Genomic DNA, 42,213 nt, shown 5'->3' on the forward strand with positions numbered 1-42,213 from the left:
GCGTAGCTCAGTTGGTAGAGCGCTGGATTGTGATTCCAGTTGTCGTGGGTTCGATTCCCATCGTCCACCCCATATTTTCGAAGGCGCCTCGATAGCATCTGGCGCCTTTGTTTTAAGCGTTACGCGGACGTGGTGAAATTGGTAGACACACTGGATTTAGGTTCCAGCGGCGCAAGCTGTAAGAGTTCGAGTCTCTTCGTCCGCACCATGTTTTTGTAAGGTTGTACTGTAACACCGCACTATGGTGGGCGTAGCTCAGTTGGTAGAGCGCTGGATTGTGATTCCAGTTGTCGTGGGTTCGATTCCCATCGTCCACCCCATATTTTAAAGAGGCGCCTTGGTCGTGAGATCAGGCGCCTTTTTTGTTTTCATTGCTCCGTCATGCGGGCACTGCACGGTTCAGCACAAAATCTTCGTGATTCCCCCCTTGCAATGCTCTGGTGGCAGCCCAATAAAAGCTGTTAGATTTCAGCCGGTTGAAGCGCCGGCCCCGTTGGCCGGCAGAGGAACAGCCCGATGATTGCAAAAGAAGCCCGTCAGGCCTTGGCGCTGCAGCGATTTGCCGACGCCAACCCGCAGCTGCTCGAGGAGATTCGCGAGCTGGATGCGCGCGAGCAGGCCCAGCAAATCGAGTGGGCGTTCGAAGATGCGGCCCAGGAGCAGGGGCTGCAGCCCTGGGAGCTGGCGCTGCAACTGATCGCCGAAAGCCCGGAACAGTTGCGGGCCATGCGCCTTGAAACGCACCGCGAGGTCGCCGAGGCGCTGGGTCTGGAGTGGGAAGAATACTGTCAGTTCAACGAAATCGACCCTGAATAAAGGCAGCGAATTCGCCACTGGCAGTTGTTTGACAAGTTATTACGGCTGCACTGCGCCATGGGCAGGGTGCCGCTCTTGATGAAGGAGGCCCGGCGGCACGCCGTGCGGGCCTTGAAAGCTAATCGACCGGCGTGGTTTCCCGTCGTCCCGTGTGGGGTGACTTCTGCCGCGCGACTCACTAGAATGCTTGCCCTTGATTCTGGAGTCGGGCTAACGCCGGCTAACGTCTGTGCAACGAGGAATATCCATGCAAGTTTCTGTTGAAAACACTTCCGCTCTCGAGCGCCGCATGACCATCGCCGTTCCGGCCGAGCGCGTCGAGAACGAAGTCAACAAGCGTCTGCAACAGACTGCCAAGCGCGCCAAGGTTGCCGGCTTCCGCCCAGGCAAGGTGCCAATGAGCGTGATCCGTCAGCGCTTCGAAGCCGATGCACGCCAGGAGGCGTTCGGTGATCTGGTCCAGGCTTCCTTCTATGAGGCCATCGTTGAGCAGAAGCTGAACCCTGCTGGTGCCCCATCCGTCGAACCCAAGTCGTTCGAAAAAGGCAAGGACCTGGAGTTCGTCGCCATCTTCGAAGTGTTCCCGGAGTTCACTGTTTCCGGCCTGGAGTCGATCAACGTCGAGCGCCTGAGCGCCGAAGTGGCCGACGCGGACCTGGACAACATGCTGGAAGTGCTGCGCAAGCAGAACACTCGCTTCGAGGCTGTCGAGCGCGCCGCGCAGAACGACGATCAGGTCAACATCGATTTCGTTGGCAAGGTCGACGGTGAAGCGTTCGCCGGTGGCTCTGCCAAAGGCACCCAGCTGGTACTGGGTTCCGGCCGCATGATCCCGGGCTTCGAAGACGGTCTGGTGGGCGCCAAGGCTGGCGAAGAGCGCGTTGTCAACGTGACCTTCCCAGAGGACTACCAGAACCTGGACCTGGCCGGCAAAGCCGCCGAGTTCACCATCACCGTCAACAGCGTTTCGGCCCCTGTGCTGCCTGAGCTGAACGAAGAGTTCTTCGCCCAGTTCGGTATCAAGGAATCGACCCTGGAAGGCTTCCGCGCCGAAGTTCGCAAGAACATGGAGCGTGAGCTGCGCCAGGCAATCAAGACCAAGGTGAAGAACCAGGTCATGGACGGTCTGCTGGCCGCCAACCCGATCGAAGCGCCGAAGGCCCTGCTGGAAAATGAAGTCAACCGTCTGCGCGTCCAGGCTGTTCAGCAGTTCGGTGGCAACATCAAGCCTGACCAGCTGCCTGCCGAGCTGTTCGAAGAACAAGCCAAGCGCCGCGTAGTGCTGGGCCTGATCGTCGCCGAAGTGGTCAAGCAGTTCGAGCTCAAGCCGGACGATGCCAAGGTTCGCGAGATGATCGAAGAAATGGCTTCGGCTTACCAGGAGCCTGAGCAGGTCATCGCTTGGTACTACAAGAACGACCAGCAAATGAACGAAGTGCGTTCGGTTGTGCTGGAAGAGCAAGTTGTAGATACTGTTCTGCAGAAAGCTACTGTGACCGACAAGTCGGTCTCGTACGAAGATGCCGTAAAACCAGCCCAGGCACCTGCCGAAGCTGAGTAATACGTTTTCTCTCGTAGGAAAACCCCACAAGCCAGCCTTCGAGCTGGCTTGTGCGTTATCAAGCCATGACTATTTGGGAGTGAGCGCAGGACATGTCCCGCAATTCTTATATTCAGCAGAGCTCTGACATCCAGGCCGCAGGCGGCCTGGTCCCGATGGTTATCGAGCAGTCCGCCCGTGGCGAGCGTGCGTACGACATCTATTCGCGCCTGTTGAAGGAGCGAGTGATTTTCCTGGTTGGCCCGGTTGAAGACTACATGGCCAACCTGGTCGTAGCGCAGATGCTGTTCCTCGAAGCGGAAAACCCGGACAAGGATATCCATCTCTACATCAACTCCCCGGGCGGCTCCGTCACCGCGGGCATGTCGATCTACGACACCATGCAGTTCATCAAGCCGGACGTCTCGACCATCTGCATCGGCCAGGCCTGCAGCATGGGCGCCTTCCTGCTGGCCGCAGGTGCCAAGGGCAAGCGTCACTGCCTGCCGAACTCGCGCGTGATGATTCACCAGCCGCTGGGCGGCTTCCAGGGCCAGGCGACCGATATCGAGATCCATGCCCAGGAAATCCTCAATATCAAGGCGCGCCTGAACGAGTTGCTGGCCTACCACACCGGCCAGGATCTGGAGACTATCAAGCGTGACACCGAACGTGACAACTTCATGAGCGCCTCGCGCGCAGCCGAGTATGGCCTGATCGACTCGGTCTACGACAAGCGGCAACTGGCCTCCTGAACCGGGGGGTCAGAGCAGGTGGGTGCGCAAAGCGCCCACCTGCGGACTTGAAAAAGCCCGCAATTGCCTTCATCTTGTGTTGCAAGCCTACCGGATTGGATCGATCGAATGACTGACACCCGTAACGGCGAGGACAGCGGCAAATTGCTCTATTGCTCCTTCTGCGGCAAAAGCCAGCACGAAGTGCGCAAATTGATTGCCGGGCCCTCGGTATTTATCTGCGACGAGTGCGTCGACCTGTGCAATGACATCATCCGTGAGGAGGTGCAGGAAGCCCAGGCCGAGAGCAGCGCGCACAAATTGCCTTCGCCGAAAGAAATCAGCGGCATCCTGGACCAGTACGTCATTGGTCAGGAGCGCGCGAAAAAGGTGCTGGCTGTAGCGGTGTACAACCACTACAAGCGCCTTAACCAGCGTGACAAGAAGGGTGACGAAGTCGAACTGGGCAAGAGCAACATCCTGCTCATCGGGCCTACTGGCTCGGGCAAGACCCTGCTCGCCGAAACCCTGGCACGCCTGTTGAACGTACCGTTCACCATTGCCGACGCCACCACCCTGACCGAGGCCGGTTATGTGGGTGAAGACGTCGAGAACATCATTCAGAAGCTGTTGCAGAAGTGCGACTACGACGTGGAAAAGGCCCAGATGGGCATTGTCTACATCGACGAAATCGACAAGATCTCGCGCAAGTCGGACAACCCGTCCATCACCCGTGACGTCTCGGGCGAGGGCGTGCAGCAGGCGCTGTTGAAGCTGATCGAAGGCACCGTGGCCTCGGTACCGCCGCAAGGGGGGCGCAAGCACCCGCAACAGGAGTTCCTGCAGGTTGACACCCGCAACATCCTGTTCATCTGCGGTGGCGCGTTCTCGGGCCTTGAAAAGGTCATCCAGAACCGTTCCACCAAAGGTGGCATTGGTTTCGGCGCTGAAGTGCGTAGCAAGGAAGAGGGCAAGAAGGTTGGCGAGTCCCTGCGTGAGGTCGAGCCGGACGATCTGGTCAAGTTTGGCCTGATTCCGGAGTTCGTCGGCCGCCTGCCGGTTCTGGCTACCTTGGACGAGTTGGACGAGGCTGCATTGGTGCAGATCCTCACCGAGCCGAAGAACGCCCTCACCAAGCAGTATGCAAAGCTGTTCGAGATGGAAAGCGTCGACCTGGAGTTCCGCAGCGATGCGCTCAAGGCCGTGGCACGCAGGGCTTTGGAGCGCAAAACCGGCGCCCGTGGCCTGCGTTCTATTCTCGAAGGCGTGCTGCTCGACACCATGTACGAGATTCCTTCGCAGAAGGATGTCAGCAAGGTGGTGATCGACGAGAGCGTCATCGACGGCACTTCGCAGCCGCTGATGATCTACGAGAACACTGAGCCGCAAGCCAAGGCTGCGCCAGACGCCTGATACAGGCAAAGGCCAGTTTGTGGTTGCAAGCATGAAGGGGCCTACGGGCCCCTTCATGCTTTTCCTGTGCTAATGCTTGTAATTTCCCAAGCCTGCCCCCACATTAGGTCCAAGCATCATTTCCACCGGTTTCCGGCCACAAGGCCGCTGTAGAGGCGAAATCATGAAGACCACCCTCGACTTGCCTCTTTTGCCATTGCGCGATGTCGTTGTATACCCGCACATGGTTATCCCGCTGTTTGTGGGGCGTGAAAAGTCCATAGAAGCCCTTGAGGCCGCGATGACGGGCGAAAAGCAGATCCTCCTGCTGGCCCAGAAAAACCCAGCCGATGATGACCCTGGCGAAGACGCCTTGTACCGTGTCGGTACTGTTGCCACCGTGCTGCAACTGTTGAAGCTGCCTGATGGCACCGTCAAGGTGCTGGTCGAAGGCGAACAGCGTGGCGCCGTCGAGCGCTTCACCGAAGTGGAAGGGCACATCCGTGCCGAAGTTTCGCTGATCGACGAAACCGACTCCGCCGAGCGCGAGTCGGAAGTTTTCGTGCGCACGCTACTGTCGCAGTTCGAGCAGTATGTGCAACTGGGTAAAAAAGTCCCTGCCGAAGTGCTGTCGTCGCTGAACAGCATCGAAGAGCCAGGGCGGCTGGTCGATACCATGGCTGCGCACATGGCCCTGAAGATCGAGCAGAAGCAGGAAATCCTCGAAATTGTCGACCTCACCGCCCGCGTGGAGCACGTGCTGGCACTGCTGGATGCCGAAATCGACCTGTTGCAGGTGGAAAAGCGCATTCGCGGTCGGGTCAAGAAGCAGATGGAGCGCAGCCAGCGCGAGTACTACCTGAATGAGCAGATGAAGGCCATTCAGAAAGAGCTCGGCGATGGTGACGAAGGCCACAACGAAGTCGAAGAGCTGAAAAAGCGCATCGAAGCTGCCGGCCTGCCCAAGGATGCCTTGACCAAGGCCCAGGCTGAGCTCAACAAGCTCAAGCAGATGTCGCCCATGTCAGCCGAAGCCACCGTGGTGCGCTCGTACCTCGACTGGCTGGTGCAGGTGCCGTGGAAGGCCCAGAGCAAAGTCCGCCTGGACCTGGCCAAGGCCGAGGAAATCCTTGATGCCGACCATTATGGCCTGGAAGAGGTCAAGGAGCGCATCCTCGAGTACCTCGCCGTACAGAAACGGGTGAAGAAAATCCGCGGTCCTGTGCTGTGCCTGGTAGGTCCACCCGGCGTCGGCAAGACCTCGCTCGCCGAATCGATCGCCACCGCCACCAACCGCAAGTTCGTGCGCATGGCACTGGGCGGGGTGCGTGACGAAGCCGAGATCCGTGGTCACCGTCGTACCTACATCGGTTCGATGCCGGGCCGCCTGATCCAGAAGATGACCAAGGTGGGCGTACGCAACCCGCTGTTCCTGCTCGATGAAATCGACAAGATGGGCAGCGACATGCGTGGCGACCCTGCCTCGGCGTTGCTCGAAGTGCTCGACCCGGAGCAGAACCACAACTTCAATGACCACTACCTGGAGGTCGACTACGACCTCTCGGACGTCATGTTCCTGTGCACCTCGAACTCGATGAACATTCCACCGGCGCTGCTGGACCGCATGGAGATCATCCGCCTGCCGGGGTACACCGAGGACGAGAAGATCAACATCGCCATCAAGTACCTGGTGCCCAAGCAGGTCAAGGCCAACGGCTTGAAGAAAGACGAGTTGGAGGTCGATGTCTCGGCGATTCGCGACATCATCCGCTTCTACACCCGTGAGGCCGGTGTGCGTGGCCTGGAGCGGCAGATCGCCAAGGTTTGCCGTAAAGTGGTCAAGGAACATACCGGGCAGAAGCAGGTCAAGGTCAAGGTGGCCAGCGAGCAGCTGGAGCACCTGCTGGGCGTGCGCAAGTTCCGCTACGGCCTGGCCGAGCAGCAAGACCAGATCGGCCAGGTTACCGGCCTGGCCTGGACCCAGGTGGGCGGCGAGTTGCTGACCATCGAAGCCGTGGTTATCCCGGGCAAGGGCCAACTGATCAAGACGGGCTCGCTGGGCGATGTCATGGTCGAATCGATCACTGCCGCGCAAACCGTGGTGCGCAGCCGCGCCCACAGCCTGGGTATAGCCGCCGGCTTCCACGAGAAGCACGACGTGCACATCCACATGCCCGAAGGGGCCACACCGAAAGACGGCCCGAGTGCCGGTATCGGCATGTGCACGGCGTTGGTCTCGGCCCTTACGCAGATCCCGGTGCGCGCTGATGTCGCCATGACGGGTGAAATCACCTTGCGCGGCCAGGTGCTGGCAATTGGCGGGTTGAAGGAAAAACTGCTGGCAGCACACCGGGGCGGTATCAAGACGGTCATCATTCCGGAGGAGAACGTTCGCGATCTGAAGGAAATTCCGGAAAATATCAAACAGGATCTGCAGATCAAACCCGTCAAATGGATTGACGAAGTCCTGCAAATTGCGCTGCAATACGCCCCGGAGCCCTTGCCAGATGTGGCTCCCGAGATCGTCGCGAAAGAAGAGAAGCGCGACAGCGATGCCAAGGAAAGAATCAGCACGCATTAGTGGTTTTTGGCTGGGAGGCTTTCCTTGACAGTTTTTTCGAGGCCTTGCTATAAAGCGGCTCGTTATTGTCAACAAGCCTCCCAACGTACGTTTCGTAAGCTTTCCATTACATACTTAGAAACAAACTCAATAGAGAAATAAGGGGACTTAGAGTGAACAAGTCGGAACTGATTGACGCTATCGCCGTATCGGCTGACATTTCCAAAGCTGCTGCAGGTAAGGCTCTGGACGCTGTGATCGACTCCGTAACCGGTGCCCTGAAAGCAGGCGACGACGTCGTTCTGGTTGGCTTCGGAACCTTCACGGTCAAAGAGCGCGCCGAGCGCACTGGCCGTAACCCACAAACCGGCAAGGCGATCAAGATTGCAGCCGCCAAGGTTCCAGGTTTCAAGGCAGGCAAAGGCCTGAAAGACGCCGTCAACTAAGTCGTCTTCAGCCGGACCCGGCCAGGCCTGGTCCGAGCACGCTGATGGCGGGGCGCAAACGTTCCCGCCTGACACGTTTGCTAAGCAAAGGCGCATCCTCGGATGCGCCTTTCTTTTATCAGGATTCTACCCACGCTCCGCGGTTGTCGACGCAGTGGTACAGCCGTTTCTGGGGGACGCATGCTGCAAAATATCAGGGACAATTCACAAGGTTGGATTGCCAAGTCCATCATCGGCCTAATCGTCGTGTTGATGGCGTTGACCGGTTTCGAAGCCATTTTTCAGGCCGCCACACATAGCCAGGACGCCGCCAAGGTAAACGGCCAGACCATCAGCCAGAACGAGCTGAGCCAGGCGGCCGACATGCAGCGCCGCCAGCTGATGCAACAGTTGGGCAAGGACTTCGACCCAGCGCTGCTGGATGAAAAACTGCTGCGTGAAGAGGCCCTCAAGGGCCTGATCAGCCGCAAGCTTTTGCTGCAGGGGGCTGAAGACGCCAAGTTCGCCTTCTCCGATGCCGCGCTGGATCAGGTGATCCTGCAAACGCCGGAGTTCCAGGTAGACGGTAAATTCAGCGCCGACCGCTTCGACCAGGTCATTCGCCAGATGGGTTATGGCCGCATGCAGTTCCGCGACATGCTGGCCGAGGAAATGCTCATCGGCCAGTTGCGCACCGGCCTGGCCGGCAGCAGCTTCGTCACCGACCAGCAAGTCGATGCCTTCGCCCGCCTCGAGAAGCAGACCCGCGACTTCGCCTCCCTGACCTTCAAGGCCGACCCGGCCGCGGTCAAGGTCAGCGACGCCGAGGTCAAGGCGCACTACGACCAGCACGCCAAGGAGTTCATGTCGCCTGACCAGGTGGTGATCGACTACATCGAGCTGAAAAAGTCTGCCTACTTCGACCAGGTCAAGGTGACCGACGAAGAGCTCAAGGCCCAGTACGAGAAAGAAATCGCCAACCTCGCCGAGCAACGCAACGCCGCGCACATCCTGATCGAAGTGAACGACAAGGTCAGCGACGCACAGGCCAAGGCCCGTGCTGAAGAGATCGAGCAGCGCCTGGCCAAGGGTGAGAACTTTGCCACCCTGGCCAAGGAGTTCTCCCAGGACCCGGGTTCGGCCGGCAACGGTGGTGACCTTGGTTTCGCCGGCCCGGGTGTGTATGACCCGGCCTTCGAAGAGGCGCTGTACAAGCTGCAGGATGGCCAGGTATCGGCGCCGGTGCGTACCCAGTTCGGTTACCACCTGATCAAGCTGTTGGGCGTACAGGCGCCAGAGGTGCCGAGCTTCGCCAGCCTGAAGGACAAGCTTACCCGTGACCTGAAGACCCCGCTGGTCGAGCAGCGTTACGTGGATGCCAGCAAGCAGCTGCAGGATGCTGCCTATGAGGCTTCCGACCTGGCCCAGCCGGCCCAGGACCTGAACCTCAAGGTCCACACCTCTGCACCATTCGGTCGCGAAGGCGGCGAAGGCATTACTGCCAACCGTTCGGTGGTGCAGGCTGCGTTTTCCGAAGAAGTACTCGACGAGGGGGCCAACAGTACCGCCATCGAGCTCGACCCGGAAACCACCGTGGTACTGCGCGTCAAGGAGCACCGCAAGCCTGAGCAACTGCCGCTGGAGGCAGTGGCCCAGAATATCCGCCAGCACCTGGCCAAGGAGAAGGCCACGGCCGAACTCAAGGCCAAGGCGGACAAGCTGATCGCCGGCCTGCGCGACGGTTCCATTGCTGCTGGCAGTGTGCATGAGGGCCAGGGCTGGAAAACCCACGAAGCCGTGACCCGCAGTGAGGAAGGCATCGATCCTGAGGAGCTGCAGGCGCTGTTCCGCCTGGCGAAACCGCAAGCCAAGGACAAGCCGGTGTATGGCAGCGTCGTGCTGCGTGACGGTAGCCTGGTGGTGCTGCAGCTCAAGGGCGTCAACGAAGGCACTACCGCCACCGACGAAGAGAAGCAGCAGATTCGCCGCTACCTCGCCTCGCGTGCCGGCCAGCAAGACTTCGCGGCCTACCGCAAGCAGCTGGAAGCCAATGCCGACATCACCCGTTACTGACGTGATCGCTGCATGACGAACGGGCCGCCTAGTGCGGCCCGTTCTGTTTCTGCTGCCTGCTCCGGCCTAGCGCTTCACCCCTTCATGATTATCCAGCGTGTCCCGCGCGATCTCGCGCCCCAGGGCAATCAGCTCGGGCGCCTTGTAGAATTCGAAGAACCGGCATACCCGTTTCGGCACGTTGATCAGCACATCCGGCGGATAGCCGGCGATCTTGTACTGCGCCAATGAGGTCTGCATGACCTCGAAACTCTGGTTGATCAAGTCCAGCAGCGAGGCTGGGCCCACGTTGTCGATGATGAACGAACCGGTAGCCGACTTCGGCGCGCCTTCGCGCTCTGGCGCAGCCGCCGGCTGCTGTGTGCCCGGGCTGGCGGCTTCGCTTTGCCATGGGTTGGGCTGTGCCAGCCCTTCAGCGACGATTTCCTGTTCGATGCGGATCAATTCTTCGGCCGGTTTGCGCCGGAAGGGCAAGTGTGCGCCCAATGAACTGAGCAAGGCATCGAAGCGCGTCTTGAACGCTGCCGGGCGTTCGATCACGGGCAGCTGGTACTGCTTCTGGTTGGTGGCGTTGAGGTTGACCGCGATGATCAGGTCGCAATGGCTGGACACCACCGGCACGATCGGCAGTGGGTTCAGGATACCGCCATCAACCAGCATGCGGTTGCCCTGCATTACCGGCGTAAACAGGCTGGGGATGGCCGCCGAGGCGCGCATGGCCTGGTGCAGGCAGCCCTCCTGAAACCATATCTCCTGCTGGTTGGTCAGGTCGGCGGCAACCGCCGTGTAGGGGATGCGCAGTTGCTCGATATTGATCTCGCCGACGATCTTGCGGATCTGCCCGAATACCTTGTCACCGCGAATGGCGCCTAGGCGAAAGCTGACATCCACCAGGCGCAGCACATCCAGATAATCGAGGCTCTCGATCCAGTTGCGGTACTCGTCCAGCTTGCCGGCGGCATAGATGCCACCGATGACTGCACCCATGGAGCAGCCAGCGATGCAGGCGATATCGTAACCCCGGCGCTCGATTTCCTCGATCACGCCTATGTGCGCATACCCTCGAGCCCCGCCCGAACCCAGTACCAGTGCCACGCGTTTACTCATCAACTTTCCCCGGCCAGTGCCATCATGCCCCTACAATGCACCCATCGTTGCCTCTGCTTCAATGTAGATTGTGTGCAGCTACTGTAGTAAAACCGCTTTGGCAAAGCCGGCCGGGCAGGGCACTTTTGAACTGCCGGGGCGTCGAAATGCCACCGTTTTTTTCCTTGAGGTATCACCGATGAAAGCCTGGATCTGCCTTCCCCTGATTGCTCTGGCCCTTGCCGGCTGCGCAGGCAAGACGGCCTACCGAGAAAGTTGTGCGACCCAGCTGGATGCCGCCTGGAAGGAGCTTGACCTGGCCAAGGCCGAAGGCTTTGCCGGCGCCGTGAGTTATTCCAAGGCTTTGTCGTTACTCACTGGTGCTAAAACCCAGCAGCAGTTCGAAGGTTATGAAAGCTGCACGCGCAAAGCCGAGAAGGCGCGCTTCTACATTCGTGAGTCCCGCGCCGGGCGTTGATCGAGGAGCGTTCCATGTCTGCCATGCTTGACTCCGTCGTTGCCCAGATACTGGCCTTGCAGGTGCGCCTGCTGGCGTGTCGCGAACGCCTGGCTGCCGATACCGACAGCGAGGCCCTGCATGACCTGCGTATTGCCGTACGGCGGCTACGCAGCCTGCTGCGGCCACTGAGGGGGCTGCCAGGGGTGGAGCAGCTGGAGGCCGCTGCAAGCGCGCTGGGGGCCCTGACCACGCCCTTGCGTGACCAGGAAGTATTGGCTGCGCAACTGATCGCTAGCGGTTACACCGAAGCTGGGCAACGCCGCATGCAAGGCCGCGGTAGTGCATACGCCAGCGTTGCCCGCAGCCAGCAGTTGGCCCGGGTGCTGGCGATTGCAGATGCCTTTCCACTGTTCCTGCGCGCAGCGGGCCGCGAAGGCTTGGCCAAGGCATTGGGCAAACGCGTCGACAAGCGCTTGGTCAAGCAGTGGCACAAACTGCAGCACGCCTTGCAGGACCCCAACCACGACCGTCACCGGCTACGTTTGTTGATCAAGCGTGCGCGCTATGGCGACGAGGCCTACCCGCAATTCCAGCATGCCAGCCAGAAACTGCAGCGTCTGCTGAAAAAAGCCCAGGCCGACCTGGGCGACTGGCACGATCGCTTGCAGTGGCTGCTACAGGCGCGCGACCACGCCGACCTGGCACCTTGCCAAGCCGTTTGGCAGCAGCAGTTGCAGGAGGCCGAGCAACGAGCCGATGTGACCTTGGCCGCGCTGGCCAAGGCCATTGCACGGCGCCAGCCCGGGAAATGACCGAAATAGGGGCTGTTCGCCCCGCGTTAGCTGGCTAGGATGGGCACACCCTTTTCGCCGCAGGCAGGAGCCGGTCCATGAATTTCAATCAACTGCTCGACGCCGTGCGGGCCAACCCCGACGCAGTCAGCATTCCGCCGACCTGGGCGCAAGGCCGAGCGGCATTTGGCGGCCTCATGGCGGCCCTTGTGTACGAGGCGATGCGCCTCAAGCTGTGTGACAACCGCCCAGCGCGCTCCCTGGCCATCACCTTCGTGGCCCCTGCAGCGGCAGACGTACCTATCCGCTTCGAGGTGGAGGTGCTGCGCGAGGGCAAGGCGGTCAGCACCTTGCTTGGCCGCGCGGTACAGGCAGGCCAGGTGGTGACGCTGGTGCAAGGCAGCTTCGGGGCAGGGCGGCCTTCGGTCGTGCAGGTACCGGCGTTACCGGCTACGGAAATGAAGGCGCTCGAAGAGGCGGCTCCGGAGCTGCCCTATATCAAGGGGGTCACGCCGGAATTCATGCGCCATGTGGCCTTGCGCTGGGCCGTGGGCGGGCTGCCATTCAGTGGTAATCAGTCGAGGAAGATGGGCGGTTGGGTGCGCTTGCGCGATGTCGCCGACGAACGCGCCAACGAGGCGCACCTGCTTGCCTTGGTCGATGCGTGGCCGCCGAGCCTGATGCCGTTCCTGAAGCAACCCGCAGCTGGCAGCACGCTGACCTGGACCATCGAGTTCATTCAGCCTGTGGTCACGGTGTCTACCCAGGACTGGTGCCGCTATTGCGTTGAAACCGAATATGCCCGGGATGGCTACGGCCATGCGGCAGCAGCACTGTGGACCGCCCAAGGTGAATTGCTGGCGCTGAGCCGGCAGACTGTCACCGTGTTCGCCTGACAAGCCGGCACCGGACCATCGGCTCAGCGTCGGTGCTTGTGGCGCTCCCGCCATGCCTTCAGCCAGGCGCCACTGAAAACAAAACGCGGGAAGGTGATGAACTGCTCCGTCAACAGGCGCTGCACGGCATCCTGGCGGTTAGCGAACGGCTCAGGTTGCTGGGCTTCCAGGCGGTGCCCCTGGCGCTGCAGGCCCAAGCCGGCAATCAAGGCTATGATACCCACCGCGATCTGGCTCAGGTCGAGCCCGAATAGGCCCGACAGTACCAGCAGCGCGCCCAGGATGAACAACGGGACGGCAATCAGGTGCAGCACCAGGTTTGTCGGGTGACGGTGGTTATGGTGGTAGCCGCGCCATTGCCAGGCGGGCAAGTTGGGCAGACGTTTACTCATGGGCATCTCCTCATCCAATGCCCAAAGCTTAGTGCTGCCCGCGCAGGGGGGCCAATCGAGGCTGGCTATGGTGGCTATAGCTTGAGCTGGCCGATGGCCTTGTTGAGCGCCCCAGCCAAGGTCGCCAGCTCGCTACTGGTGGTGGCCGAGCCCACCGTCTGTTGCACGGTCTGCTCGGTGACATCACGAATGCTCACCACCGCGCGGTTCATTTCCTCGGCCACCTGGCTTTGTTGCTCGGCTGCCACGGCAATCTGCGTGTTGCTCTCGCGCATCTGCGCCACGGCACCGGTGATCTCGGCCAGGGCTTCACCGGCTTCCTGAGCCTGGCGCACGCAATCATCGGCCTTGTACGAGCTTTCCTGCATGAACTCCACTGCATCGCGGGTACCCGACTGCAGTGCCGAGACCATTGTGGTGATTTCGTCAGTGGAGGTTTGCACGCGCTTGGCCAGGTTGCGCACCTCATCGGCGACCACGGCGAACCCGCGGCCCAGGTCGCCGGCGCGTGCGGCTTCGATGGCGGCGTTGAGCGCAAGCAGGTTGGTTTGTTCGGCGATGCTGTGAATCACATTGACGACCCCGTTGATTTTCTGGCTGTCATCGGCCAACTGGCGAATCATCTCGGCGGTTTGCTGAACACCGCTGGACAGCCCGGAAATCGAATCCTGGACCCGGCTTACCACCTCTTTGCCGCTGCCGGCCAGGGTGTCGGCGGTTTGGGACAGGTCACGGGTAGCGCCGGCATGCTGGGCGATGTGGTGCACGGTTGCCGACATTTGGTTGATGGCGGTGGCCGCCTGGTCGGTCTCGCTTTGCTGGCCAAGCATGCCGTGGCGCACATCGTTCATGCTGGCGGCCAGGCGCGCAGCGCCCGAGTCCAGCTGCGCGGCAGTGTGGGCGACGGTGCTGACGACGCGGTGGTAGGTGGCCTGCATGGCATTGAAGGCACCGGCCATCTGGCCGACCTCATCACCACAGGCCAGTGGCACACGGGCTGCCAGGTCGCCGGTTTTTTCCACGTGCAGTATCACATCCTTGAGGGTATTGAGCTGGCTGAGCAGAAAACGGATGAGCAGTTGCGAGGCAGCGAGCATGGCCAGCATCAGAATCAGGACACACACCGCGTAATTGCTGAAGCGTTCGAAGAACACCTGGCGCAGACTGGGCGACGGGGCCACTACCGCCATGTACTGATTGCCGCTGCGCACGACCTGTGCGCCGCGCAGCGGGTTGTCGCCCAGCACCCAGGCACCTGGCAGGTCCACCCAGCCCTGGCCGTCGCGCAGGCGCTCGAGCGGTTCACCGGCAAAGGTGGGCGTTTGCCCGGCTGACCAGCTGATCACATTGGCCTGGCGCGGTATTGGCTGCTGGCTTGGCCAGGCAGCCAGCAGCTCGGCTTGCTGCACCGCCTGTACCTGGGCCACCTCGGCGCGGGCGCGTTGCTCCAGGTGCACGGCATACACCACCAGCAGCAAGGTCGTGACAAAGGCCACCGCGTTGACGGCCCAGAATTTGTACTTCAAGGAAACATTGCTAAGCCAGGCACCCATGGGCAGGTCTTCTCTGAGTTGAGCGGAAACAATATTGGCAAGGTGCCATCATTGTGCCAGCTCGTGCCAGGGCCGTTGTTGATATGTATCAAGAAAAAACAACGGTGTTGTTCTCCTGCCTCAACCGGCCCCGTCAGCTCAGATCTGGAAGAACGCCCGTGCCGTGGCCGTGGTGTGCGCCGCCGTGTGTTCGACCGATTCACCCCGGTGCAAGGCCACTTCATGCAGTACTTGCGGCAAGAAGGCCGGCTCATTGCGGCCGTTCTTGGGTTTGGGACGCAGGGTGCGGGGCAGCAGATAGGGGGCATCGCTTTCCAGCATCAGCCGGCCTTCGGCAATGTTGCCCACCAGCGCGTGCAGGTGCGTCCCCCGGCGCTCGTCGCAGATCCAGCCGGTGATACCGATGTGCAGGTCCATGTCGAGGTAGGCGAACAGCGCCTCACGCTCCCCAGTGAAACAATGCACGACCGCCGCGCTCAGGTGGTCGCGGTAATCCTTGAGAATGGCCAGCAAGCGCTCGCTGGCATCGCGCTCATGCAGGAACACCGGCAGGCGTAGCTCAACGGCCAGCGCCAACTGGGCTTCCAGAGCTTTTTCTTGCAGGGGGCGAGGGGAGAAATCACGGTTGAAGTCCAGGCCGCATTCGCCCACAGCACGTACCCGTGCCTCGCTTAGCAGTTGGCGCAGCCGGCCTTCGCTACCGGCCTCCCATGCCTTGGCATCGTGGGGGTGCACGCCGGCAGTGGCAAACAGGTGCGCGCCACTGGCGTCCAGTTGCTGGCACAGCTCCAGTGCCTGTTCGCTGACTGCCAGGCTGGTGCCCGTCAGCACCATCTGGGCCACCCCGGCTTCGATGGCGCGCTCGACGACGGCCGCCTGCTGGTCGTGGAAGCTGCTGTTGGTCAGGTTGACGCCGATATCGATCAGTTGCATGGTGGTCTCTCGTGCCGCGGAGCGGCCAGCATAGCAAAAACCGGGTTTTTCTGAACAAAACCAAGAACTTCATGCTGTGGCCGGGGTCTTTTGCCGTCATTTATCACTTGGCGTGCGACCCTGGATGCCGCCCCCGAATGGATCTTTTTGCGCATGCGATTCTGGCTCACTTTCCTGTTGGCGCTCGGGCTGGTCTTGTCCGGGGCGGCCCTTGCGCAAACCCAAGGGCCGCAACATAACCCTGCGCCTGCCAAGGTTCGCGACTTGCAGCAGATCCGCAGCAGCAAGGTGCTGCGGGTGCTGGTCAACCAAAGCCGCAATAGCTCGGGCGAGGTCAAGGGCGAACCGGTCGGCATCGAGTATTACCGCCTGCGGGCCCTGGAACACTTCCTCAACGCGCGCAGCGACGACGATCAACAGATCGAGCTGCAGCTCATACCGCGGGCCAAGGAGCAATTGCTCGGCGCCCTGGCGCGTGGCGAGGGCGACCTTGCTGCACCGGGCGAGCTGCTGGACCCAGGCACTGTGCGCGGTGTCAGCAGCAGCGCACCGCTACTCGATCAGGTGCCGCTGACACTGGTCGGGCGCAAAGGCGAGCGCAGCTTCAGCAAGCTCGAGCAGCTGTCAGGGCGAACCGTGGCATTGACCAGTGCCAGCGCGGCGGGGCCATTCATCCAGCAGGCCAACCAGCAATTGGCCCTGCGCAAGCGGCCGCCGATCAAGGTGGAGTGGGTCGACTCGACATTGGCCGTGGAAGACGTGCTGGAGATGGTCCAGGCCGGCATCTACCACCTGACCGTGGTGGAGCAGCCTATTGCCCGGCGTTGGGCGCGGGTGATGCCGCGCCTGCGCCTGCACAGCGGTGTGCGGCTGGGTCCGCCGCAGGCCATGCGCTGGTATGTCGGGCGTGATGCGCCGCAGCTGCTCGCTGCAGTCGATCGCTTCCTCAAGGGTTACCGGGCGCCAGACAACCAGGATGCCGCGTTCGAGCGGATTTACCGCCGCCAGTATCGGGTGCACAACCCGTTGGCCAGCAAGGACCGCCGGCGTCTGGCAGCGCTGCGGGCCGTGTTGCAGAAGCATGGGCAGGCGCAACAGATCGACTGGCTGAACCTGGCGGCGCTGGCGTTCAAGGAGTCGACACTGAACCCGGCCGCACGCGGCAGCGGTGGCGCCCATGGGCTGATGCAGATCACCCCGGCAGCAGCCCAGCGTGTGGGGGTGAGCAACACGGCCACGGTAGACGGCAACGTGCTGGCCAGCGCGCGCTACCTGGCGCTGATCCGCCGCACGTTTTTCGCCAGCCCCAAAATCAACGAGCGCGAGCGCATGGCGTTCGTGCTTGCTGCCTACAACCTTGGCCCCGAACGCGTTCAGGCCATGCGCGCCGAAGCTCGCCGACGCGGGCTCAATGGCAACCAATGGTTCTTCCAGACCGAGCGTATTGCCATGGAGCAGGTGGGCATGGGGCCGGTGAACTTCGTCAACAGTGTCAACAAGTACTACCTGGCATTCAACCGCGAACGTGCAGCGCTTGAACGTGTAGCCAAGCGATGAAGTATCGATTTATTAGATAGCTATGCTGGGTTTTTTGCGATTCTAATATCTTATAAACTGATTAAGATGGCGTCCATCTCAACATAACTGCATCGCCTCAAGGACGCTTCGCCATGAACAACAACACGCTCAATGCCCTGTTTTCCACCCGTGCCGGCGCTGGCCTGAGCATTATCCGCATACTGGTCGGCATCATCTTCATGGCGCATGGTGCGCAAAAGCTGTTCGGCATGTTTGGCGGCTATGGCCTGGAAGGCACCGGCCAGTGGATGGAAAGCATCGGCCTGGCGCCGGGTTATCTGATGGCCCTGTTGTCCGGTAGTGCCGAGTTCTTCGGCGGGTTGGCCCTGGTGCTGGGGCTGCTGGTGCGCCCGGCGGCGCTGGCACTGAGCGTGACCCTGATCGTGGCGATTTTCTCGGTGCACATTGGCAATGGCTTGTTCATGTCCAACAACGGCTACGAGTTTGCCCTGGCGCTGCTCGCCGGTACCGTTGCCGTGATGATCGAAGGTGCCGGGCGCTTCTCGCTGGACCGCCTGATCGCCCGCTGACCCTTTGCAAGCTGTGAGCGACAAGCCGCAAGCAAGGGCGGGCCTTTCCTCGGCCTGCTTCTGCTTGCGGCTTGTCGCTTGCAACTTGAAGCTCATCGCTCTAGCATACCGCCTGCGCCGATTTAAACAGCTACTTGCGGGGCGCAGGAAAGCCCCTTGTGCGGCTCGTCCGAAATACCGCTAAAGCGCTGGTTCGGTGACGCCTCCCACCGCTGCCCAGCGGGATTCGCGAGGCGGAGAGAAGCACCATGAGTTGCCCACGTACCAGTGTCTGTTTGAGCCCTTTGCCTGCACACCAGGCATCCCGCACGCCGCGCATCCTGCTCGGCGGCCAGCATCAGCCCACACTTTTGCGTCACCTCGAAGGCCTGTCCCGGCGCAAGGGCCACGCACGCGCATTCCTGATCCAGTTCGCCGATGACGCCTGCAATCTTGCGCAGTATGGGCAGGACCGTTTCGACCTTGCGGTGATTCAGTCGCCCGGCCCGCAGGACGCTGCCGAGGTCATCGGCCACCTCACCCGTATCGCACGCCAGGGCCTGATCACCCGCCGCTGAGGAGCGTTCGTTGAGCACCAACATCATCACCAGCGAAGGCCATGCGGCGCTGAAGAAAGAGCTGGATCACCTGTGGCGGGTCTATCGCCCCGAGATCACCCAGAAGGTCGCCTGGGCGGCGTCGCTGGGGGACCGTAGCGAGAATGCCGACTACCAGTACAACAAGAAGCTGCTGCGCGAGATCGACCGCCGGGTGCGGTATTTGCGCAAGCGTCTTGAGGATGTGAAGGTGGTGGCCTATTCGCCCGAGCAGGAAGGCAAGGTGTTTTTCGGCGCCTGGGTCGAGATCGAGAACGACGACGGCGAGACCATGAGGTTTCGCATCGTGGGTTATGACGAAATCTACGGCCGCAATGACTACATCTCGATCGACTCACCCATGGCCCGCGCCTTGCTGAAGAAGCAGGAGGGTGACGAGGTGCTGGTACACACACCTACCGGTGAAGCCACGTGGTATGTGAACAGCATCAGCTACGGCCAGTGAATTGCGGCTGCATGTGCCGGCCCGCATGCCGGGCCGGCACGTGCAGCCTCAAGTGTCCCGCAGTACCGCCAAAGGGCTGGCATTGAGCGCCCGCCGCGTGCCTATCACTCCCGCGCCGCCTACCAGCAAAGCCCCTGTCAATGGCAGCAACAGCAACCAGGGGTGCGGCCCCCACTGCAGATTGAAGGCATAGCGGTAAAGCACCAGGGTGATCAGTTCGCAACCCACGGCCGCCAACAACCCGCTGGCTGCCCCGAGCAGGCCGAACTCGATCCGCCGTGCCCTGACCAGCAGCGGCCTGGGCGCGCCCAGTGCACGCAGCAGGGCGCCTTGGCGAATGCGCTCATCCAGCGTTGCCTGCAAACCGGCGAACAGCACCGCCAGCCCTGCCGCCAGCACGAACAGCAGCACATATTCCACGGCCAGGGTCACCTGGGCGAGGATGCTGCGCAGTTGGTCGAGCAGGGCATCGACCTGCAGGATGGTCACTGCCGGGAACGCACGTGACAGGGTCACCACGTCCAGGTCGTGCCCCGGCGCCAGGTAGAAGCTGGTCAGGTAGGTGGTCGGCAGGCCTTGCAGGGTGCCGGGTTGGAAGATCATGTAGAAGTTGGGCTGGAAGCTGTCCCAATGCACACTGCGCAAGCTGCTGACCCTGGCTTGGCGCTGTTGGCCGCCGATATCGAACGTCAGCAGGTCGCCAGTCTGAAGCTTCAGGCTCTTGGCCAGCTCTGCCTCCACCGATACCCCAGGGGTGTCGTGTTCGCCGGGCAATGCTTGCCACCAGCTCCCGGCTGTCAACGCATTGCCTTCGGGCAGTTCGGCGGCCCAGGTCAGGCTGAGGTCGCGCTGCACGGCGCGCTCGCCTGCCGAATCCTTGCTGACGATCTGCTGCACCGGTTGTTGGTTGATCTGCACCAGCCGCCCCGGTGTCACCGGGTATAGTGGGGCCGCGACGGCGTTGACCTGGTGCAGGTGCTGAGCGAACGGCTCGCGGTCGTCTGGCAGGATATTCAGGGCGAAATAGTTGGGCGCATCCTTGGGTAGCTGGGCCTGCCAGGTGTCGAGCAATTCCGCCCGCAGCAGGGCGACCAGGGCCATGGCCAGCAGGATCAGGCCGAACGCCAACGCCTGGCCAGCGGCGGCCATGGGGTGGCGCAGCAACTGGCCCAACCCCAGGCGCCAGGTCAGCGGGGCGCCGGCCAGCAAGCGGCGCAGGCTGCGCAAGCCGAGCAGCAGCAGGCCACCGAGCAACAGCGCAGCAACCAGGCCGCCAGCCAGCAGGGCGAAGGTCAGCAGCAGGTCCAGGCTCAGCCGCCACATGATCAGGCCTAGCGCGAACAGGGCTGCACCGTAAACCAGCCAACTGCTCGGCGGTATCGGCAACAGGTCGCGGCGCAGTACGCGCAATGGCGGCACCTGGCCCAGTGCCGCGATCGGTGGCAGGGCAAAGCCGGCCAGTGCTACCAGCCCTGTGGCGATGCCGGCCAGGGCCGGTAGTACGCCCCCGGCTGGGACCACGCTGGGAAGCAGGCCGTGCAGTACGCGGAACAGGCCCAGCTGGGCAAGCCAGCCCAGCAGCGCGCCGGCCAGCGCCGCTACTACGCCGAGCATGGCCAGTTGCAGGCAGTACAGGCCAAGGGCCTGCCGGCGCGACAGGCCCAGGCAACGCAGCAGGGCACTGGCGTCCAGGCGCCGTGCAGCGTAGCGGCTGGCCGACAAGGCTACGGCCACGCCGGCCAGCAACACTGCCACCAGGCTGGCCATGTTCAGGTAGCGTTCTGCCTTGCCCAGGGCGCCGCCGATCTGCTGGTTGCCATCGCGGGTATCGCGCAGGCGCTGGTTGGCGGCCAGGCTTTTCTCAATTGCCTGGCGGTACTGCGCCAGTGCTTCGCTGTCGCCACGCCACAGGTCGCGGTAGGTAACCCGGCTGCCGGGCTGGATCACCCCGGTCGCCTGCAGGTCGGCCAGGTTGATCATCACCCGCGGCGTGAGGCTGTAGAAGTTGTTGGCGCGGTCCGGCTCATAGGTCAGTACCCGGCTCATGCGCAGGGTTTTCATGCCGACGTCGATGCTGTCGCCTATCGACAGCCCCAAGGCCGCCAACAGGCGCGGTTCCACCCATGCTTCACCGGGCGCCGGCCCGCCACCCGGGCGTTCAGCACCATATGGGGCCGCGGCGCTGCGCAGCTGCCCACGCAGGGGGTAGGCGCTGTCGGCCGCTTTCACGCTGGACAGCTGGATACCGCTATCGCCGCCGACCACACTGGTGAACTCGACCACCTGAGCGTGGCGCAAGCCCAGTGCCTGGCCGGCCACGAGTTGTTGTTCTCGGGCCGGGGCGCTGCCTTGCAACACCAGGTCGGCGCCAAGGAATTCGCTGGCGCGCAGTTGCATGGCGCCGTTCAGGCGGGCACCGAAATAGCCGATGGCGGTGCTGGCTGCCACCGCTACCAGCAGGGCGAAGAACAACACCCGCACTTCGCTGGCACGAAGGTCGCGAAGCAACTGGCGCAGGGCCAGGCCGCACAGGCGGGACAGCGGCATGTGCTTCATCAGGCCTCCACCGCTGCCACCAGGCGGCCTGCGTCCAGCCGGATCTGGCGGCGGCAGCGGCGTGCCAGGCGTTCGTCATGGGTAACCAGCACCAGTGTGGTGCCACGCTCCTGGTTCAGCTCGAACAGCAGGTCGCTGATACGCTCGCCGGTGTGGCTGTCCAGGTTGCCGGTGGGTTCATCGGCGAACAACACGGCAGGGTGCGCGGCGAAGGCGCGGGCGATGGCCACCCGTTGTTGCTCGCCCCCGGACAGCTGGCGTGGCGTGTGGCTGAGGCGCGCGCCAAGGCCGACCCGTTCAAGCAAGTTGCGCGCTTGCTCGCGGGCATCGCTGCGCCCGTCAAGCTCCAGCGGCAGCATGACATTCTCCAGGGCGTTGAGGCTGTCCAGCAGTTGGAACGACTGGAACACGAAGCCGACGTGTTCGGCGCGCACCCGGGCGCGCTGGTCTTCATCCAGCGGCCCGAGGTCGTGCCCGGCAAGTATCACCTTGCCAGCGCTGGGTTGGTCCAGGCCGGCGAGCAGGCCAAGCAGCGTCGACTTGCCCGAGCCCGAAGCGCCGACGATGGCCAGGCTGTCACCCCGGGCCAGGTCGAGGGACAGGGCGTGCAGGATGGCGAGGTCACCTTCCGCACTGGGGACCACTTTGCTAAGGTTCTGCGCAACGAGAATGCTGGGGCCCATGGAGAATCCGATGCGAATAAGGTGGCTGAGTGCCGGTCTGGCCCTGTATTGCCTGGCCCAGAGCGCGGCGGCGGGAACGTTGCTGGTGGTTGGCGATAGTATCAGCGCCGGTTTTGGCCTGGATAGCCGCCAGGGGTGGGTCTCTCTGTTGCAGACCCGGCTGGAGAAGGAAGGTTTCGACGCCAAGGTGGTCAATGCGTCGATCAGTGGCGACACCAGTGCGGGTGGCCAGGCGCGCTTGCCCGCGCTGCTTGCAGCGCATAAGCCCAGCCTGGTGGTACTGGAGCTGGGCGGCAACGATGGCCTGCGCGGGCAGCCGCCTGCGCAATTGCAACAAAATCTTGCTTCGATGATCGAGCGCTCGCGGCAGGCTGGCGCCAAAGTGGTGCTGCTGGGCATGCGCCTGCCGCCCAATTACGGTGTGCGCTACACCCGTGCGTTTGCCAACGTGTATGAGCAGTTGGCGGCGGACAAAAAGGTCCCGCTGGTGCCGTTTTTCCTTGAAGGGGTAGGGGGTGTGCCAGAGTTGATGCAGGCTGATGGCATTCATCCGGCCCAGGGTGCCCAGCAGCGCTTGCTGGAAAATGCCTGGCCGGCGATAAAACCCTTGCTGTGATGCTTTAAACGGGGGCAGCTTTCGGCTAATGTTGCGCCCCCCGTTTCGAGTGCCACCGATGCCGCGCCCCGCCTGGTCCCTGTACGCCTACCAATTGATCGAGCCCGATGAGCAGCTTGACCTGTTTGCCTGCCAGGAGGTCCGCGTGCACCTGGTGGCCCGGCAGCTCGAGTTGGGTGTGCCGGTAGACCGTACCTTGTGCGGTGGGCTGCTGCCCGCGCAGCCGCGCTGGTCGGGGGTGCCGCGCTCGATCTATCGCGATGGCCGCCTGTGCGAGCTGTGCCGGGCCATCCTCGATGCCCAGCGGCGGGGCATGCGCCCGGTGTGGCCTGAGCTGCACGGCAGCTGAACGACTCGCACCTTTCATCATCTGAAACGCTTGCCGCTCAGCAATGCCTCCCGCTGGCACCAGTGCAGGTGTACAATCGATTCTCTTGACCCACCTTTCGAAGGATTTACCGGATGTTGCCGCGCTTTCCTGCCGTCACCCGTAGCCTGTCCCTGGCCGCCCTGCTGGTAGCAGGCCCCGCTGCTGCGCTGGAGCTGCCACTGCCACCTCCTGGTGAAGACATCGTCGGCCAGGTGCATGTGATCAAGGCCAAGTACGAGGACACCTTCGCCGATATCGGCACCGCCAACGACCTCGGCTACCTGGAAATGATCGCTGCCAACCCGGGTGTGGACCCGTGGTTGCCGGGCGCCGGCACCGAGATCATCCTGCCCACCCGCTACATCCTGCCACCGGGCCCGCGCGAAGGCGTGGTCATCAACCTGGCCGAGTACCGGTTGTACTACTACCCGAAAGGTCAAAACGTGGTGTACACCTTCCCGCTCGGTATCGGTCGTGAAGGCTGGGGTTCGCCGATCGCCAACACCAAGATCATCGCCAAGACGCCGAACCCGACCTGGACCCCGCCCGCATCCATCCGCAAAGAGCACGCGGCAGACGGCGATATCCTGCCTGCGGTGGTGCCGGCAGGCCCGGACAACCCACTGGGGCCGTTCAAGTTCACCTTGGGCGTGCCGGGCTACCTGATCCACGGTTCGAACAAGAAGTTCGGTATCGGCATGCGCACCAGCCACGGTTGCTTCCGCATGCTCAACAACAACGTGTTGGAACTGTCCAAGCTGGTGCCGGTGGGTACGCCGGTGCGCATCATCAACGAGCCTTACAAGTTTGGTATCAGTGGCGGCAAGGTGTACCTCGAGGCACACACCCCGCTGGATGACCAGGGCAATCCGTCGGTAGTCGACAAGCATACCGCTGTCATCAATGCCTTGCTCAAGCGCGAAGACCTGGCCAACAACCTGCGCATGAACTGGGACATGGTGCGTGATGTGGTGGCTGCAGAAGATGGCATGCCGGTAGAAATTGCCGTACCGGTCGAAAACCAGGCAGGCGCACCGGTGGTTTCCAGCATTCCCCCAGAACTGCAGTAAGGCAGTGGCGATACAGGGAGGCCCGCCTTTGTGCGGGCCTTTTCGTAACAGTTGGAAGGCGCGGCAAAGAGCAGGCAAAAAAAAGCCGACCCATAAGTGGGTCGGCTTCTTAACAATCCGTAAGGATTATTACTTGCGGCTGGCTTTGTCCAGCATACGCAGAGCGCGCTCGTTGGCTTCGTCAGCGGTCTGCTGAGCCTTCTGAGCGGCTGCCAGTGCGTCGTCAGCCTTACGGTAGGCTTCATCGGCACGGGCTTGAGCGCGAGCAGCTGCGTCTTCAGTCGCAGTCAGACGAGCTTCAGTTTCTTTGGAGACGCTGCTGCAACCGGTAGCCAGAACTGCGGCCAGAGCCAGAGCAGAGAATTTCAGAACGTTGTTCATCGTGTTCCCCTTCAAGGACTTTCTATTAAATAGCCATCTCTCGGAAAAGAGAAACTGGCCGGCGTACATAGTACTCATTACTTGTAGTAAGTAAACTGACTGAGCGCAAGAACTGCAAAAAAAATGTTGCTTGACGTGGCCCCGGCACGCTGTGCGAGCTGGGCGTGATCAACAACCTGTCGTGCCCGCAAGCAAGTGTAGTACAGGAACTTTTTTGTTGAACTAAGGGTGACTTGTACTGTCTTTCGGCGTCTTAAAGCCTAGAGCATCCGGCGGCTGCAGGGGCTACGGCATTAAGTGAAGAGGGTAGCGCCAGGCCCTTTTTAACTGTCGAAACCTTGAGTAAATCCGCATGCCGCGCCTACTATCTTGTGAGCGCCAGAAGACTCGAACGATTGCAATCGTCCAGCGGTCGTATGGGCAACAGGTGGCGTAGAGCATTCTGTGCCGGATTAAACCACCATCGGTTAAGGGAAGGGTCTACCTGAAAGACCTGCGAGGAGTAGTGATGAGCGAATCGTTGACCATCCACCATGACCAGGCCGGTCATCAGTTCGAGACCACCGTGGACGGTCATCGTGCCTACCTGACGTACATGGACCTGGGCAAGCAAACGCTGGATATCTATCGCACCTTCGTGCCTAACGCCCTGCGCGGCCGTGGCATCGCTGCCGCGCTGACCGAGCAGGCCCTGGCTTATGCCGAGCAGATGGGCTACACGGTGATACCGTCGTGCTCATACGTGGAGCGCTACATGGAGCGCCAGCAGCGGCACTCCACCAAGGCCTGAGCCAGGCCATGAGAGCGGGCCATGGTGAGCCCGCTCAGTAGGGCGTCAATCAGCCACGCTTGCGCTGCGGCAATACATCTTTCAGCTTGGCACGCATGCTGCGCAGCGTTTTTTCGGTTGCCGACCAGTCGATGCAGGCATCGGTAACCGACACGCCGTATTGCAGGTCTTCCAGGTTCTTCGGAATCGACTGGCAGCCCCAGTTCAGGTGGCTTTCGACCATCAGGCCGATGATCGACTGGTTGCCTTCGAGAATCTGGTTGGCGACGTTCTCCATCACCAGTGGTTGCAGGGCCGGGTCCTTGTTGGAGTTGGCGTGGCTGCAGTCGACCATGATGTTTGCCTTGATCTTGGCCTTGGCAAGGTCTTGCTCGCACAGCGCAACGCTGACCGAATCGTAGTTGGGTTTGCCGTTACCGCCGCGCAGTACCACGTGGCCGTATGGGTTGCCCTTGGTGGTGACGATCGACACGCCGCCTTCCTGGTTGATACCCAGGAAGCGATGTGGCTTGGACACCGACTGCAAGGCGTTGATGGCGACGGTCAGGCCGCCATCGGTGCCGTTCTTGAAACCTACCGCCGATGACAGCCCCGAGGCCATCTCGCGGTGGGTTTGCGATTCGGTGGTACGGGCGCCGATAGCCGACCAACTGATCAGGTCCTGCAGGTATTGCGGGGAGATAGGGTCCAGCGCTTCGGTCGCGGTCGGCAGGCCCATTTCCGCCAAATCCAGCAGCAGCTTGCGGCCGATGTGCAGGCCGTCCTGGATCTTGAACGAGTCATCGAGGTACGGGTCGTTGATCAGGCCTTTCCAACCGACCGTGGTGCGCGGCTTTTCAAAGTACACGCGCATGACCAGGTACAGGGTGTCGGACACCTCTGCGGCCAGTACTTTCAGGCGCTCGGCATATTCGTGAGCGGCCTTGATATCGTGGATGGAGCAAGGGCCGACCACGACGAACAGGCGATGGTCCTTGCCGTCGAGAATATTGCGCACCACTTCACGGCCGGCAGTCACGGTCTGCAGGGCCTTGGCGCTGAGGGGGATTTCCTTCTTGAGCTGATCAGGGGTGATCAGGGTCTCGTTGGAGGCAACGTTCAAGTCATCGATTGGTAAATCAGCCATCGTGTTACTCGTCAGGTCACGGGTGCCGGCCGCCAACAATCCCCGTGCGGCCCAGCAGCAAGAATAATCGCAACGGGGAGCCGAACCTTAGCGCGTTACAAGGGGCGGGACAATGGGCTGAGCCCAGTCATTGTGGGGTTTTTACCTGTACCAAGGGTTGAAGCGCGAATGGCCTGCCCAGCGTTGCCCAACCGGTGTAAAAAGAACGCCTACCTGTTAGCTGGAGATTGGCATGCATTCGCGCGCACTACGTATTGGCATCATTGGCAGTGGCGCCATTGGCGGCTTCTATGGGTTGATGCTGGCCAAGGCCGGTTTCGATGTGCATTTTCTGCTGCGTAGCGAGTACCCGGCGGTATGTGAGCATGGCCTGAGCCTGGACAGTGCCGAGCACGGCACGCTGCACATGAAGGTGCAAGCCTATGCCAGGGCCGCCGATATGCCGCCCTGTGACTGGTTGTTGATCGGGGCCAAGGCGACCAGCAACGACCACCTGGCCCCGTTGATCGTGCAGGCTGCCGCACCGGGTGCCAAGGTGGTGCTGTTGCAGAACGGCCTGGGGGTTGAGGAGCAGCTGCGCCCGGCACTGCGCACCGACATGCACCTGCTGGGCGGGCTGTGCTTCATCTGTGTCAACCGGCAGGGGCCAGGGCTGATCCGGCATCAGACCTTGGGTACCGTGAACCTGGGGTACCACAGCGGGCCTGCCAGCGATGGTGGTACGGCGCTGGTCAGTGAGGGCACAGGCTTGTTCCAGGCGGCGGGCATCGACTCGCACGCCATGCCGAACCTGGCGCTCGCGCGCTGGCAGAAACTGGTGTGGAACGTGCCTTACAACGGGCTCTCGGTATTGCTGGGTGCCAGCACCACTGCATTGATGGGCAACACCGCCAGCCGTGAACTGGTCCTGGCGCTGATGGCAGAAGTTGTGCAGGGTGCCGCAGCATGCGGCCATATGCTGCCGGAAGGCTACGCCCAACACCTGTTCCAGGTCACCCAGCGCATGCCTGATTACTGGCCCAGCATGTACCACGACCATGCACACAAGCGCCCATTGGAGTTACAGGCCATTTATGCCGAGCCGCTGGCGCAGGCGCGGGCGGCTGGCTGCCGCTTGCCGCGCATGGAGATGCTCTACCAGGCGCTGTTGTTCATCGACCAGCACCAAGGCCGGGTCTGAGCGTTTCGAGGGGGTATTCCCAGCCCGATACAGCTCACCCGTGCAGCACGCCGGACGGCGAAGCGTGCCTCTGCCGCGCTGCTAAGCTGAAGCTTGATCTGCCTCAGCGGCAGTCCAGGAGGTCGAATGATCCGCTCCATGCTGTACGCCACCGACCTCGGTGTCTATGCCCCGTTTGTCATGCAACATGCGCTGGCGCTGGCGCGGACATTCGGGGCTGAGTTGTACGTGATCCATGCGGTCGAGCCCATGGGCCAGTTCGCTGAATCTCTCCTGCAAAGCTACCTCGACGAGCAAACGCTCGACCAGTTGCACAGCCAGGGGGTGAATACGGTAATGGCCAATATAGAGCAGCGCGTGCTGGAGAACTTTCGCGATGAGCTGGGCGAGGAGGCCGACCTTGCCGTCATCAAGGCCGTACGGGTTCGCCAGGGCGACCCGGCGCAGGTCATTCTGGATCAGGCGCAACGGCTCAGTGTCGACCTGCTGATTTTTGGTAGCCACAGTGCCGGTGCCGGGGTGGATGTGCCAATCGGCCGCACGGCGGTGCGGCTGCTGCAACTGTCGCCGGTCCCGGTCTACATGGTGCCGTTGGCGCAGCATTTGGGGCGTAGGAAAACGTGAGCGCGGCTGTAGGGCATATCCTCAGCATGTAACAAAATTGTTCTAGATTTATTTCCGGAACCACTAATATAGTTATATATCGTCGCTGCTTGCCGCCGCTGACTCATCGCTGAACCGAGGGAAATCTATGAAGCTTCAACAACTGCGCTACATCTGGGAAGTGGCGCATCATGACCTCAATGTCTCCGCGACGGCGCAGAGCCTGTATACCTCCCAGCCGGGTATCAGCAAGCAGATCCGCCTGCTGGAAGACGAGTTGGGTGTTGAAGTATTCGCGCGCAGTGGCAAACACCTGACCCGCGTTACACCGGCCGGTGAGCGCATCATCAATACCGCGGGCGAAATCCTGCGCAAGGTCGAGAGCATCAAGCAGATCGCCCAGGAGTTCTCCAACGAGAAAAAGGGCACGCTGTCCATCGCCACCACTCATACCCAGGCGCGCTACGCGTTGCCGCCGGTGATCAGCAGCTTCATCAAGCAATACCCGGAAGTGTCGCTGCACATGCACCAGGGCTCGCCGATGCAGATTGCCGAAATGGCCGCAGACGGCACGGTCGACTTTGCCATTGCCACCGAGGCACTGGAGCTGTTCGGCGACCTGGTCATGATGCCTTGCTACAAGTGGAACCGTTGCGTGGTCGTGCCGCAAGGTCACCCACTGGCCAAGCTGCCCAAGCTGACGTTGGAGGCCGTAGCCGAATACCCGATCGTGACCTATGTGTTCGGTTTCACCGGGCGCTCCAAGCTGGATGAGGCCTTCAACCACCGCGGCCTTACGCCGAAGGTAGTGTTCACTGCTGCCGACGCCGACGTGATCAAGACCTATGTGCGCCTGGGGCTGGGCGTGGGCATCGTTGCCGGCATGGCAGTGGACGCCAAGCTCGACAGCGACCTGGTGGCACTCGATGCCAGCGAGCTGTTCGAGGCCAGCATCACCAAGATCGGTTTCCGCCGTGGCACCTTCCTGCGCGGCTTCATGTGTGACTTCATCGAGAAATTCGCGCCGCACCTGACCCGCGAAGTGATGGCCAAGGCCATCCAGTGCCACAACAAGCAGGAGCTCGAAGCGCTGTTCGAAGGGGTCGAGCTGCCGGTGCACTGAAACGCGAACACCGGGGGCTTTGCGCCCCCGGTTCGACAGCGGCGTTAGGGTTTCAAGCCTTGCTGATCAGGTTGCCAGCGTGCAACCCGCACTCCTTCTGGGTGGACTCTTCCCACCACCAACGCCCTTCACGTTCATGCTGGTTCGGCAGCACCGGGCGCGTGCAGGGCTCGCAGCCGATGCTGATGAAGCCACGTTCATGCAGGCTGTTGTACGGCAGCTCCAGCATGCGGATATAACCCCACACTTCTGCGCTGCTCATCTGCGCCAGCGGGTTGAACTTGTACAGCGTGCGCTCGGGCGTGGAGAAGGCGCTGTCGATTTCCAGCGCTGCCACCTGGCTGCGAGTGCCAGGGCTCTGGTCACGGCGCTGGCCAGTGGCCCAGGCGCTGACGGTTGCCAGCTTGCGCCGCAATGGCTCGATCTTGCGGATGCCGCAACACTCGCCATGGCCGTCCTTGTAGAAACTGAGCAGGCCCTTTTCCTTGACGAATGGGTCAAGCTGGGCGCGGTCCGGGCTGAGGATTTCGATCGGCAGGTCATACTGCTCGCGCACCTGGTCGATGAACCGGTACGTTTCCGGGTGCAGGCGGCCTGTGTCGAGGCTGAATACCTTGACCTGCTTGTTAAGCTTCCAGGCCATGTCGACCAGCACCACGTCCTCGGCGCCGCTGAAGGAAACCCACAGGTCGTCGCCGAAGTGCTCGAAGGCAAGCTTGAGGATGTCTTGCGGAGATTTGTTGGCATAGGTCGCGGCCAGGGCGGCGACGTCGAAGGGTTGGCTCATCAGGCGGTTTCCATCTTGGCTGTGGCGCTGTGCGCTCGTAGTGGGGGTGATGGTAACAAAAAAACAAGGTCTGGACGGGCTGGCGCTCACAGGCCTTGCAGTGTCTGCAGCAATACCCGCACCTTGGCAATCGACTCTTCGTACTCAGCCTGCCATTCGGAGTCGGCCACCACTGCGCCGCCACCCCAGCAACTGACCTGGCCATCCTTGACCAGCAGGCTGCGAATGGCGATCGAGCTGTCCATTTCGCCACGCACGTCCACATACAGCAGGGAGCCGCAGTACAGTGCCCGCCGCGTGGGCTCCAGCTCGTCGATGATCTGCATGGCGCGGATCTTCGGCGCGCCGGTAATCGAGCCGCCAGGGAAGCTGTCGGCGATCAGGTCCAGGGCGTCCTTGTCGCTGGCCAAGCGGCCGGTAATGCTACTGACTAGGTGGTGCACGTTGGGGTAGCTCTCCAGGCTGAACAGCTCCGGCACCTTCACCGAGCCCACCTCGCAGGTACGCCCCAGGTCATTGCGCAGCAGGTCAACGATCATCAGGTTTTCCGAGCGGTCCTTGGGGCTGTGCAACAGCGCCTGGGCATTGCGCCGGTCTTCGCCCGGGTCGCTGGCGCGTGGGCGCGTGCCCTTGATCGGGCGGGTTTCAACCTGGCGTTGGCTGACGCGAATGAAGCGCTCGGGTGAAAAGCTGAGCAGGGCGCTGCCGTCGGCCAACTGCTGATAGCCCGAAAAGGGCGTCGGGCAGGCCTGGCGCAGTGCCTTGTAGGCCTGCCACGGGTCGCCCTTGCACGGCGCGCGAAAGCGCTGGGTGAGGTTGATCTGGTAGCAGTCACCGGCCTGGATATAGCGCTGCACCTGGTCGAAGGCGGCCTGGTACTGCGCAGGCTGCAAGTCGCCGGCCATGGGGGCGAGCAGTTGAAAGTCGCCATCGGGCGTGTGCTCGCTGCCGGCGAAGAGGCTGATCAGGCGTTCGCGCTCGTGTTGCGCCAGGCTTGGGTGAAACACCAGCTGGCTGGTGCCGCACTGGTGGTCGCTGACCAGCGCCCAGGCATACAGGCCCAGTTGCGCGTCGGGCAGCCCGAGGTCATCCACGGCGTTGCTTGGCAGGTGTTCAAGGCGGCGGCCGAAGTCATAGCTCAGGTAGCCGATCAGGCCGCCGGCGAAAGGCAGCTCTACGCCGCTGGGCAAATCGGCGCTGCCCAGGCGCGCCAGGCCCTCGCGCAGGCGGGCGAGAAAGGCGCGGCCATCCTCTGCGGGTTCGGCGTGCAGTTGTTGCAGCGGCCAGGCACTGAGCAGATCGAAACGCCCGCGCTCGGCGCCAGGGCGGGCGCTGTCGAGCAGGATGGCGCCGGGCGCCTGGCGCAGGCGGGCGAAATAGGCGGCTGGGTCGGGTTGGTAGGGCAGGGGGTGGAGCGTACAGGTCGGCATCAGTATGGACGGCGATGTAAAAGCGAGGAGGGCGATTGTAGACCTGTGCGGGAGCAGCGCCTAGCACTGGGCGCGACATTCAACCCTGTGTTTGGCGCCTGGGGCTGGTCGCGACGCAAGGCGGCTGCCCCAGGAGATGTGGCAGCCGCCCCGGCGATCTCAGCCCGGGTGTACGTGACCGAACAAGCCCTGCGACACCTTCACCCGCTGTTCGACGTCCTCCGTCAGGCCGTCCTTGGCCAGCGCTTCGATGTGCGCTTCGATGGCATGGGTGCGCTGGGTCAGCCCGCAGTCGTTGGCGATCTGGATGTTCAGCCCTGGGCGGGCGTTGAGCTCCAGAATCAGCGGGCCTTTGTCCTGGTCCAGGACCATGTCCACGCCGATATAGCCCAGCCCGCACAGCTCGTAGCACCCGGCGGCCAGCTTCATGAAGCCGTCCCAGTTCGGCAGTTGCACGCCGTCCACCGCGTTGGTGGTGTCCGGGTGCTTGCTGATGATGTTGTTCAGCCAGGTGCCGCGCAGGGTCACGCCGGTAGCCAGGTCGACCCCTACGCCGATGGCGCCCTGGTGCAGGTTGGCCTTGCCGCCGGACTGCCGGGTGGGCAGGCGCAGCATGGCCATGACCGGGTAGCCCATCAGCACGATGATGCGGATGTCGGGCACGCCTTCATAGCTGATGCTCTTGAAGATCTGGTCAGGTGTGACCCGGTATTCGATCAGCGCCCGGTCACGGTGCCCGCCCAGCGAGTACAGGCCGGTGAGGATGCTCGAGACCTGGTGCTCGATTTCCTCGTGGCTCATGATCTTGCCGGAAACGGTGCGGTAGCGGTCCTCGAAGCGGTCGGCGATCACCAGGATGCCGTCACCGCCGGCACCTTGGGCCGGCTTGATGACGAAGTCGTTGCGGCCGCCGATGATCTCGTGAAGCTTGTCGATCTGCTTCTCGGTCTCGATGACACCGTACATTTCCGGCACGTGGATGCCTGCCGCGAGGGCACGCTCCTTGGTGATGATCTTGTCGTCGACAATCGGGTACAGGCTGCGCTTGTTGTACTTCAGCACATAGTCTGCGTTACGCCGGTTGATGCCCATGATGCCCCGGGCCTCCAGGGCTTTCCACGTCTTTATCAGGCCAAACATCACACGTCTGCCTTTTTCACGAATGCCTTGAAGCGCATCAGCTCGGTCAGACGGTAGCCGCGATAACGGCCCATCGCCAGCATGAAGCCGACCAGGATCAGCAGCACGGCCGGGAAGGTGAACACGAAGTATACCAGCTCTGGCACCATCATCAGCAGGTGGGCCAGCGATGCGGCAAACAGGGTGCCGATGGCCACTTTCATGGCATGGCCCCCGCCACGCTCTTCCCAGGTGATCGACAGGCGTTCGATGGTCATGGTCAGGATCACCATCGGGAACAGGGCCACCGACAGCCCGCGTTCAAGGCCCAGCTTGTGGCTGAACAGGCTGATCGCCGCAATCAGCACCACGACGAAGGTCAGCACCACGGACAGGCGCGGCAGCATCTGCAGTTTCAGGTGCTCCAGGTACGAACGCAGTGACAGGCCCAATGCCGTGATGACCGTGAACAGCACGATACCGAAGCCCAGCTGGGTTTCGCGGAAGGCCAGGGCGATCAGCACCGGGGTGAAGGTACCCAGGGTCTGGATACCGATCAGGTTGCGCAGCACCAGGATCACCAGCACACCAATCGGGATCATGACCATGATCATGAAGGTCTGCTGGGTTTGCAGGGGCAGGCCGTACAGCGAATATTCGAGGAAGTCGGCGTCGGTGTTCTCATCAGTCAGTTTGGCCAGGCGAATGGCGTTCATTTCACTGTTGTTCATGCTGAACGTGACGTTGGCCTTCTTGCCGCCATCGACAGTAATCAGGTTGTCGTCACCGGTCCACCACAGCAGGCGGTCGCTGGGCAGGCCTTGTTCGCCCGTGTCCGGGTTGAAGTACAGCCAGTCGTTGCCGTTGTAGCTGCGCAGCCACAGCTCGGGGGTTTGCGGGGTGTCGGCCACCAGGCGGATGGTGTGCACCTTTTCCATCGGTACGTGGGCAATCGACAGCAGCAGGTCGATCACCTGGGCCTTTTTCATCGGTGAGGTATCGCCGGCCAGCAGCAGTTTGACGTTGTCATCGTTGAGGTTGTTGACCCGCTTGATGGTTTCGCTGACGAACGTCTCGACGTCGGCCGAATGCTGGCGGATAGGCGCCATCAGCGCCTCGGCGGCGATTTTTTCGGGGCCGTCGATGGCCAGGCTGTCACGGAAGGTCGGGCCTTTTACCGCGGTTTTTTCGTTGCTGTAGCGCTTGGTCAGCACCAGGCGGTAGTACAGCGTCTGGTTGCCGCTGGCGCGACGGGCCGACCAGGTGACCTTGCGGTTGCCATCGGCACGGTTGACGCTGACCCCGTAGTTGTTGGAGATGAAGCTCTCGTTGAGGCTGACGTAGTCGCGGTTCAGTGGCGGCACGAACATCTGCACCTTGACCGGGTCCTTGGTGCTGGCCACGAACTCGACCTTGGCGTCGATGTTCCACAGGTCGTCGGTTTCATCCTCGGTCACCGGGATGCCGAGGAAGAAGATCTGATAAGCCGTGACTGCCACGCCCAACAACACCAGTACGGTGATCAGGACTTTCAGATGGAGGGTAAGAGAGCGCATCGGGATTACTCTGCTTTGGGAGCGTCGGTGGCACAGGCAGGTTTGCCGGCCGCGTATTTAAGGCTTGGGTCGACCAGCGCGTCGAAGTGCTTGAGCGCCTCGGAGCCGATCAGCAGCGGGAACTGGAAGGCGCTGCGGTCGGTGAGGTTGACTTCGATGGTGCGCAAGGCCTGGCCCATGCAGATTTCGAGTTCGATGACCGGGCGGGCGGTGTAGGCCTTGCCCGATTCAGCATCATAGTCGCCCGCTCGGCGCTTGATTTTGCTGACGCGGGCCAGGGGCCGTTCGATCGGGTGCGAGTGGGCGGCATCGATGGCCAGGTAGAAGCGCACCCAGCTTTCGCCGTTGCGCTTGAAGCGCTTGATGTCGCGGGCGCTGAGCGAGGCAGTTTTGGCGCCGGTGTCGAGTTTGGCCGCCACTTCCAGGTCCAGGTCGCCCAGGCGTGCGTATTCATTGAGACCGTACACGGTCTTGCCGGCCGCCTGGCCAATGGCCGGCAGCAGGGTGAGGCAAAGCAGCAATAAAACGGGTGTGAGTCTCATAATCCTGGCGCGATGCAGTGCAAGGTTCTAGGCAAGGTTCAGGTCAAGGTGACTGGCAACTACTGCGCAAGCTTCCTCGTTCATCTGTCAACAAGCATGACTGCATGACAGACAGGCTATCCATACCCCATCGGAGGCGCGGCATTCTATCACGACGACGTATTGACGCCAGCGGTGCGCGATCTGACAGCGCTTGGCTTGCCTAAGTTCGTTCTTAGACGATTGTCGACAATATTGAATTTGTCTTTGACTTGAGTGGCTTCGGTGGTTAACTTCTGGCGAAGAGATTTCCCAAGGTGTCGACAATATGCAAGACCTTTCCACCCCTGGCCCGATGCTGGCAGACGAATCGGAAACCTTGTCGGAAAACGTCTTCCGGCGTATTCAGGCGGCCATCGTCAAAGGGGAAATTGCCCCTGGCAGCAAGATCTCCGAGCCAGAGCTGGCACGCACCTATGGCATCAGCCGCGGGCCGCTGCGCGAGGCCATCCACCGCCTGGAAGGCCAGCGCCTGCTGGTACGGGTGCCCCATGTAGGCGCACGGGTGGTATCGCTCAACCATGCCGAACTGATCGAGCTGTACGAGATTCGTGAGTCCCTGGAAGGCATGGCCTGCCGCCTGGCCGCTGAACGCATGAGCCAGGCCGATATCGACGAGCTGCGCCGGGTGCTCGATACCCATGAGCGGGATGCCGCGTTCCAGGCTGGCCTGGGTTACTACCAGCAGGAGGGCGACTACGACTTCCATTACCGCATCATCCAGGGCAGCGGTAACCAGACGTTGGTCAAGATGCTGTGTGGCGAGCTGTACCAGTTGGTGCGCATGTACCGTATCCAGTTCTCGGCCACGCCCAACCGGCCGCGCCAAGCCTTTGCCGAACACCACCGCATTCTCGATGCCATCGCCGAACGTGACGGCGAACTGGCCGAACTTCTGATGCGCCGTCACATCGGTGCGTCCAAGCGCAATATCGAGCGTCACTATCTGGACGCCCACAACAATAACCCACGAGGTGAGAAATGACTGTGAACAGCACACCCGGTCAGCGTTTTCGCGATGCCGTCGCCGCTGAACACCCCCTGCAGGTGGTTGGCGCCATCAATGCCAACCATGCCTTGCTGGCCAAGCGCGCCGGTTTCAAGGCCATCTACCTGTCCGGTGGTGGCGTGGCAGCAGGTTCCCTGGGCCTGCCGGACCTGGGCATCACTGGCCTGGACGATGTGCTCACCGACGTGCGCCGTATCACCGATGTGTGCGACCTGCCGCTGCTGGTGGATGTCGATACCGGCTTTGGTGCCTCGGCTTTCAACGTGGCGCGCACCGTGCGCTCGATGAGCAAGTTCGGTGCGGCGGCGATCCATATCGAGGATCAGGTCGGGGCCAAGCGTTGCGGCCACCGGCCGAACAAGGAAATTGTCAGCCAGCAGGAAATGGTCGACCGCATCAAGGCAGCCGTCGACGCCCGCAGCGACGACAGCTTCGTGATCATGGCGCGTACCGACGCCTTGGCCGTCGAAGGCTTGAACGCTGCCCTGGACCGTGCCGCAGCGTGCATCGAGGCGGGTGCCGACATGATCTTCCCGGAAGCGATCACCGAGCTGCAGATGTACAAGACCTTCGCTGACCGGGTGAAGGCACCGATTCTGGCCAACATCACCGAGTTTGGCGCCACTCCGCTGTACACCACCGAAGAGCTGGCTGCGGTCGATGTTTCGCTGGTGCTGTACCCGCTGTCAGCGTTCCGCGCCATGAACAAGGCAGCCGAGAATGTGTACACCGCGCTGCGCCGCGACGGCACGCAGAAGAACGTGATCGACACCATGCAGACGCGCATGGAGCTTTACGATGCCATTGGCTACCACGCCTTCGAGCAGAGCCTCGACGCGTTGTTTGCCCAGAAGAAGGGCTGAGCCTGTGACAACACCAGCCCCGCATGGCAGCGGGGTTGCCCGCGAAAGGGCGGGTACAGGCAAGCCCGATTAGCCAGCCAGATTTCCATAACAAGTTCAAGAAAGGAGAAACACCATGGCCGAAGCAAAAGTACTCAGTGGCGCGGGCCTGCGTGGCCAGGTCGCCGGCCAGACTGCACTGTCCACCGTGGGCCAGGCCGGTGCCGGTCTGACCTACCGCGGTTACGATGTGCGTGACCTGGCCGCCGGTGCCGAATTTGAAGAAGTCGCCTACCTGCTGCTGTACGGCGAGCTGCCCTCCCAGGCTGAATTGGCCGACTACAAACACAAGCTCAAGGGCATGCGTGACCTGCCACCGGCACTCAAGGAAGTGCTCGAGCGGATTCCCCGCGACGCCCACCCCATGGACGTGATGCGCACCGGTTGTTCGGTGCTCGGTACCCTCGAACCCGAGCTCACCTTCGAAGCCCAGCGCGACAAGACCGACCGGCTGTTGGCCCTGTTCCCGGCGGTGATGTGCTACTGGTACCGCTTCACCCACCATGGCGTGCGCATCGACTGCAGCAGCGACGAAGACACCCTGGGCGGCCACTTCCTGCACCTGCTGCACGGCAAGAAGCCCAGCGAGCTGCACGTCAAGGTCATGAACGTGTCGCTGATCCTCTACGCCGAGCACGAGTTCAACGCCTCGACCTTCACGGCCCGGGTGTGCGCTTCGACCCTGTCCGACCTGTATTCCTGCGTTACCGCAGCCATCGGCACGCTGCGCGGCCCGCTGCACGGTGGGGCCAACGAGGCGGCCATGGAGCTGATAGAGCGCTTCCAGAGCCCGCAGGAAGCCACTGCCGAGCTGCTGCGCATGCTCGAGCGCAAAGACAAGATCATGGGCTTCGGGCATGCCATCTACAAAGAGTCCGACCCGCGCAACGAGGTGATCAAGGGCTGGGCGAAGCAATTGGCCGATGAGGTGGGCGACAAGGTGCTGTACCCGGTTTCCGAAGCCATCGACAAGACCATGTGGGAGCAGAAACGCCTGTTCCCCAATGCCGACTTCTACCATGCCTCGGCTTACCACTTCATGGGTATTCCGACCAAGCTGTTCACCCCGATCTTCGTCTGTTCGCGCCTGACTGGCTGGGCGGCGCACGTGTTCGAGCAGCGCGCCAACAACCGCATCATCCGCCCGAGCGCCGAGTATGTCGGCGTCGAGCAGCGCCAGTTCGTGCCGATCGAGCAGCGCTGAGGCATGGATCGCCAGGGCTGCTGCGCAGCCCAATCGCGGCATAAGGCCGCTCCCACAGGGACCGCGCAGCGCCCCCATTGGCCAGATCTGTATACCGAGTACCGTGACCGAGCCTGATAACGATATGAATACTGCATACCGCAAGCCCCTGCCAGGCACCGACCTGGACTACTTCGATGCGCGCGCGGCGGTCGAGGCGATCAAGCCCGGCGCCTACGACGGCCTGCCGTACACCTCGCGCGTTCTCGCCGAAAACCTGGTGCGTCGCTGCGACCCGGCCACCCTCGACGCCTCGCTGAGCCAACTGATCGAGCGCAAGCGCGACCTCGATTTCCCGTGGTTCCCGGCGCGCGTGGTGTGCCATGACATCCTCGGCCAGACCGCGCTGGTCGACCTCGCCGGCCTGCGTGACGCCATCGCCGACAAGGGCGGCGACCCGGCCCAGGTCAACCCGGTGGTGCCGGTACAACTGATCGTCGACCACTCGCTGGCTGTCGAGTGCGGCGGCTATGACCCGCAAGCATTCGACAAGAACCGCGCCATCGAAGACCGACGTAACGAAGACCGCTTCCACTTCATCAACTGGACCAAGAAAGCGTTCAAGAATGTCGACGTGATCCAGCCGGGTAACGGCATCATGCACCAGATCAACCTGGAGAAGATGTCGCCGGTGGTGCACTGCGACCATGGCATCGCCTACCCGGATACCTGCGTGGGCACTGACAGCCACACCCCGCACGTCGATGCCCTGGGCGTGATCGCCATTGGCGTGGGTGGCCTGGAAGCGGAAAACGTGATGCTTGGCCGAGCATCGTGGATGCGCCTGCCGGAAATCGTCGGCGTCGAGTTGACCGGCAAGCTGGCGCCGAACCTCACCGCCACCGACCTGGTGCTGGCCCTGACCGAGTTCCTGCGCAAGCAGAAAGTGGTTGGCGCCTACCTGGAGTTCCACGGTGAAGGTGCGCGCGCCCTGACCCTGGGGGACCGCGCGACCATCTCCAACATGGCCCCGGAGTACGGCGCTACGGCGGCCATGTTCGCCATCGACCAGCAGACCATCGATTACCTGCGCCTGACCGGCCGTGAAGAACAGCAGGTCAAACGGGTGGAAACCTATGCCAAGGTCGCCGGCCTGTGGGCCGACAGCCTGGCCGGCGCGGTATACGAGCGTACCCTGAGCTTCGACTTGTCGAGCGTGGTACGCAACATGGCCGGCCCGTCCAACCCGCATGCCCGCGTGGCCACCAGCGAGCTGGCGGCCAAAGGTATTGCCGGCAGCTGGCAGCAAGTGCCAGGGCAGATGCCTGATGGTGCGGTGATCATTGCCGCCATCACCAGCTGTACCAACACCAGCAACCCGCGCAACGTGATCGCCGCAGGCCTGATTGCACGCAACGCCAACAGGCTGGGCCTTACCCGCAAGCCGTGGGTCAAGTCATCGCTGGCCCCGGGCTCCAAGGCGGTGCAGCTGTACCTGGAAGAGGCTGGCCTGGAGAAAGAACTGGAGCAACTGGGCTTTGGCATCGTCGCCTTCGCCTGTACGACCTGCAACGGCATGTCTGGTGCCCTCGACCCGGAGATCCAGCAGGAAATCATCGACCGTGACCTGTACGCCACCGCCGTGCTGTCGGGCAACCGCAACTTCGACGGGCGTATCCACCCGTATGCCAAGCAAGCCTTCCTGGCCTCGCCACCCTTGGTGGTCGCCTATGCGATTGCGGGCACCATTCGCTTCGACATCGAAAAGGACGTGCTGGGCGTGGTCGATGGCCAGGAAATCCGCCTCAAGGACATCTGGCCCAGTGACGAAGAGATCGACGCCGTGGTGCGTGCGGCGGTCAAGCCGGAGCAATTCCGCAAGGTGTACATCCCGATGTTCGCCATCGAGGAAGACCGCGGGCCGAAAGTGGCACCGTTGTATGAGTGGCGGCCAATGAGCACCTATATTCGCCGGCCGCCGTACTGGGAAGGCGCCTTGGCCGGTGAGCGTACCCTGCGTGGCATGCGCCCACTGGCGGTGTTGCCGGACAACATCACCACCGACCACCTGTCGCCATCCAATGCGATCATGCTCGACAGTGCTGCGGGCGAGTACCTGGCGAAAATGGGCCTGCCAGAAGAAGACTTCAACTCTTACGCGACCCACCGCGGCGACCACCTGACCGCCCAGCGCGCGACCTTTGCCAACCCCAAGCTGTTCAACGAGATGGTGCGTAACGCAGACGGCAGCGTGAAGCAAGGCTCGCTGGCGCGAATCGAACCGGAAGGCAGGGTGACCCGCATGTGGGAGGCGATCGAGACCTACATGCAGCGCAAGCAGCCGCTGATTATTGTGGCCGGTGCCGACTACGGCCAGGGCTCATCGCGTGACTGGGCGGCCAAGGGTGTGCGCCTGGCCGGTGTCGAGGCCATTGTCGCAGAAGGTTTCGAGCGCATTCACCGCACCAACCTGGTAGGCATGGGCGTGCTGCCGCTGGAGTTCAAACCCGGCACCGACCGCAAGACCTTGGGGCTGGACGGTAGCGAAACCTATGACGTGCTGGGTGCGCGTACGCCGCGCGCTACCCTGACCCTGGTGGTCACCCGGGCCAATGGCGAGCGCATCGATGTGCCGGTGACCTGCCGCCTGGACACGGCCGAGGAAGTGTCGATCTACGAAGCGGGCGGGGTGCTGCAGCGCTTCGCCCAGGACTTCCTCGAAGCTACCGCCTAACACCAAGAGCAGGGGCCGCGTTGCGGCTTATCGCCGGCGAGCCAGCTCCCACAGGAGTCGCGCAATCTCGATGGCAGCACGGTCCCTGTGGGAGCTGGCTTGCCGGCGATGGGCTGCAAAGCAATCCCGAGGGTCTCATGCCCATCAGACAGGACAGCAAAGCAATGGCTCACGTACCGCAAACAAGAATACCCGCCACCTACATCCGTGGTGGCACCAGCAAAGGCGTGTTCTTCCGCCTGCAAGACCTGCCCGAGCCGGCGCAGGTCCCAGGCCCTGCCCGCGACGCGCTATTGCTGCGGGTCATCGGCAGCCCCGACCCTTACGGCAAGCAGATCGACGGCATGGGCGGCGCGACCTCCAGCACCAGCAAGACCGTCATCCTGTCGCCCAGCATCAAGCCGGGCCATGATGTCGATTACCTGTTCGGCCAGGTCAGCATCGACAAGGCCTTTGTCGACTGGAGCGGCAACTGCGGCAACCTGTCTGCTGCGGTCGGGTCGTTCGCCATCAGTAGCGGCCTGGTCGACAGCGCGCGCATTCCACGCAACGGCGTGGCCACCGTGCGTATCTGGCAGGCGAACATCGGCAAGACCATCATTGCCCACGTGCCGGTCACTGAAGGCGAGGTGCAGGAAACCGGAGACTTCGAGCTGGATGGGGTAACGTTCCCGGCAGCGGAAGTGCAGTTGGAGTTCCTTGACCCGGCTGCGGACGAGGACGGTGCCGGCGGTGCCATGTTCCCGACCGGCAACCTGGTCGACGACCTTGAGGTGCCGGGTGTCGGCACCTTCAAGGCCACCTTGATCAATGCCGGCATCCCGACCATTTTCATCAATGCTGCCGATATCGGCTACACCGGCACGGAGTTGCAGGACGCCATCAACGGTGACCCGCAAGCGCTGCTGCGCTTCGAGGCCATCCGTGCCCATGGCGCCGTGCGTATGGGCCTGATCGACCATGTCGACCAGGCTGCCGGGCGTCAGCACACACCGAAAGTGGCCTTCGTCGCACCACCCAGCACCTACACGGCGTCCAGTGGCAAGGCGGTAATGGCAAGCGAGATCGACCTGTTGGTACGGGCCTTGTCGATGGGCAAACTGCACCATGCCATGATGGGCACCGCGGCGGTGGCGATCGGTACGGCGGCGGCCATTCCCGGTACGCTGGTCAACCTGGCCGCGGGCGGGGGCGAGCGCAGCGCCGTGCGTTTCGGCCATCCCTCGGGCACGCTGCGGGTCGGCGCCGAAGCCCGCCAGGTAAACGGCGAGTGGACAGTGACCAAGGCAATCATGAGCCGCAGTGCTCGCGTGCTGATGGAGGGCTGGGTTCGCGTGCCTGGCGACAGCTTTTAACCCACCCCTGGCGCTCGGCCTCAAGCGGGGCCGCTGCGCGGCCCTATCGCTGGCAAGCCAGCTCCCACAGGGAGCGCACCAGGGCTGACAGGTGTTTGCCACAAGATGTCACACGCGCTGAAGATGCAGTGGCGAGCACCTGACAACCCTGGTGCGCCGCCCTGTGGGAGATTCCATGGTTTCTGGCAAGGGTAGCCGGAGCATCTTCAGCGCCTGTGAGATCGAGCGCCGCCCGCGCGGCGCAATCGCGAGCTGCGCT

Annotated in this window: 39 protein-coding genes and 2 tRNA genes; 28 read left to right on the top strand and 13 right to left on the bottom strand. The window is 62.3% G+C overall.

Annotated elements, in window-relative coordinates:
* Positions 1 to 123: 123 nt before the first annotated feature.
* The 9 genes from EGJ22_RS16195 (at position 124) to EGJ22_RS16235 (ending at position 9,540) form a co-directional block, all read left to right on the top strand.
* Positions 124 to 208: transfer RNA gene (locus tag EGJ22_RS16195), tRNA-Leu, on the top strand.
* 36 nt (positions 209 to 244) lie between these two features.
* A tRNA-His gene (locus tag EGJ22_RS16200) sits at positions 245 to 320 on the top strand.
* A 196-nt stretch (positions 321 to 516) separates the two neighbouring features.
* On the top strand, positions 517 to 816 hold the full coding sequence (locus EGJ22_RS16205; RefSeq protein WP_009683823.1) for a DUF6388 family protein: 300 nt from the start codon (positions 517 to 519) through the stop codon (positions 814 to 816).
* Positions 817 to 1,063: 247 nt separating this feature from the next.
* Positions 1,064 to 2,377 (top strand): trigger factor, encoded by a 1,314-nt coding sequence (gene tig / locus EGJ22_RS16210; protein WP_029884960.1) that lies wholly within the window; start codon positions 1,064 to 1,066, stop codon positions 2,375 to 2,377.
* 92 nt (positions 2,378 to 2,469) lie between these two features.
* A complete protein-coding gene (gene clpP / locus EGJ22_RS16215) occupies positions 2,470 to 3,111 on the top strand; it encodes an ATP-dependent Clp endopeptidase proteolytic subunit ClpP (protein ID WP_009683825.1) in 642 nt (213 codons plus the stop codon).
* 108 nt (positions 3,112 to 3,219) lie between these two features.
* On the top strand, positions 3,220 to 4,503 hold the full coding sequence (gene clpX / locus EGJ22_RS16220) for an ATP-dependent Clp protease ATP-binding subunit ClpX (RefSeq protein WP_009683826.1): 1,284 nt from the start codon (positions 3,220 to 3,222) through the stop codon (positions 4,501 to 4,503).
* A 163-nt stretch (positions 4,504 to 4,666) separates the two neighbouring features.
* Positions 4,667 to 7,063 (top strand): endopeptidase La, encoded by a 2,397-nt coding sequence (gene lon / locus EGJ22_RS16225; protein ID WP_009683827.1) that lies wholly within the window; start codon positions 4,667 to 4,669, stop codon positions 7,061 to 7,063.
* 152 nt (positions 7,064 to 7,215) lie between these two features.
* Positions 7,216 to 7,488 (top strand): nucleoid-associated protein HU-beta, encoded by a 273-nt coding sequence (hupB, locus tag EGJ22_RS16230; RefSeq protein WP_009683828.1) that lies wholly within the window; start codon positions 7,216 to 7,218, stop codon positions 7,486 to 7,488.
* 180 nt (positions 7,489 to 7,668) lie between these two features.
* Complete coding sequence (locus EGJ22_RS16235; RefSeq protein WP_029884959.1) at positions 7,669 to 9,540, top strand: SurA N-terminal domain-containing protein; 1,872 nt, start codon at positions 7,669 to 7,671, stop codon at positions 9,538 to 9,540.
* A gap of 66 nt (positions 9,541 to 9,606) precedes the next feature.
* Here EGJ22_RS16235 and EGJ22_RS16240 read toward each other — a convergent pair whose 3' ends face one another.
* Complete coding sequence (locus tag EGJ22_RS16240) at positions 9,607 to 10,647, bottom strand: patatin-like phospholipase family protein (RefSeq protein WP_009683830.1); 1,041 nt, start codon at positions 10,645 to 10,647, stop codon at positions 9,607 to 9,609.
* A 178-nt stretch (positions 10,648 to 10,825) separates the two neighbouring features.
* Between EGJ22_RS16240 and EGJ22_RS16245 the strand changes: the two genes are divergently transcribed.
* The 3 genes from EGJ22_RS16245 (at position 10,826) to EGJ22_RS16255 (ending at position 12,773) form a co-directional block, all read left to right on the top strand.
* The gene (locus tag EGJ22_RS16245; protein ID WP_003259403.1) at positions 10,826 to 11,104 is read left to right on the top strand and encodes a hypothetical protein; all 279 of its coding nucleotides are present in this window, start codon (positions 10,826 to 10,828) and stop codon (positions 11,102 to 11,104) included.
* A 14-nt stretch (positions 11,105 to 11,118) separates the two neighbouring features.
* The gene (locus tag EGJ22_RS16250) at positions 11,119 to 11,898 is read left to right on the top strand and encodes a CHAD domain-containing protein (RefSeq protein ID WP_029884958.1); all 780 of its coding nucleotides are present in this window, start codon (positions 11,119 to 11,121) and stop codon (positions 11,896 to 11,898) included.
* Positions 11,899 to 11,975: 77 nt separating this feature from the next.
* Positions 11,976 to 12,773: an acyl-CoA thioesterase II gene (locus EGJ22_RS16255; protein WP_029884957.1), complete on the top strand. Its 798-nt coding sequence runs from the start codon at positions 11,976 to 11,978 to the stop codon at positions 12,771 to 12,773.
* 23 nt (positions 12,774 to 12,796) lie between these two features.
* On the opposite strand, the gene EGJ22_RS16260 is transcribed toward EGJ22_RS16255, so the two are convergent.
* The 3 genes from EGJ22_RS16260 to EGJ22_RS16270 all read right to left on the bottom strand — a co-directional run bounded on the left by EGJ22_RS16260 (position 12,797) and on the right by EGJ22_RS16270 (position 15,651).
* Positions 12,797 to 13,165 (bottom strand): Mpo1-like protein, encoded by a 369-nt coding sequence (locus EGJ22_RS16260; protein WP_009683834.1) that lies wholly within the window; start codon positions 13,163 to 13,165, stop codon positions 12,797 to 12,799.
* A gap of 74 nt (positions 13,166 to 13,239) precedes the next feature.
* Positions 13,240 to 14,718 (bottom strand): methyl-accepting chemotaxis protein, encoded by a 1,479-nt coding sequence (locus EGJ22_RS16265; RefSeq protein ID WP_029884956.1) that lies wholly within the window; start codon positions 14,716 to 14,718, stop codon positions 13,240 to 13,242.
* Between the two features lie 138 nt (positions 14,719 to 14,856).
* Positions 14,857 to 15,651, bottom strand: a complete 795-nt coding sequence (locus tag EGJ22_RS16270; protein ID WP_029884955.1) for a TatD family hydrolase — start codon at positions 15,649 to 15,651, stop codon at positions 14,857 to 14,859.
* 153 nt (positions 15,652 to 15,804) lie between these two features.
* On the opposite strand from EGJ22_RS16270, the gene EGJ22_RS16275 reads away from it, so the two are divergent.
* The 4 genes from EGJ22_RS16275 to greB all read left to right on the top strand — a co-directional run bounded on the left by EGJ22_RS16275 (position 15,805) and on the right by greB (position 18,800).
* Entirely contained in the window at positions 15,805 to 17,208 is a 1,404-nt protein-coding gene (locus tag EGJ22_RS16275; protein ID WP_029884954.1) for a transglycosylase SLT domain-containing protein, read from the top strand.
* 113 nt (positions 17,209 to 17,321) lie between these two features.
* The gene (locus tag EGJ22_RS16280) at positions 17,322 to 17,759 is read left to right on the top strand and encodes a DoxX family protein (protein ID WP_029884953.1); all 438 of its coding nucleotides are present in this window, start codon (positions 17,322 to 17,324) and stop codon (positions 17,757 to 17,759) included.
* A gap of 248 nt (positions 17,760 to 18,007) precedes the next feature.
* Positions 18,008 to 18,316, top strand: coding sequence for a hypothetical protein (locus EGJ22_RS16285; protein ID WP_029884952.1), 309 nt, complete (start codon positions 18,008 to 18,010; stop codon positions 18,314 to 18,316).
* Positions 18,317 to 18,326: 10 nt separating this feature from the next.
* Entirely contained in the window at positions 18,327 to 18,800 is a 474-nt protein-coding gene (gene greB / locus EGJ22_RS16290) for a transcription elongation factor GreB (RefSeq protein WP_029884951.1), read from the top strand.
* A 48-nt stretch (positions 18,801 to 18,848) separates the two neighbouring features.
* Here the strand turns inward: greB and EGJ22_RS16295 are convergent, their stop codons facing one another.
* On the bottom strand, positions 18,849 to 21,356 hold the full coding sequence (locus EGJ22_RS16295) for an ABC transporter permease (RefSeq protein ID WP_029884950.1): 2,508 nt from the start codon (positions 21,354 to 21,356) through the stop codon (positions 18,849 to 18,851).
* Complete coding sequence (locus EGJ22_RS16300) at positions 21,356 to 22,039, bottom strand: ABC transporter ATP-binding protein (RefSeq protein ID WP_029884949.1); 684 nt, start codon at positions 22,037 to 22,039, stop codon at positions 21,356 to 21,358. Before EGJ22_RS16300 ends, EGJ22_RS16295 begins: the two co-directional genes overlap by 1 nt.
* 10 nt (positions 22,040 to 22,049) lie before the next feature.
* Here EGJ22_RS16300 and EGJ22_RS16305 point away from each other — a divergent pair, with 10 nt between their 5' ends.
* From EGJ22_RS16305 to EGJ22_RS16315, 3 genes are all read left to right on the top strand, one after another.
* On the top strand, positions 22,050 to 22,655 hold the full coding sequence (locus tag EGJ22_RS16305; RefSeq protein ID WP_009683844.1) for an arylesterase: 606 nt from the start codon (positions 22,050 to 22,052) through the stop codon (positions 22,653 to 22,655).
* A 58-nt stretch (positions 22,656 to 22,713) separates the two neighbouring features.
* Positions 22,714 to 23,004, top strand: coding sequence for a hypothetical protein (locus EGJ22_RS16310; protein ID WP_009683845.1), 291 nt, complete (start codon positions 22,714 to 22,716; stop codon positions 23,002 to 23,004).
* Positions 23,005 to 23,117: 113 nt separating this feature from the next.
* On the top strand, positions 23,118 to 24,095 hold the full coding sequence (locus tag EGJ22_RS16315; RefSeq protein ID WP_009683846.1) for a L,D-transpeptidase family protein: 978 nt from the start codon (positions 23,118 to 23,120) through the stop codon (positions 24,093 to 24,095).
* A 129-nt stretch (positions 24,096 to 24,224) separates the two neighbouring features.
* Here the strand turns inward: EGJ22_RS16315 and oprI are convergent, their stop codons facing one another.
* A complete protein-coding gene (gene oprI, locus EGJ22_RS16320) occupies positions 24,225 to 24,476 on the bottom strand; it encodes an outer membrane lipoprotei OprI (protein WP_003259780.1) in 252 nt (83 codons plus the stop codon).
* A gap of 508 nt (positions 24,477 to 24,984) precedes the next feature.
* Here oprI and EGJ22_RS16325 point away from each other — a divergent pair.
* Positions 24,985 to 25,266: a GNAT family N-acetyltransferase gene (locus EGJ22_RS16325; RefSeq protein WP_009683847.1), complete on the top strand. Its 282-nt coding sequence runs from the start codon at positions 24,985 to 24,987 to the stop codon at positions 25,264 to 25,266.
* Between the two features lie 49 nt (positions 25,267 to 25,315).
* Here the strand turns inward: EGJ22_RS16325 and EGJ22_RS16330 are convergent, their stop codons facing one another.
* Complete coding sequence (locus EGJ22_RS16330; RefSeq protein WP_009683848.1) at positions 25,316 to 26,392, bottom strand: 3-deoxy-7-phosphoheptulonate synthase; 1,077 nt, start codon at positions 26,390 to 26,392, stop codon at positions 25,316 to 25,318.
* Positions 26,393 to 26,624: 232 nt separating this feature from the next.
* On the opposite strand from EGJ22_RS16330, the gene EGJ22_RS16335 reads away from it, so the two are divergent.
* The 3 genes from EGJ22_RS16335 (at position 26,625) to cysB (ending at position 29,298) form a co-directional block, all read left to right on the top strand.
* On the top strand, positions 26,625 to 27,572 hold the full coding sequence (locus EGJ22_RS16335; protein ID WP_029884948.1) for a putative 2-dehydropantoate 2-reductase: 948 nt from the start codon (positions 26,625 to 26,627) through the stop codon (positions 27,570 to 27,572).
* Positions 27,573 to 27,698: 126 nt separating this feature from the next.
* Positions 27,699 to 28,196, top strand: coding sequence for a universal stress protein (locus EGJ22_RS16340; RefSeq protein ID WP_009683850.1), 498 nt, complete (start codon positions 27,699 to 27,701; stop codon positions 28,194 to 28,196).
* A gap of 127 nt (positions 28,197 to 28,323) precedes the next feature.
* Positions 28,324 to 29,298, top strand: a complete 975-nt coding sequence (gene cysB / locus EGJ22_RS16345; RefSeq protein ID WP_009683851.1) for an HTH-type transcriptional regulator CysB — start codon at positions 28,324 to 28,326, stop codon at positions 29,296 to 29,298.
* Positions 29,299 to 29,350: 52 nt separating this feature from the next.
* On the opposite strand, the gene EGJ22_RS16350 is transcribed toward cysB, so the two are convergent.
* The 5 genes from EGJ22_RS16350 to EGJ22_RS16370 all read right to left on the bottom strand — a co-directional run bounded on the left by EGJ22_RS16350 (position 29,351) and on the right by EGJ22_RS16370 (position 34,732).
* A complete protein-coding gene (locus tag EGJ22_RS16350; protein WP_125920317.1) occupies positions 29,351 to 30,085 on the bottom strand; it encodes a phosphoadenylyl-sulfate reductase in 735 nt (244 codons plus the stop codon).
* Between the two features lie 86 nt (positions 30,086 to 30,171).
* Positions 30,172 to 31,515, bottom strand: coding sequence for an aminodeoxychorismate synthase component I (pabB, locus tag EGJ22_RS16355; protein WP_029884946.1), 1,344 nt, complete (start codon positions 31,513 to 31,515; stop codon positions 30,172 to 30,174).
* A 159-nt stretch (positions 31,516 to 31,674) separates the two neighbouring features.
* A complete protein-coding gene (locus EGJ22_RS16360) occupies positions 31,675 to 32,655 on the bottom strand; it encodes an alpha-L-glutamate ligase-like protein (RefSeq protein ID WP_009683854.1) in 981 nt (326 codons plus the stop codon).
* Positions 32,655 to 34,190, bottom strand: coding sequence for an inactive transglutaminase family protein (locus EGJ22_RS16365; protein ID WP_029884945.1), 1,536 nt, complete (start codon positions 34,188 to 34,190; stop codon positions 32,655 to 32,657). Before EGJ22_RS16365 ends, EGJ22_RS16360 begins: the two co-directional genes overlap by 1 nt.
* A 5-nt stretch (positions 34,191 to 34,195) precedes the next feature.
* A complete protein-coding gene (locus EGJ22_RS16370) occupies positions 34,196 to 34,732 on the bottom strand; it encodes an ATP-dependent zinc protease (RefSeq protein WP_029884944.1) in 537 nt (178 codons plus the stop codon).
* 307 nt (positions 34,733 to 35,039) lie between these two features.
* On the opposite strand from EGJ22_RS16370, the gene EGJ22_RS16375 reads away from it, so the two are divergent.
* From EGJ22_RS16375 to prpF, 5 genes are all read left to right on the top strand, one after another.
* Entirely contained in the window at positions 35,040 to 35,756 is a 717-nt protein-coding gene (locus EGJ22_RS16375; RefSeq protein WP_009683857.1) for a GntR family transcriptional regulator, read from the top strand.
* Positions 35,753 to 36,643 (top strand): methylisocitrate lyase, encoded by an 891-nt coding sequence (gene prpB, locus EGJ22_RS16380; RefSeq protein WP_029884943.1) that lies wholly within the window; start codon positions 35,753 to 35,755, stop codon positions 36,641 to 36,643. The genes EGJ22_RS16375 and prpB overlap by 4 nt, the downstream gene beginning before the upstream one ends.
* 115 nt (positions 36,644 to 36,758) lie before the next feature.
* Positions 36,759 to 37,886 (top strand): 2-methylcitrate synthase, encoded by a 1,128-nt coding sequence (gene prpC / locus EGJ22_RS16385; RefSeq protein WP_009683859.1) that lies wholly within the window; start codon positions 36,759 to 36,761, stop codon positions 37,884 to 37,886.
* A gap of 124 nt (positions 37,887 to 38,010) precedes the next feature.
* Positions 38,011 to 40,599, top strand: coding sequence for a Fe/S-dependent 2-methylisocitrate dehydratase AcnD (gene acnD / locus EGJ22_RS16390; RefSeq protein ID WP_029884942.1), 2,589 nt, complete (start codon positions 38,011 to 38,013; stop codon positions 40,597 to 40,599).
* 164 nt (positions 40,600 to 40,763) lie between these two features.
* Complete coding sequence (prpF, locus tag EGJ22_RS16395) at positions 40,764 to 41,954, top strand: 2-methylaconitate cis-trans isomerase PrpF (RefSeq protein ID WP_029884941.1); 1,191 nt, start codon at positions 40,764 to 40,766, stop codon at positions 41,952 to 41,954.
* The last annotated feature ends 259 nt before the right edge of the window (positions 41,955 to 42,213 follow it).

The organism is Pseudomonas sp. p99-361, assembly GCF_003935475.1.
GTDB lineage: Bacteria > Pseudomonadota > Gammaproteobacteria > Pseudomonadales > Pseudomonadaceae > Aquipseudomonas > Aquipseudomonas juntendi.

Coding starts and splice junctions, on each gene's coding strand:
- prpC (WP_009683859.1), top strand. CDS start 36,759: ATGGCCGAAGCAAAAGTACTCAGTGGCGCGGGCCTGCGTGGCCAGGTC.
- EGJ22_RS16255 (WP_029884957.1), top strand. CDS start 11,976: ATGAATTTCAATCAACTGCTCGACGCCGTGCGGGCCAACCCCGACGCA.
- EGJ22_RS16375 (WP_009683857.1), top strand. CDS start 35,040: ATGCAAGACCTTTCCACCCCTGGCCCGATGCTGGCAGACGAATCGGAA.
- EGJ22_RS16300 (WP_029884949.1), bottom strand. CDS start 22,039: ATGGGCCCCAGCATTCTCGTTGCGCAGAACCTTAGCAAAGTGGTCCCC.
- EGJ22_RS16265 (WP_029884956.1), bottom strand. CDS start 14,718: ATGGGTGCCTGGCTTAGCAATGTTTCCTTGAAGTACAAATTCTGGGCC.
- prpB (WP_029884943.1), top strand. CDS start 35,753: ATGACTGTGAACAGCACACCCGGTCAGCGTTTTCGCGATGCCGTCGCC.
- EGJ22_RS16370 (WP_029884944.1), bottom strand. CDS start 34,732: ATGAGACTCACACCCGTTTTATTGCTGCTTTGCCTCACCCTGCTGCCG.
- prpF (WP_029884941.1), top strand. CDS start 40,764: ATGGCTCACGTACCGCAAACAAGAATACCCGCCACCTACATCCGTGGT.
- tig (WP_029884960.1), top strand. CDS start 1,064: ATGCAAGTTTCTGTTGAAAACACTTCCGCTCTCGAGCGCCGCATGACC.
- EGJ22_RS16330 (WP_009683848.1), bottom strand. CDS start 26,392: ATGGCTGATTTACCAATCGATGACTTGAACGTTGCCTCCAACGAGACC.
- pabB (WP_029884946.1), bottom strand. CDS start 31,515: ATGCCGACCTGTACGCTCCACCCCCTGCCCTACCAACCCGACCCAGCC.
- EGJ22_RS16285 (WP_029884952.1), top strand. CDS start 18,008: ATGAGTTGCCCACGTACCAGTGTCTGTTTGAGCCCTTTGCCTGCACAC.
- clpP (WP_009683825.1), top strand. CDS start 2,470: ATGTCCCGCAATTCTTATATTCAGCAGAGCTCTGACATCCAGGCCGCA.
- lon (WP_009683827.1), top strand. CDS start 4,667: ATGAAGACCACCCTCGACTTGCCTCTTTTGCCATTGCGCGATGTCGTT.
- EGJ22_RS16275 (WP_029884954.1), top strand. CDS start 15,805: ATGCGATTCTGGCTCACTTTCCTGTTGGCGCTCGGGCTGGTCTTGTCC.
- EGJ22_RS16335 (WP_029884948.1), top strand. CDS start 26,625: ATGCATTCGCGCGCACTACGTATTGGCATCATTGGCAGTGGCGCCATT.
- EGJ22_RS16245 (WP_003259403.1), top strand. CDS start 10,826: ATGAAAGCCTGGATCTGCCTTCCCCTGATTGCTCTGGCCCTTGCCGGC.
- EGJ22_RS16305 (WP_009683844.1), top strand. CDS start 22,050: ATGCGAATAAGGTGGCTGAGTGCCGGTCTGGCCCTGTATTGCCTGGCC.
- acnD (WP_029884942.1), top strand. CDS start 38,011: ATGAATACTGCATACCGCAAGCCCCTGCCAGGCACCGACCTGGACTAC.
- EGJ22_RS16205 (WP_009683823.1), top strand. CDS start 517: ATGATTGCAAAAGAAGCCCGTCAGGCCTTGGCGCTGCAGCGATTTGCC.
- EGJ22_RS16340 (WP_009683850.1), top strand. CDS start 27,699: ATGATCCGCTCCATGCTGTACGCCACCGACCTCGGTGTCTATGCCCCG.
- EGJ22_RS16280 (WP_029884953.1), top strand. CDS start 17,322: ATGAACAACAACACGCTCAATGCCCTGTTTTCCACCCGTGCCGGCGCT.
- EGJ22_RS16260 (WP_009683834.1), bottom strand. CDS start 13,165: ATGAGTAAACGTCTGCCCAACTTGCCCGCCTGGCAATGGCGCGGCTAC.
- cysB (WP_009683851.1), top strand. CDS start 28,324: ATGAAGCTTCAACAACTGCGCTACATCTGGGAAGTGGCGCATCATGAC.
- EGJ22_RS16365 (WP_029884945.1), bottom strand. CDS start 34,190: ATGCGCTCTCTTACCCTCCATCTGAAAGTCCTGATCACCGTACTGGTG.
- EGJ22_RS16315 (WP_009683846.1), top strand. CDS start 23,118: ATGTTGCCGCGCTTTCCTGCCGTCACCCGTAGCCTGTCCCTGGCCGCC.
- EGJ22_RS16295 (WP_029884950.1), bottom strand. CDS start 21,356: ATGAAGCACATGCCGCTGTCCCGCCTGTGCGGCCTGGCCCTGCGCCAG.
- clpX (WP_009683826.1), top strand. CDS start 3,220: ATGACTGACACCCGTAACGGCGAGGACAGCGGCAAATTGCTCTATTGC.
- EGJ22_RS16250 (WP_029884958.1), top strand. CDS start 11,119: ATGTCTGCCATGCTTGACTCCGTCGTTGCCCAGATACTGGCCTTGCAG.
- EGJ22_RS16240 (WP_009683830.1), bottom strand. CDS start 10,647: ATGAGTAAACGCGTGGCACTGGTACTGGGTTCGGGCGGGGCTCGAGGG.
- EGJ22_RS16270 (WP_029884955.1), bottom strand. CDS start 15,651: ATGCAACTGATCGATATCGGCGTCAACCTGACCAACAGCAGCTTCCAC.
- EGJ22_RS16325 (WP_009683847.1), top strand. CDS start 24,985: ATGAGCGAATCGTTGACCATCCACCATGACCAGGCCGGTCATCAGTTC.
- EGJ22_RS16235 (WP_029884959.1), top strand. CDS start 7,669: ATGCTGCAAAATATCAGGGACAATTCACAAGGTTGGATTGCCAAGTCC.
- EGJ22_RS16350 (WP_125920317.1), bottom strand. CDS start 30,085: ATGAGCCAACCCTTCGACGTCGCCGCCCTGGCCGCGACCTATGCCAAC.
- EGJ22_RS16310 (WP_009683845.1), top strand. CDS start 22,714: ATGCCGCGCCCCGCCTGGTCCCTGTACGCCTACCAATTGATCGAGCCC.
- oprI (WP_003259780.1), bottom strand. CDS start 24,476: ATGAACAACGTTCTGAAATTCTCTGCTCTGGCTCTGGCCGCAGTTCTG.
- EGJ22_RS16360 (WP_009683854.1), bottom strand. CDS start 32,655: ATGTTTGGCCTGATAAAGACGTGGAAAGCCCTGGAGGCCCGGGGCATC.